Source organism: Vibrio sp. R10-SF1-ISO8 (assembly GCF_059833805.1).
In genome coordinates this window covers 173,015-230,685 of record NZ_JCBDHL010000008.1, presented here as the reverse complement: position 1 = coordinate 230,685, position 57,671 = coordinate 173,015, and the positions used below count along the sequence as shown (strand labels likewise).

At 45.3% G+C, this 57,671-nt stretch carries 49 protein-coding genes and 1 other RNA gene (2 of these 50 running past the window's edge); 26 read left to right on the top strand and 24 right to left on the bottom strand.

From position 1 onward, the window contains the following. On the bottom strand, nt 1-3,138 hold the 5' portion of the coding sequence (purL, locus tag AC6R00_RS04720) for a phosphoribosylformylglycinamidine synthase (RefSeq protein WP_500639494.1). Its footprint begins 759 nt before the window's first position; 3,138 of the gene's 3,897 nt are visible here — the first part of the coding sequence; its start codon is at nt 3,136-3,138; its stop codon lies off the left edge, out of view. A gap of 315 nt (nt 3,139-3,453) precedes the next feature. Here purL and mltF point away from each other — a divergent pair, with 315 nt between their 5' ends. Further along, complete coding sequence (gene mltF, locus AC6R00_RS04715; RefSeq protein ID WP_500639493.1) at nt 3,454-4,986, top strand: membrane-bound lytic murein transglycosylase MltF; 1,533 nt, start codon at nt 3,454-3,456, stop codon at nt 4,984-4,986. 207 nt (nt 4,987-5,193) lie between these two features. Next, entirely contained in the window at nt 5,194-5,328 is a 135-nt protein-coding gene (locus tag AC6R00_RS04710) for a hypothetical protein (protein ID WP_004743068.1), read from the top strand. Between the two features lie 43 nt (nt 5,329-5,371). Here AC6R00_RS04710 and tadA read toward each other — a convergent pair whose 3' ends face one another. The 7 genes from tadA to AC6R00_RS04675 form a co-directional block, all read right to left on the bottom strand. Beyond that, on the bottom strand, nt 5,372-5,923 hold the full coding sequence (gene tadA, locus AC6R00_RS04705; protein WP_500639577.1) for a tRNA adenosine(34) deaminase TadA: 552 nt from the start codon (nt 5,921-5,923) through the stop codon (nt 5,372-5,374). Between the two features lie 93 nt (nt 5,924-6,016). Beyond that, entirely contained in the window at nt 6,017-7,573 is a 1,557-nt protein-coding gene (locus AC6R00_RS04700) for an AbgT family transporter (protein ID WP_500639492.1), read from the bottom strand. 334 nt (nt 7,574-7,907) lie between these two features. Continuing rightward, the gene (locus tag AC6R00_RS04695) at nt 7,908-9,467 is read right to left on the bottom strand and encodes an AbgT family transporter (protein WP_004749853.1); all 1,560 of its coding nucleotides are present in this window, start codon (nt 9,465-9,467) and stop codon (nt 7,908-7,910) included. 271 nt (nt 9,468-9,738) lie between these two features. After that, entirely contained in the window at nt 9,739-10,158 is a 420-nt protein-coding gene (locus AC6R00_RS04690; RefSeq protein WP_500639491.1) for a prepilin-type N-terminal cleavage/methylation domain-containing protein, read from the bottom strand. Beyond that, the gene (locus AC6R00_RS04685) at nt 10,148-11,392 is read right to left on the bottom strand and encodes a hypothetical protein (RefSeq protein ID WP_500639490.1); all 1,245 of its coding nucleotides are present in this window, start codon (nt 11,390-11,392) and stop codon (nt 10,148-10,150) included. Before AC6R00_RS04685 ends, AC6R00_RS04690 begins: the two co-directional genes overlap by 11 nt. Next, a complete protein-coding gene (locus AC6R00_RS04680; RefSeq protein ID WP_500639489.1) occupies nt 11,389-12,039 on the bottom strand; it encodes a pilus assembly protein PilW in 651 nt (216 codons plus the stop codon). Before AC6R00_RS04680 ends, AC6R00_RS04685 begins: the two co-directional genes overlap by 4 nt. Next, on the bottom strand, nt 12,017-12,526 hold the full coding sequence (locus AC6R00_RS04675) for a GspH/FimT family pseudopilin (protein WP_500639488.1): 510 nt from the start codon (nt 12,524-12,526) through the stop codon (nt 12,017-12,019). Before AC6R00_RS04675 ends, AC6R00_RS04680 begins: the two co-directional genes overlap by 23 nt. 103 nt (nt 12,527-12,629) lie before the next feature. On the opposite strand from AC6R00_RS04675, the gene AC6R00_RS04670 reads away from it, so the two are divergent. Then, a complete protein-coding gene (locus AC6R00_RS04670) occupies nt 12,630-13,061 on the top strand; it encodes a type IV pilin protein (RefSeq protein ID WP_500639487.1) in 432 nt (143 codons plus the stop codon). Nucleotides 13,062-13,105: 44 nt separating this feature from the next. Here the strand turns inward: AC6R00_RS04670 and dnaJ are convergent, their stop codons facing one another. After that, a complete protein-coding gene (dnaJ, locus tag AC6R00_RS04665; protein ID WP_004743230.1) occupies nt 13,106-14,248 on the bottom strand; it encodes a molecular chaperone DnaJ in 1,143 nt (380 codons plus the stop codon). A 288-nt stretch (nt 14,249-14,536) separates the two neighbouring features. Next, nucleotides 14,537-16,456, bottom strand: a complete 1,920-nt coding sequence (gene dnaK, locus AC6R00_RS04660) for a molecular chaperone DnaK (protein ID WP_500639486.1) — start codon at nt 16,454-16,456, stop codon at nt 14,537-14,539. Between the two features lie 96 nt (nt 16,457-16,552). On the opposite strand from dnaK, the gene AC6R00_RS04655 reads away from it, so the two are divergent. Further along, complete coding sequence (locus AC6R00_RS04655; protein WP_500639485.1) at nt 16,553-16,885, top strand: hypothetical protein; 333 nt, start codon at nt 16,553-16,555, stop codon at nt 16,883-16,885. An 88-nt stretch (nt 16,886-16,973) separates the two neighbouring features. Beyond that, nucleotides 16,974-17,318 carry a four helix bundle protein gene (locus AC6R00_RS04650; RefSeq protein WP_500639484.1) on the top strand — a complete coding sequence of 115 codons (345 nt, stop codon included), beginning with the start codon at nt 16,974-16,976 and terminating at the stop codon, nt 17,316-17,318. 104 nt (nt 17,319-17,422) lie between these two features. On the opposite strand, the gene AC6R00_RS04645 is transcribed toward AC6R00_RS04650, so the two are convergent. Next, nucleotides 17,423-18,700, bottom strand: a complete 1,278-nt coding sequence (locus AC6R00_RS04645) for a dicarboxylate/amino acid:cation symporter (protein ID WP_004744364.1) — start codon at nt 18,698-18,700, stop codon at nt 17,423-17,425. Nucleotides 18,701-18,983: 283 nt separating this feature from the next. After that, complete coding sequence (gene grpE, locus AC6R00_RS04640) at nt 18,984-19,580, bottom strand: nucleotide exchange factor GrpE (protein ID WP_272786534.1); 597 nt, start codon at nt 19,578-19,580, stop codon at nt 18,984-18,986. 144 nt (nt 19,581-19,724) lie between these two features. On the opposite strand from grpE, the gene nadK reads away from it, so the two are divergent. The 3 genes from nadK to bamE all read left to right on the top strand — a co-directional run bounded on the left by nadK (nt 19,725) and on the right by bamE (nt 23,211). After that, a complete protein-coding gene (gene nadK / locus AC6R00_RS04635; protein ID WP_367937807.1) occupies nt 19,725-20,609 on the top strand; it encodes an NAD(+) kinase in 885 nt (294 codons plus the stop codon). Nucleotides 20,610-21,012: 403 nt separating this feature from the next. Further along, nucleotides 21,013-22,677, top strand: coding sequence for a DNA repair protein RecN (gene recN, locus AC6R00_RS04630; RefSeq protein WP_500639483.1), 1,665 nt, complete (start codon nt 21,013-21,015; stop codon nt 22,675-22,677). A gap of 174 nt (nt 22,678-22,851) precedes the next feature. After that, nucleotides 22,852-23,211 carry an outer membrane protein assembly factor BamE gene (gene bamE / locus AC6R00_RS04625; protein ID WP_004744368.1) on the top strand — a complete coding sequence of 120 codons (360 nt, stop codon included), beginning with the start codon at nt 22,852-22,854 and terminating at the stop codon, nt 23,209-23,211. Nucleotides 23,212-23,657: 446 nt separating this feature from the next. Here bamE and AC6R00_RS04620 read toward each other — a convergent pair whose 3' ends face one another. Both AC6R00_RS04620 and AC6R00_RS04615 read right to left on the bottom strand, forming a co-directional pair. Next, complete coding sequence (locus tag AC6R00_RS04620; RefSeq protein ID WP_500639482.1) at nt 23,658-24,011, bottom strand: RnfH family protein; 354 nt, start codon at nt 24,009-24,011, stop codon at nt 23,658-23,660. Next, nucleotides 24,001-24,444 carry an SRPBCC family protein gene (locus AC6R00_RS04615; RefSeq protein WP_004744370.1) on the bottom strand — a complete coding sequence of 148 codons (444 nt, stop codon included), beginning with the start codon at nt 24,442-24,444 and terminating at the stop codon, nt 24,001-24,003. The genes AC6R00_RS04620 and AC6R00_RS04615 overlap by 11 nt, the downstream gene beginning before the upstream one ends. A gap of 118 nt (nt 24,445-24,562) precedes the next feature. Here AC6R00_RS04615 and smpB point away from each other — a divergent pair, with 118 nt between their 5' ends. Together smpB and ssrA are read left to right on the top strand one after the other, a co-directional pair. Continuing rightward, nucleotides 24,563-25,048, top strand: coding sequence for an SsrA-binding protein SmpB (gene smpB, locus AC6R00_RS04610; protein WP_004744371.1), 486 nt, complete (start codon nt 24,563-24,565; stop codon nt 25,046-25,048). Between the two features lie 67 nt (nt 25,049-25,115). Beyond that, nucleotides 25,116-25,480: a transfer-messenger RNA gene (ssrA, locus tag AC6R00_RS04605) on the top strand. A gap of 48 nt (nt 25,481-25,528) precedes the next feature. Here the strand turns inward: ssrA and AC6R00_RS04600 are convergent. Continuing rightward, nucleotides 25,529-26,536: a tetratricopeptide repeat protein gene (locus AC6R00_RS04600; RefSeq protein ID WP_500639481.1), complete on the bottom strand. Its 1,008-nt coding sequence runs from the start codon at nt 26,534-26,536 to the stop codon at nt 25,529-25,531. 477 nt (nt 26,537-27,013) lie between these two features. Here AC6R00_RS04600 and uhpT point away from each other — a divergent pair, with 477 nt between their 5' ends. From uhpT to manA, 5 genes are all read left to right on the top strand, one after another. Beyond that, nucleotides 27,014-28,411: a hexose-6-phosphate:phosphate antiporter UhpT gene (gene uhpT / locus AC6R00_RS04595; protein ID WP_239855578.1), complete on the top strand. Its 1,398-nt coding sequence runs from the start codon at nt 27,014-27,016 to the stop codon at nt 28,409-28,411. 137 nt (nt 28,412-28,548) lie between these two features. After that, on the top strand, nt 28,549-29,157 hold the full coding sequence (gene uhpA, locus AC6R00_RS04590) for a response regulator transcription factor UhpA (protein ID WP_500639480.1): 609 nt from the start codon (nt 28,549-28,551) through the stop codon (nt 29,155-29,157). Further along, entirely contained in the window at nt 29,157-30,656 is a 1,500-nt protein-coding gene (gene uhpB / locus AC6R00_RS04585) for a signal transduction histidine-protein kinase/phosphatase UhpB (RefSeq protein WP_500639479.1), read from the top strand. Before uhpA ends, uhpB begins: the two co-directional genes overlap by 1 nt. 5 nt (nt 30,657-30,661) lie before the next feature. Further along, entirely contained in the window at nt 30,662-32,002 is a 1,341-nt protein-coding gene (locus AC6R00_RS04580; RefSeq protein WP_500639478.1) for an MFS transporter, read from the top strand. Nucleotides 32,003-32,107: 105 nt separating this feature from the next. Continuing rightward, nucleotides 32,108-33,316 (top strand): mannose-6-phosphate isomerase, class I, encoded by a 1,209-nt coding sequence (gene manA, locus AC6R00_RS04575; RefSeq protein WP_500639477.1) that lies wholly within the window; start codon nt 32,108-32,110, stop codon nt 33,314-33,316. Between the two features lie 271 nt (nt 33,317-33,587). Here the strand turns inward: manA and AC6R00_RS04570 are convergent, their stop codons facing one another. Further along, on the bottom strand, nt 33,588-34,598 hold the full coding sequence (locus AC6R00_RS04570; protein WP_500639476.1) for an alpha/beta hydrolase family protein: 1,011 nt from the start codon (nt 34,596-34,598) through the stop codon (nt 33,588-33,590). Nucleotides 34,599-34,621: 23 nt separating this feature from the next. Further along, nucleotides 34,622-35,560 carry a DUF2860 family protein gene (locus AC6R00_RS04565; RefSeq protein ID WP_500639475.1) on the bottom strand — a complete coding sequence of 313 codons (939 nt, stop codon included), beginning with the start codon at nt 35,558-35,560 and terminating at the stop codon, nt 34,622-34,624. Nucleotides 35,561-36,026: 466 nt separating this feature from the next. Between AC6R00_RS04565 and AC6R00_RS04560 the strand changes: the two genes are divergently transcribed. From AC6R00_RS04560 to AC6R00_RS04550, 3 genes are all read left to right on the top strand, one after another. Next, entirely contained in the window at nt 36,027-37,631 is a 1,605-nt protein-coding gene (locus AC6R00_RS04560) for a BCCT family transporter (protein ID WP_367937798.1), read from the top strand. A 120-nt stretch (nt 37,632-37,751) separates the two neighbouring features. Beyond that, nucleotides 37,752-38,162 (top strand): VOC family protein, encoded by a 411-nt coding sequence (locus AC6R00_RS04555; RefSeq protein ID WP_500639474.1) that lies wholly within the window; start codon nt 37,752-37,754, stop codon nt 38,160-38,162. 112 nt (nt 38,163-38,274) lie between these two features. Further along, nucleotides 38,275-39,426 (top strand): amidohydrolase, encoded by a 1,152-nt coding sequence (locus tag AC6R00_RS04550; protein WP_500639473.1) that lies wholly within the window; start codon nt 38,275-38,277, stop codon nt 39,424-39,426. On the opposite strand, the gene lhgD is transcribed toward AC6R00_RS04550, so the two are convergent. After that, nucleotides 39,410-40,642, bottom strand: a complete 1,233-nt coding sequence (lhgD, locus tag AC6R00_RS04545; RefSeq protein ID WP_500639472.1) for an L-2-hydroxyglutarate dehydrogenase — start codon at nt 40,640-40,642, stop codon at nt 39,410-39,412. The two genes, AC6R00_RS04550 and lhgD, sit on opposite strands and share 17 nt — an antisense overlap. A 198-nt stretch (nt 40,643-40,840) precedes the next feature. On the opposite strand from lhgD, the gene AC6R00_RS04540 reads away from it, so the two are divergent. Next, the gene (locus tag AC6R00_RS04540; RefSeq protein ID WP_486794498.1) at nt 40,841-41,800 is read left to right on the top strand and encodes an L-threonylcarbamoyladenylate synthase; all 960 of its coding nucleotides are present in this window, start codon (nt 40,841-40,843) and stop codon (nt 41,798-41,800) included. A 73-nt stretch (nt 41,801-41,873) separates the two neighbouring features. Here the strand turns inward: AC6R00_RS04540 and AC6R00_RS04535 are convergent, their stop codons facing one another. The 3 genes from AC6R00_RS04535 to AC6R00_RS04525 all read right to left on the bottom strand — a co-directional run bounded on the left by AC6R00_RS04535 (nt 41,874) and on the right by AC6R00_RS04525 (nt 45,374). Then, entirely contained in the window at nt 41,874-42,587 is a 714-nt protein-coding gene (locus AC6R00_RS04535) for a DUF429 domain-containing protein (protein WP_500639471.1), read from the bottom strand. Between the two features lie 84 nt (nt 42,588-42,671). Beyond that, complete coding sequence (locus AC6R00_RS04530) at nt 42,672-43,010, bottom strand: ATPase (RefSeq protein WP_500639470.1); 339 nt, start codon at nt 43,008-43,010, stop codon at nt 42,672-42,674. Between the two features lie 9 nt (nt 43,011-43,019). Next, complete coding sequence (locus AC6R00_RS04525) at nt 43,020-45,374, bottom strand: S8 family serine peptidase (protein ID WP_500639469.1); 2,355 nt, start codon at nt 45,372-45,374, stop codon at nt 43,020-43,022. Between the two features lie 448 nt (nt 45,375-45,822). On the opposite strand from AC6R00_RS04525, the gene AC6R00_RS04520 reads away from it, so the two are divergent. Continuing rightward, a complete protein-coding gene (locus tag AC6R00_RS04520) occupies nt 45,823-47,472 on the top strand; it encodes a mechanosensitive ion channel family protein (RefSeq protein WP_500639468.1) in 1,650 nt (549 codons plus the stop codon). A 15-nt stretch (nt 47,473-47,487) separates the two neighbouring features. On the opposite strand, the gene AC6R00_RS04515 is transcribed toward AC6R00_RS04520, so the two are convergent. Beyond that, entirely contained in the window at nt 47,488-49,179 is a 1,692-nt protein-coding gene (locus AC6R00_RS04515; RefSeq protein WP_500639467.1) for a class I SAM-dependent methyltransferase, read from the bottom strand. A 168-nt stretch (nt 49,180-49,347) separates the two neighbouring features. On the opposite strand from AC6R00_RS04515, the gene AC6R00_RS04510 reads away from it, so the two are divergent. After that, on the top strand, nt 49,348-50,118 hold the full coding sequence (locus AC6R00_RS04510; RefSeq protein ID WP_500639466.1) for a 1-acylglycerol-3-phosphate O-acyltransferase: 771 nt from the start codon (nt 49,348-49,350) through the stop codon (nt 50,116-50,118). 136 nt (nt 50,119-50,254) lie between these two features. Continuing rightward, nucleotides 50,255-51,586 carry an MBL fold metallo-hydrolase RNA specificity domain-containing protein gene (locus tag AC6R00_RS04505; RefSeq protein WP_500639465.1) on the top strand — a complete coding sequence of 444 codons (1,332 nt, stop codon included), beginning with the start codon at nt 50,255-50,257 and terminating at the stop codon, nt 51,584-51,586. Nucleotides 51,587-51,645: 59 nt separating this feature from the next. On the opposite strand, the gene AC6R00_RS04500 is transcribed toward AC6R00_RS04505, so the two are convergent. Further along, nucleotides 51,646-52,506: an MBL fold metallo-hydrolase gene (locus tag AC6R00_RS04500; RefSeq protein ID WP_500639464.1), complete on the bottom strand. Its 861-nt coding sequence runs from the start codon at nt 52,504-52,506 to the stop codon at nt 51,646-51,648. A gap of 109 nt (nt 52,507-52,615) precedes the next feature. Between AC6R00_RS04500 and AC6R00_RS04495 the strand changes: the two genes are divergently transcribed. After that, nucleotides 52,616-53,509 carry a LysR family transcriptional regulator gene (locus AC6R00_RS04495; RefSeq protein WP_500639463.1) on the top strand — a complete coding sequence of 298 codons (894 nt, stop codon included), beginning with the start codon at nt 52,616-52,618 and terminating at the stop codon, nt 53,507-53,509. Between the two features lie 122 nt (nt 53,510-53,631). Next, complete coding sequence (locus AC6R00_RS04490) at nt 53,632-54,909, top strand: hemolysin family protein (protein ID WP_500639462.1); 1,278 nt, start codon at nt 53,632-53,634, stop codon at nt 54,907-54,909. Between the two features lie 199 nt (nt 54,910-55,108). On the opposite strand, the gene AC6R00_RS04485 is transcribed toward AC6R00_RS04490, so the two are convergent. Beyond that, nucleotides 55,109-56,377 carry an O-acetylhomoserine aminocarboxypropyltransferase/cysteine synthase family protein gene (locus tag AC6R00_RS04485; protein WP_500639461.1) on the bottom strand — a complete coding sequence of 423 codons (1,269 nt, stop codon included), beginning with the start codon at nt 56,375-56,377 and terminating at the stop codon, nt 55,109-55,111. A gap of 232 nt (nt 56,378-56,609) precedes the next feature. Here AC6R00_RS04485 and AC6R00_RS04480 point away from each other — a divergent pair, with 232 nt between their 5' ends. Further along, a complete protein-coding gene (locus tag AC6R00_RS04480; protein WP_500639460.1) occupies nt 56,610-57,335 on the top strand; it encodes a DUF3581 domain-containing protein in 726 nt (241 codons plus the stop codon). 148 nt (nt 57,336-57,483) lie between these two features. Continuing rightward, a protein-coding gene (locus AC6R00_RS04475) for a hypothetical protein (RefSeq protein ID WP_500639459.1) crosses the window boundary here: on the top strand, nt 57,484-57,671 show its 5' end (the start). 352 nt of this gene lie beyond the right edge of the window; only the first 188 of its 540 coding nucleotides appear in the window; it begins with the start codon at nt 57,484-57,486; its stop codon lies off the right edge, out of view.

Below are 57,671 nucleotides of genomic sequence, written 5' to 3'. Positions count from 1 at the left end.
TGCCATCTTAGGCTTAGCACCTTTCGCGATGTATGGCGCTGCAATGTCTTCGTTCACATCGAAGCTTAACTTAACGTTTAGACCTGGGTCAGAGTTGTCTTTCTTCGCTTCGTGCTCTTGGTCAGCACATGCCGGGTTATCACGTAGACCTTGCATCTTGTGCGTCGTCTCAGCCCAGATAGTACGCAGTTCAGTTCGGTTACGCTCAAGAACTACTGTGTCACCAGAAGTAATCACTAGCTCATCAGACGCTTCTACAGAACCAATTACGTGTGAACATGCTTCAAGGCCGTTTGCTGCTAGCGTAGACAGTACAGCGTCTAGGTCATCGTTCTTAACTTGAAGTACCGCACCTAACTCTTCGTTGAATAGTGCCGCTAACACATCTTCACCTAGGTCAGCGATATCAGCTTTCACACCACAGTGACCCGCGAATGCCATCTCAGCTAGAGTAACGAATAGACCGCCATCACCCTTATCATGGTATGCCACAACTTGATCGTTCGCGACAAGAGTTTGAACGCCTTCGTAGAAGCCTTTTAGCTGCGCTGCGTTGTCTACGTCTGCTGGCTTATCACCAAGCTGCTTGTAAACCTGCGCCAGTGCCGTTGCACCTAGACGGTTTTGACCGTTGCCTAGGTCGATAAGTACAAGGCTAGTATCGCCTTTGTCTGTGCGAAGCTGAGGAGTAATTGTCTTACGTACATCTTCAACACGTGCAAACGCAGTGATGATTAGAGATAGCGGAGAGGTTACTTCTTTCTGCTCGCCATTCTCTTCCCACTTGGTCTTCATCGACATTGAGTCTTTACCCACAGGGATAGTTAGACCAAGCGCCGGACATAGCTCTTCGCCCACCGCTTTAACCGCTTCGTAAAGACCTGCATCTTCGCCAGGGTGACCGGCTGGAGACATCCAGTTTGCAGACAGTTTAATGTGTTTGATATCACCGATGTTTATCGCTGCGATGTTTGTAATTGCCTCACCCACCGCTAGACGAGCCGAAGCACCGAAGTCTAGTAGAGCCACTGGCGTACGCTCACCCATCGACATCGCTTCACCGTGGTAAGTGTCGTAGCTTGCCGCTGTTACGGCGCAGTTTGCTACTGGCACCTGCCATGGGCCAACCATTTGGTCACGCGCCACTAGGCCAGTCACCGTGCGGTCACCGATAGTGATAAGGAATGTTTTCTCAGCAACCGTTGGTAGACGTAGCACGCGCTCTGCTGCTTCGTTTAACTCAATACCGTCACGGTTAACTGCTTGGTTATTCGCTTTTAGCGTCTTCGCATCACGGTGCATCTTAGGCGTCTTACCTAGAAGCACATCCATTGGCATGTCGATTGGCGTGTTGTCGAAGTGTGAATCTTCAAGTTTCAGTTCTCGCTCTTCTGTTGCAACACCAACCACTGCGTATGGTGCACGTTCACGCTTACAGATCGCATCGAATACTTCCATATTCTCTGGAGCAACCGCCATTACGTAACGTTCTTGAGATTCGTTACACCAGATCTCAAGTGGGCTCATGTCTGGTTCGTCGTTTGGTACGTCACGCAGTTGGAAGATACCACCACGCTCGCCATCGTCTACAAGCTCTGGAAGTGCGTTAGAGATACCGCCCGCGCCCACATCGTGGATGAATGCGATTGGGTTCTCGTCGCCAAGCTGCCAACAACGGTCGATCACTTCCTGACAGCGGCGTTCCATCTCTGGGTTTTCACGCTGTACTGAAGCAAAATCTAGATCTTCTGCTGATTGACCAGACGCCATTGAAGATGCCGCACCGCCACCAAGGCCGATGTTCATTGCAGGACCACCAAGAACGATTAAGCTTGCACCCACAGGGATCTCTTTCTTCTGTACGTGCTCGTCACGGATGTTCCCCATACCACCAGCAATCATGATTGGCTTGTGGTAACCGCGAACCTCAACACCTGCGTGAGAGTTAACTTTTTCTTCGTAAGTACGGAAGTAACCAAGTAGGTTTGGACGACCAAATTCGTTGTTGAACGCCGCGCCACCAAGTGGGCCTTCTAGCATGATATCTAGTGCGTTAACGATGCGACCTGGCTTACCAAAATCTGTTTCCCATGGCTGTTCAAAACCAGGAATACGTAGGTTAGATGTAGTAAAACCAACTAGACCGGCTTTTGGCTTACCGCCAATACCTGTTGCGCCTTCGTCGCGGATTTCACCACCAGAACCAGTCGAAGCGCCCGGCCAAGGAGAGATAGCCGTTGGGTGGTTGTGCGTTTCCACCTTCATTAGGATGTGGGCTTTCTCTTGGTTGTAGCCGTACTGGCGAGTTTCTGGGTTCGGGAAAAAACGACCTACATCAGAGCCCACCATTACTGCTGCGTTATCTTTGTACGCAGACAGCACGTTTTCTGGTGTCGTTTCAAATGTGTTCTTGATCATCTTGAACAGAGACTTCTCTTGCTTAACGCCGTCGATAGTCCAGTCTGCGTTAAAGATCTTGTGACGACAGTGCTCCGAGTTCGCCTGTGCAAACATCATCAGCTCGATGTCTGTTGGGTTACGATCTAGCTTGTTGACGAACGCGTCGTAAAGGTATTCGATTTCGTCATCTGCAAGTGCAAGACCTAGGGTAACGTTTGCGTTTTCAAGCGCAGCGCGGCCGCCTTTAAGTAGGTCAACATCCGCTACTGGAGCAGGTTCTGCCACTTGGAAAAGTGCTCGTGCAGATTCAAAATCAGTGAAAACCACTTCCATCATGCGGTCATGAAGAATCGCTTTAAGCTCGACGAGTTGCAGTTCAGTCAGTTCAGCAGACGTTTCAATGTAATAAGCCGTGCCGCGCTCTAGACGAACGACTTTATCTAAGCCACAGTTATTAGCAATGTCAGTCGATTTTGAAGACCATGGCGAGATAGTACCAGGGCGAGGAGTAGCTAGCAGAAGAAGACCTTCTGGCTCGTGCTCTTCAATTGTTGGACCGTAAGTCAGTAGTTTTTCTAGTTTCTCAACTTCAGACGCATCTAGGTCTGACGTTAGATCAGCAAAGTGAGCAAACTCAGCGTAAATACCGGTTACAGGTAGGCCAAGTTCACGACAAAGCTCTAGAAGCTTGTTAACACGAAATTCAGATAGAGCTGGGGAGCCACGAAAAATTCTCATGCGCTTAGGTCTCTCATGCAATTGATTAAGGTGATATTGGAATAAATTCAGTGGGTTACTGTATTTTCTTCGAAGCTATTCCCGAAGGTTTTTCAAACCTATGCCGATTCCACCTCTTTGATGCGAGCGCATTATATAGCAATTGTTTTTGTGATGTAACACCAAAAGCAACCGTTTGCGTCATTTTTTTTGTCAATTTTGAAATACAGCAAGATTAAGAATTTAATAACTCTTATCTCGCCTAGTCACTGATTGGCTTGCCTTGTTATGACACTTTGATATAAATGCCGTACTGGATGTATGAGATCGTTGTTAATGAAGAAGTATTATATAAGTCACTTTAAGTCACTGAGCCTAATTATGTTTGCCGCTTTGCTGCTTTCTGGCTGTCAAATAGAGTCTGAACCTAAAAGTGAACTCGACTTAATTAAAGATCGTGGCGTGCTGCGCGTGGGCACACTCAATAATCAACTATCGTATTACATTGGCCCAGATGGCCCTGCGGGTCTCGATTACGAATTGGCGCGGGAGTTTGCCAATGAATTGGGCGTTCAGCTTGAAATGAAGCCTGCTTATCGTATTTCTAGCCTTTACCCTGCTCTAGAAAAAGGAGAGATCGACATCATTGCCGCGGGGCTGAGTCAATCTCCAGAAAGGCTCAAAAACTTTCGTCCAGGCCCTGCTTACTATTACGTAAGCCAACAAGTGGTCTACAAAAAAGGCAATTGGCGTCCAAGAAACTTAAAGCAGTTGCTTGCAAAGCAGGCTGAATTGATTGAGAAAAATGAAGGAAAAGACGTTTTGAGTATTGTTGGAGATTCTCACTTCAATAAGACTCTGACCGACATTCAGGCTCAGCACCCAGAATTTTCTTACCATATCGACCCCAATGCTGACGTTAACGATCTGCTTAAAGCCGTCTCTCAAGGGGAACTTAGATTCACTGTCGCAGATTCGGTCGAGGTTTCATTATCACAACGTATCTACCCTGATATTGCTTTAGCATTCGAACTGACTGAAGACCAACCTATCTCATGGTTCTTGCGCCCTTCTCAGGATGAAAGCTTATATGGCTTATTGATTGAGTTTTTCGGTGCGGTTAATCAATCGGGACATCTTGCTTCTTTAGAAGAGAAATACATTGGCCACATTGGCAGCTTTGATTATGTCGATACTCGCGCCTTCATTCGTGCACTCGATTCCAAACTGCCTAAATGGTCGCCTTTATTTAAGAAGTATTCAGATGAATTTGACTGGCGCTTAGTCGCAGCATTGGCTTACCAAGAGTCTCACTGGAACCCGGTGGCAAAATCTCCGACTGGTGTACGCGGTATGATGATGCTGACCTTACCAACGGCAAAAAGTGTTGGAGTGACTAACCGTCTCGATCCTGAGCAATCAGTGCGCGGCGGTGTAGAGTACCTGCGTAGAATGGTCGATCGCATTCCTGACTCGATTGAAGAGCACGAAAAGATCTGGTTTGCGCTGGCTTCATATAACGTGGGATATGGGCATATGATGGATGCAAGACGCCTAACCAAACGTCAGGGCGGGAACCCCGATGCGTGGTCAGATGTAAAAGATCGTCTACCATTGCTGCGTCAAAAGAAATACTACAGCCAAACTCGTTATGGTTTTGCACGCGGTGATGAAGCGCGAAATTACGTCGAGAATATTCGCCGTTATTACCAAAGTATCATTGGTCATGTTGAGCAGCAGACAGCATCTAGCGAAGACGTAAGCATAGATGACCTTACTGTGATCCAAGTACCTGAAACTGCGGTCTCAGACGCTATGCCTATCTCAGCGGCAGAGCCTGCATCAGCGAGTAAAAGCACCAACGAATAATCACTGTTAAGAGCGCAACTTTGTTTAAAGATTGCGCTCTTGAATTCCCTATCCCTCGCCCACATATAATATCGTGTCGAAGATCACTTGCGAACTTTCTTAAAATCGTAACAATGAGCAGGTATAAGACGTTAACCGTCTGAATATCAGTTACCTTCGATACCGTTCGTGATTGATTTTATTTTAACCACAATAGGAGGTTGTTTTATGCAAAGACGTAAAATGCAGTCAAAACGCCTTAATAAAACCGTTGCCGCAAACCGTCGTAAGCGTATGTTAAGCAACAACAAGAAAAAGGTGATTGCACGTCACCGCGCATTTATGCAGTTAATCGCTGTATAAACCCAGAGAGCAAACATCTTAGCTAAGATGTTTGCTTGAAAACCTACTGGCCCCTCTGCTGCAACTTTCTCGCTTTTTTACGCTGCGCTTTTTGCTCCTTACGACGACGTCTAAAAAACGTCTGTAACTGAATACGGCACTCATCTTCTAGTAGGCCATATTCAACATCCGCATAGTGGTAAGCCGCTTGGTGTTCGAATAGATTCAACACACTTCCTGCAGCCCCTGCTTTGAGATCGCGCGCCCCAAATACGATTCGCTTGACTCGACTATGTAGAAGTGCGCCTGCGCACATCGGGCATGGCTCTAAAGTGACATAAAGTGTCGTGTCCAGCAAACGGTAGTTCTGCAAGGCTTGCCCAGCTTTACGTAGAGTCTGCATTTCGGCATGAGCCGTCGCGTCATGCTCGCCAATGGATTGGTTCCACCCCTCAGCAATCACTTCGCCCTCTTTTACGAGTACAGCGCCAACAGGCACTTCACCTTCAGCTTCTGCTCTTTCGGCAAGCTTAAGTGCCAAACGCATAAAATGATGATCTTGTTCAGAAAATTGTGGGGCTTCTTGCTCAGTAGACACTATGTTTGCTCGCAGCATTAATTGGGGGGATGGATTATAGCGTTTCAAATCGAGTATAACAAAACGCCCAGCGTTTTAAGCTGGGCGGTGTTAATAAAGAGTTCGGTTAGATTAAAAACCTAACGGTAAACCAAAGGTAAAGAAGCCAATCAATACTGCCGACCACAAAGTCAAGAAAGCAACAGAATATGGCACCATAATGGCAATCACATCACCAAATGTCAGCTCAGGTTTGTACTTACGCATAAAGGCAAGAACAACACCCGCATAGCTCATCATAGGTGTAATGATGTTGGTTGAAGAATCAGCAACACGGTAAGCCGCGGTGACTAAATCTGGCGTCATGTTTGGGTTAACCTGATACAGCATAGGAACAAAGATTGGACCAAGCAGCATCCATTTTGACGTTAGGCCACCAACGAACAAGTTAATCACAGCAGTGGTCAAAATAAAGCCAAGTAGCATTAACGCTGGGAACTGTTGAAGACCTAATGACTGTAAGAAAGTTGAGCCAAGGTAAGTCACGTAAGTGCCTAAACCTGAGTAGCTAAGTAGCGCTAAGAAGTTGTAACAGAAGAAGGTTAGTACTAACACATAACCCATGGTGTTCATCTGCTTAACCATCGCACTTACAACGTCTTGCAACTTCTTGAACTTGCCCGTTGCCACACCAAAGCACAGACCAACAACAGCAAACACTAAAGAGATCAGCAGGATGATGTTATCTAAGTAAGGGGTTACTTCTTTACCAGCTTCATTGGTATAAGTCGCTAACGGGCCAACCGCTAAGCCATAGATCGCAGCTAAGGTTACTAACAGGCCAACACCAGACCAACGCAGGCCTTTTTGCTCTTTCTCCGTAAGTTCAAACTCATCAAAATTTACTTCCTCAGGTAGTTGATAAGACATCTTTTCCAGACGAGGTGTGATAAAGCGTGTGGTCACCCAAGCACCAACGACAGCGAGTAAGAAGGTTGACACTAAAACGAAGAAGTAGTGCATTGTTGCTGGGTTAAGCTCTTCACCGTTGCGACCAACGAATGGGATGTTTTGTGACTCGGCAAAGATCTTAGCGTTCACACCCAAAACAACATCAACTGGTGTTGCTGGTAGTAAGTTAGCGCTAAAGCCTGCTGATACACCTGCAAATGCCGCCGCCATACCAATCAATGGGTTTTTGCCAAGACCCGCATATAGAAGGCCCGCTAAAGGAATAAGTACTAAGTAACCGGCATCAGCCGCAATAGAACTCATGATGCCAAGGAAGACAACTAATAGTGGCAGTAAGCGGTCGCTAATCTTTAGGCCGACTTTTTTGATAACTGCGGTTAAAAGTCCGGAGTTCTCGGCGATACCTACACCTAACATTACAATCAAGATAACGCCAAGTACGCCATGACCAAACGCTAGCCAGTTTTGCAGTAGAGCGTTCTCAAACATCCAACGGAAATTTTCCGCCGCTAGCATGTTCTTAATCGAGAACTCAACGGCTTCCCCACCTTTGCCAATGGTTTCAAAGCTCACGCCATCCATTAATCCGGTAATGACCAGAGAAAGCGCAAACAAGAACATAAATATAATGACCGGATCTGGGATCTTCTTACCCGCTCTTTCGATGAACCCTATCACCCCTGAAGGCTTTGCTTCAGGCGCTGCAATTTCACTCATAAATGACATCCTAAACTTTTAACTGAGTCACATTTAATAAATTGGTCGGGCACATTATCAAACAGAATATATGGTGTAAAACCACACTCATAAGAGTAAGCGATATAAAAAACCATCATTAATAGCTATAACCAAACAAAAGGCCAAAGCACAACATGCAGATCTACTGTTAATGTCAATTAATCGCCATTTAAAAGAATTTATAACCAATAAAAATTAATTTTTACAATTAAAGAAACCAGCATTAATCCATTTATTAGACTTATATTCCACTCAAAAACAAAAACCTCGCTAATTAGCGAGGCTTTATCATTCAGTGTTCGGTGACCAACAATTACATCGTGTAAGTGTATGGCGCTTGAATACCTAGAGGGATACCTAGCATCCAGTACGCAACTAGGAAGATAGACCAACCGATTAGCATTGCGATAGAGAATGGCATCATTAGTGAGGCTAGCGTACCGATACCAGTCGACTTCACATAACGCTGACAGTACACCACGACAAGTGGGAAGAAGACCATCAGAGGAGAGATGATGTTCGATACTGAGTCACCTACACGGTATGCTGCTTGAGATAGCTCAGGTGAGATACCTACTGCCATTAGCATTGGAACAAGGATTGGACCAATCAGAGCCCATTTCGCTGACGCAGAACCGATTAGAAGGTTAACTGCCGCTGTTAGAAGAATCATACCGATGATCGTTGCTTCACCAGGCAGATTCATGGCTTTCAAGCCTTCAGCACCGTAAAGCGCTAATAGAGTACCAATGTTTGACTGAGCGAACGCTGATAGGAACTGAGCACAGAAGAACGACATTACGATGTAAGCACCCATGGTAGACATAGTATCCGCCATCGCTTTGATAATATCGTTACTGGTTTTGAACGTACCTGACACTTTACCGTAAACGTAACCAGGGATGATAAACAGAATGAAGATCAATGGAACAATCGACTTCATAATTGGCGCTGAGAACGCTGTAATTTCACCTTCTGGAGAGCGCAGTGCTGATGTCTCTGGGATCAGAGCAACAACCAATAGAGCGATACCCGCAAGCATAGCCCAACCTGCGTAACGGAACGCTTTTGACTCAAGTTCAGTGAATGAACCTAAATCAGGTGCTTTTTCTGCATCTTCATCAACTGGTGTATTAGCTAGGCGAGGTTCAATGATTTTCTCAGTAACGTACCAACCAATCGCTACGATGATGACTGAAGAAATGCCCGTGAAGAAAATGTTCGCCAGTGGGTTAACCACATACTCAGGGTCAAGAACTTGTGCTGCTGTTTGCGTGAAACCTGCTAATAGTGGGTCAATACCTGAAGGGATAAAGTTAGCAGAGAAACCACCAGATACACCAGCAAACGCCGCTGCGATACCCGCTAGAGGGTGACGACCAGCTGCGTGGAAAATGATACCACCAAGAGGAATAACCAGTACGTAGCCCGCATCTGCTGCAGTGTGCGATACGATTGCGACAAGGATTAGCATTGGTGTAAGAAGCTTAGCTGGTGTGAAGTTAAGCATTTTCTTCAGGCCAGTAGTAATGAAGCCAGAAGAGTCAGCGACACCAACACCTAGCATCGCAACAAGCACGATACCTAGCGGTGCAAAACCAGTAAAGGTAGTTACCATGTTCGCGAGAAAGCTTGCTAGAGATTCGCCAGTCAGAAGGTTGTTGATTGCAAGCGCTTCACCCGAACGTGGATTAATAAGGTCGAACGTGAAGTTAGAAAGAAGGGCAGACGCACCCCATGTAATGATCAGTGCCCAAAAGAACAGAATCGCAGGGTCCGGGATCTTGTTACCTGCTCGTTCAATAAAGTTAAGGAAGCGGTCCATACCACTAGGCTTTGGTGACGGAGCTTTATTAATTGCTTGGTTACTCATGGTAACTCCATATGTGATGTTGTTGCGGTAGACCTTTATGCATTTATTATGTCGGTCTATTTTTCACCACGTATTTTAGTGAATCCACTCTAATAAAGCACAACAATCTAGAGGTTTTTCCATAATTGGAGACATATTTTGCAAAAACGCCATCTACGTGCAACAAAGTCAAAACACAAACACTCGAGATTACTAAACAATAATGAAACCAAAATGCAAAATATAACGTATGCAGGTTAGTAAAATAGATCTACCAATTCACAATATGAATCTATCTGCTTATAAATTCACCATCTCTCGCAATCATTGTGTTAAGAGTTAATTGATGGGGCTCTCCTAGACGATCTTGCCACTGTGCGGTTATCGTTATCTGTTTAAGAGAAGAGGAAAGTTCAGCAGATGGCGTACTAATTTGCCAAACAAGCTGATATGAATGTAGAGAGTCTGAACCACTGCTTATCAAATCGAAATCTGCGACCGCGACGCTAGACTGACTTGGGTCTGCACCTCGGGTACGAAACCACTCCAGTTTATTTTCTATCAGGTTTAATCCTTCAATACTCTTAACCGCAAAATCACTTCTTTGCTCGATGTAAACCTGTAACTTAATCAAAGCTAGACTCGCAATACCGATCAGCAACAAGGCAATTAGCACTTCCAATAAAGTAAAGCCTCGCCGACTATTGCCCATACCAGCCTCCGGGATACCAAGCAAACGCTTTACGCCCCTCAATAGGGTTATTCGCCGCTGAATAATCTAAGTCATAGGAGCCTTTTAGTACCACTTCCCCACCTGATGCATCAAAATGCAGCCCACCTTTAGGATGAAATGAGCCGTTATCAAAATAGACAGTATGACTACCCAGCCAAGCCTGAATAGAACTATGAAAACTAACAGAACTCCAATAATCGCTCAGGCTCGACGCGCTAAAGTCTAATGACGACATATCCACTAAGTGATAGAAAGAACCGGCAAATACATTTGAACCTGTCGAGGAGAAAATACCATTCTCCACCACTAGTGATGACGGCCAAGCAATATTCAAAGGAGTAGTGATGATGCAATGCCCTTCTATCCATAGCTTGTTATTGGTCGATGTTAAGTGGCTATTAATCACATCAGCGCAGTTGTGGCCGTCAGAAATAGTCGCTAACGAGATCACCTGATATTGCAGCTTAGCGCGCGCTATATTTTCAGCGTTTTTCGCCATATTGAAGTAGTTCTGAAATGTACTAAGCTGTGAGTCTTGCTGGTAATCGTTTTTAAACAGGTTGCCATTATCAGAGGTGCTTTGGTTACTAGAAAGAGAGGTTTTGTATTCTGGCACGCACTCACCACTAAAACCTGCATAAGGCCCGTTGGCTATAGGCGCGCTAGTCGACAATGTTCCTGCACTTCCCCCTGTTTCAAACACCACTTTAGATAGATACCTCACCGCCACGCAGTCATAAAAACCATCAGTTCTAGCCTCTCTTGGGGCATCTGGAGCAATATCAATACTGCCTATCAAACGTAAGTCCGCTGTCGATTGAATCGCGCCCATACCACTTACTTCACTGTGATGAAAACGGCGATTGACTCGATAGTTTTCACTATTGGCGTGTACAACGTAGTTATCTTCGCTGAGCGGCTCGATATAAAGCGCTTCTAGTTGCAAGGTTTCTTTACATACATCATTGAGCAAGGTGTTGGAGGCAGAAGAAAGCGCGTTAAGCTGATCCGGAAATGCATTTACATAAGCGTAGGCGCATTCTACGCCCGCTTCTGATAACCAGTGAGCCTGCCTAACCTTTACTTCGTTTTGCGCTCTTTTAATCTGATAAAGCAGAACTTTGTAGCTGGTTAGCCCCACTAATAAAGCAGTGACCAAAACAACGCTGGTAATAAGTAGAGTCGCAAATCCTCTTTCAATGACGCGGCTCATTGCCAATTCCTAAGCAACGTAGTGACATTGGCTTGATAGGTTATCTCTGTGTCATTAACTAGGTGGGCGTGGATTGAAATGTTCACCATTAGCTTCTCAGCCTCGCCACCTTTTATCACCTCTTTGTTCAGGGAAAATCCTGTGACAGATATTTGTTTAGGGTTAAACAAATTAAAACAGTAGCCTCCAAGCCCAGATGAAGAAGCGGAGGAAATTGAGAGAGGCTCGCTAGTGTGCTTTTCACACAGCTTAAGTGAGTCTCCGAGCTCTGAGATCTTAGACTCTTCACGTTTATAGACGATATTACGAAATGAGTCGCTTCCCGTAGAAGCTATGCGGTAAACATAACCCAGCAATCCCGGCTCATTTTCTATATGCAAGGGAGAAGTCGCCCCTGACAATAGGGCAGAGGCAGGCGCAACGCCATTAAAACCTGCCCGATGAATGTCCTCTTTTATTTGCTGCACGGTACTCGATAGATTTTGCGCAAGCAGCAGTTGCTTTCCTCGTTCGGTGGCGAGCTTTTGTCCACTAATAAATACCGAACCGATAACCCCAATCGCCATCACTCCCATGATCGAAGCGATCAGAAGCTCGACTAGACTTGCCCCTCGTTGACGGCAATTACGCACAGTTAGGAAAACCATAACTACTTTCACTAAGCGCGCAGATCATGATTCGGTTACCCGCGTAGGAGCTTTTTACAAGCAACGCTTGGCTAGCGTGACCTTTAGGGTAGAAGCTCAAGCTGCCATCTTTTACTCGACCGCGTAGACCATCGAATTTGATTCTATCCGCGGAATAAGTCCAATCGAGTTGTAAGTCTTTAAATGAAGTGCCCTGCAAAAATAAAATTTTGTTCCCCTCTCCCATAGTGTCTGAATCTGTCAGTGTCACCGTCCAGTCTTTGGCTGAAACTGGCGAAGAAGAAAAAGTAAAATGCGCCCATAAATCGCGGTTTCTCCAGATCGCTTCAGAACGAGCTTGGTTTAAAAAGCCATTGAGCTCGTTGGCTGCTCTGAGCATTTGACTATTGAGATGAAGATTATGAAAACTGGGTACAGCGACTGAAAGTAATGCAGCAAACACCAACACCGTGATTAAGAGCTCTAACAGAGTAAACCCGCGAGACATTTCCCAAATTCCTATGCAAAGTCAAATGTAAAGAAGTTTCCAACTTGAAGACATGCTAGCAGCTTAGAAAAATAGGCGAACAACCTGATAGGAAGCATTCGAAATGATTCGAAAAAAGTTATGTAATTCAAGAAAATATCGAGTAAAAGCAATGACATTTGTCGAATTGATGCTTGCTTTAGCCATTATCTCAATAGTCGCGGCAATCGCATATCCAAGCTATCAAAGTCACCTACTCAAGGCGCATCGGACTGCTGCACTGGCGGATCTAGCCAAAATTCAGATTGAACTCGAACGGGACTATTCAGGGAGTTATCAATCGGCAGCGACATCGGTGTTATCTGGAGGGGTGTGTAGTTTTTGCACCTTAGATACTGAGCATTTCACTGTGTCTATTTCAGCCACAGCATCTGCGTACACTATCAAGGCAGAACCTATCGGCCCACAATTAAAAGATCAGTGTTCAAACACTCACTATAGCCAACTGACTATCAATCAAACAGGTGAAATGACACCACCAAATTGTTGGCAATAAAAAAGCCTGCTAAATAGCAGGCTTTCTAAATCTCAAAGCTAGATTTAGCTTGTTAGGTCATCAAAGAACTTCTTCACACCGTTGAAGAAGCCTTCTGATTTAGGCTTATGTTTCGTCGCCGCTTCTCCACCACAAGACTCTTCAAATTCTTTTAGCAGATCTTTCTGACGCGAGCTTAGGTTAACAGGCGTTTCGACCACTAGCTTAACAATCAGATCACCTACACCGCCACCACGAACACCTTTAACACCTTTACCGCGCATACGGAACATACGGCCAGTTTGGGTCTCAGTTGGAACTTTAAGGTTTACACGACCATCAAGTGTTGGCACTTCAACTTCACCACCCAGTGCTGCCATAGCAAAGCTCACTGGTACTTCACAGTATAGGTTGTTGCCATCACGCTCAAAGATATGGTGCTCTTTGACGTGAACTTGAACATACAGATCACCCGCCGGAGCGCCATGCTCACCCGCTTCACCTTCACCAGAAAGTCGAATACGATCGCCCGTATCTACACCAGCTGGGATCTTAACGTTAAGGGTCTTAGTCTTCTGCTTACGACCTTGTCCATGACATACATTACATGGGTCTTTAATGATCTTGCCTTTACCATGACAGGTAGGACAGGTTTGTTGAACCGCAAAGAAACCTTGACGCATCTGAACCTGACCATGGCCATGACAGGTGCCACAAGTTTCCGCAGAAGTGCCTTTCTTAGCGCCGCTACCTTCACAGCTGTCACAGTGAACCAGCGTTGGTACTTCAATCTCTTTAGATACACCACGAACTGCTTCTTCAAGTGACAGCTCCATGTTGTAACGAAGGTCAGCACCGCGCTGAGCACGATGACCACCGCCACCACGACGACCGCCACCGAAGATATCACCGAACACATCACCAAAGATGTCACCGAAATCAGCACCGCCGCCACCAAAGCCGCCGCCGCCCATACCGCCTTGTTCAAAAGCAGCATGACCGTATTGGTCATAAGCAGCTTTCTTTTGCGGATCGAGAAGAATTTCGTACGCTTCTTTTACTTCTTTAAACTTTTCTGCTGCGCTTTCATCACCCTGGTTACGGTCTGGGTGGAATTTCATCGCTAGGCGCTTGTAGGCCTTTTTAATATCACGCTCTGATGCATCGCGGCTTACGCCTAATACTTCGTAAAAATCACGTTTTGACATGTTCTTCGTCACCAATGTAGTACTGCAAACGGAGGATGGTTATCACACCGCTTGGTGTTTGTATCATTCTAGATAAAGATTCGAGATTCGAGATTCGAGATTCGAGATTCGAGATTCGAGATTCGAGATTCGAGATTCGAGATTCGAGATTCGAGATTCGAGATTCGAGATTCGAGATTCGAGATTCGAGAACCATTATCTAGACTGACATCTTAATTACAAACATACGGGCGTATGAGTTTCCTCAAACGCCCGCAAGAAATTAAATTAAGTATGTCGAATCAAGAATTACTTCTTGCCCTCTTCCTTAACTTCTTCAAACTCAGCATCAACCACGTCATCTTGTTGAGGCTGTGCTTGTTCTGCACCAGCTTCAGCGCCTTGCTGTGCTTGAGCTTGCTGTTGAGCGATTTCCATTAGCTTTTGAGCTGCTGCCATAAGTGCTTGAACTTTAGCGTCGATCGCTTCTTTGTCTTCGCCCTTACGTGCTTCTTCTAGCTCAGAGATAGCTGCTTCAATCTTCTCTTTCTCGTCAGCTGGAAGTGCATCACCTGCTTCTTCCACTTGCTTACGAGTACCGTGAATCATTTGGTCAGCTTGGTTACGTGCAGTAGCTAGCTCTTCGAACTTTTTGTCCGCTTCTTTGTTAGCTTCTGCTTCTTGTACCATTTTCTCGATATCTTCGTCGCTTAGACCGCCAGAAGCTTGGATAGTGATCTTCTGCTCTTTACCAGTCGACTTATCTTTCGCAGATACGTGTAGGATACCGTCCGCATCTAGGTCGAAAGTTACTTCGATTTGAGGCATGCCACGTGGTGCTGGCTGAATACCTTCTAGGTTGAATTGACCTAGAGACTTGTTGTACATCGCCTGCTTACGCTCACCTTGAAGAACGTGGATAGTTACCGCATTCTGGTTGTCTTCTGCTGTAGAGAAAACTTGGTTTGCTTTCGTTGGGATAGTTGTGTTCTTCTCAACTAGCTTAGTCATTACGCCGCCCATAGTCTCGATACCTAGAGACAGAGGAGTAACGTCTAGTAGAAGTACGTCTTTAACATCACCAGCAAGTACACCACCTTGAACTGCAGCACCCATTGCTACTGCTTCATCAGGGTTCACGTCTTTACGAGCTTCTTTACCGAAGAACTCAGCAACTTTCGCTTGAACCATTGGCATACGAGTCTGACCACCAACAAGGATAACGTCAGTAATGTCGTTCACAGATAGGTCTGCGTCAGCTAAAGCAACTTTTAGAGGCTCAAGAGAACGTTGAACTAGGTCTTCAACTAGAGATTCTAGTTTCGCACGAGTCACTTTAACGTTCATGTGCTTAGGACCAGTCGCATCTGCAGTCACGTAAGGTAGGTTTACGTCTGTTTGAGAAGTAGAAGAAAGCTCAATTTTCGCTTTTTCTGCTGCTTCTTTAACACGCTGCATTGCTAGAGGATCGTTCTTAAGATCGATACCTTGCTCTTTCTTGAACTCTTCAACTAGGTAGTTGATCATGCGGTTATCGAAGTCTTCACCACCTAAGTGAGTGTCACCGTTAGTCGCTAGTACTTCGAATGTTTTCTCGCCTTCAACTTCGTCAATCTCGATGATAGAGATATCGAATGTACCACCACCAAGGTCGTATACCGCGATAGTGCGGTCGCCGCCTTGCTTGTCTAGACCATATGCTAGAGCAGCAGCTGTTGGTTCGTTGATGATACGTTTAACTTCTAGACCTGCGATACGGCCAGCATCTTTAGTTGCTTGACGCTGAGCATCGTTAAAGTAAGCAGGTACTGTGATAACTGCGCCAGTTACTTCCTCACCTAGGAAGTCTTCTGCAGTTTTCTTCATTTTCTTAAGGATTTCAGCAGAAACCTGAGGAGCTGCCATTTTCTGGCCTTGCGCTTCTACCCAAGCATCACCGTTGTCAGCCTTAACGATTTTGTAAGGCATGATTTCGATGTCGCGCTGAACTTCTTCGTCTTCGAAACGACGACCAATAAGACGCTTAATTGCAAATAGCGTGTTAGTTGGGTTAGTAACTGCTTGACGTTTTGCAGGTTGACCTACTAGCGTTTCACCGTCTGTGTAACCAATTACCGATGCAGTGGTGCGCTCACCCTCTGCGTTTTCAATTACACGTGGTTTGTCGCCGTCTAGTACAGCAACACATGAGTTAGTAGTACCTAAGTCAATACCAATGATTTTACCCATCAGGCTATCTCCGAATAAATTTCTATTTTCGTTTTGCTATATCCCCTATGTGGGGATGGAGAATCGGGTTTCAACCCTTGCTCACAAACAAAAATAATGATGTTTGCTTCTCTATGCCCAATAGATAAGGGCGGCAAATGGCTTTTCAAGGGACGAAGTGAAAAAAAGTTAAAAAAGATTTGGAGAGCTGGAGAGCTGGAGAGCTGGAGAGCTGGAGAGCTGGAGAGCTGGAGAGCTGGAGAGCTGGAGAGCTGGAGAGCTGGAGAGCTGGAGAGCTGGAGAGCTGGAGAGCTGGAGAGCTGGAGAGCTGGAGAGCTGGAGAGCTGGAGAGCTGGAGAGCTGGAGAGCTGGAGAGCTGGAGAGCTGGAGAGCTGGAGAGCTGGAGAGCTGGATTATTATCTCTTCCAGAGAACAAGTGTCGTCAACTAATTTTAAACTTGCTGAGTTTCTTCATACTATTTTCATGCGATTAAGCGCTCATCAAGGTTTAGGATGTTTCATTTCTTCAGTGTTCAGAATGAAATATCAAAATTTACATGTGTGGCAAATCAGTTTTGAGCTATGTAAGCAAGTCTACCCAAAAGTTAATCACATAAGCGATTACTCGTTTCGAGATCAAATCAGGCGCTCTTGTATCTCTATCTCAAGTAACATTGCCGAAGGGATGGAAAGAGAAAGCAATAAAGAAACGGCATACTTTTTAAGTGTCGCGAAAGGATCTACGGGAGAATTGAACACTCAACTTCTACTTGCCGCGGAGTTTGGCTATCTATCCTTAACTGACCGAGACAAGTTATGCGAACAGTGCAATCGTATCGCAAAGATCCTTGCCTCCCTCATAAGAAAATTTCGTACCGAATAACTCCCAACTACCTAGTTTTCTCGTTATCTAGCTTTCCAGTTCTCCATTCCTCTAACGAAAAAGCGAGCCCTAAGGCTCGCTTTCAAAATCCGACACTTTAATGATTAAGCATTCGCTTGAGCAGGTTTCGCTTCTACTTCTGCTTCTTCTTTGCCGATTTCACCTTCTGTTTTTGCAACGATAGTGTTGACAGCGGTATCGCCTACTACGTTAGAAGATGTACAGAACATATCATTGATACGGTCAACAGCTGCGATGATTGCAAGACCTTCTGGTGGAAGACCTAGTTGGTGAAGAAGAACGCCGACCATTACAACGCCGCCACCAGGAACACCACCAGCACCGATAGATAGAAGCAGGATAGTAAGACCTAGAGTGAACACGTCAGCAGTGTTGATTGGCTGACCAAATGCGTTTGCAACGAAGATAGTCGCTAGTGCGATGTAGATAGATACACCAGACATGTTCATGGTTGCACCTAGTGGTACACCAAAACCTGCTACTGATTTTGAAACGTGTAGTTTCTCAGTCAGAGTACGCATTGTTACAGGGATCGTCGCGTTCGAGCTTGCTGTAGATAGAGAGAATAAGATCTGCTCACGAGTTGCACGTAGGAACGTCTTTGGAGAAGTACCTGTCGCAATGCCTACTGCCATTGGGTAGAAGAAGAAGATCCAGAACACTAGCATTGCCACAACAAGCGCTACATAGCCTGCTACAGACATTAGCGTGTTCGCGTCTAGCGTTGCACCTAGCTGAATCATCAGCGCAAATACGCCGTATGGAGCAAGGCTCATTACTAGACCAACTAGCTTCATCATGATTTCGTTTGCCATCTTGAATGTGCGAATAGCCGGACCACCGCGTGAATCAAGAGCTTGAATAGCAAGACCTGTCAGGATTGCCATGAAGATGATTTGTAGCATGTCACCATTAGCAAACGCTTGAACAGGGTTGCTTGGTACAATGTTAACCACTAGTGAGAAGATATCAGGTGTTTCAGTTGTTGTGAGTTTAACCGTTTCTGAAATCGTACCTGCTAGGTTCGCGTCAGCACCTGGTTGGAAAATCATACCAACTGTAAGCGCCGCAGTAATCGCGATGATGGTGTTAATAATGTATAGAGCAAAGGTTTTACCACCAAGACGACCAAAGGCAGTGATGTCTTTCAGGTCAACAATACCACATACGATTGAAACGTATACCAAAGGTACAACAAGTAACTTGATCAGTGATACGAACATACCGCCCGCGCCTTCGGCAGCGCCTAGAAGGTAAGTATCAAAGATTGCAATCCCGCTAAATAAGTACTGGATCGCAGTACCGATCAGTAGACCAGCAAACAAGCCTACAAAAATCTTGCTTGAAAGCGATTTATCCATCATCCATCTCCAGAATGTTGTGTTTTCAATTTATGGTTTTATAGTTTATTCCGCCGGTTTTTCCGACAGAGTTCGCACATAATACACACAAAGGTTACAAAATAAAGAGCTTGTTTACGATAATGTTACAAGTTTCAAATAAGAAATTAATTTTATGTTAAACCCATCAACTAGAATTATTCACTAAATCAATTAGTTATTACAAACATACACAGCGGACTGGGAAAATAAAAAAAGAGAGGCCTAAGCCTCTCTTCTGTTTAAAACACGTTATATGTGAAGATTATTTAGCAACCATTACCATTGCAGGGCGAATCACACGGCCGTTAAGTTCGTAACCTTTCTGCATAACAAACATAACCGTATTGGCTTCGTGGTCAGGGCTCTCTTGGATAGACATCGCTTGGTGCATTTCTGGGTTAAACACTTCGCCTTCAGGGTTGATCTCTTTTAGACCAAACTTAGAAACCGTATCTACAAACGTTTTGTGCGTCAGTTCTACACCTTCAAGCAGTGGCTTAACCACTTCGTTTTCAGTGTCAGCGGCTTGAATTGCGCGCTCTAAGTTATCGATAACTGGCAACAGTTCTTCCGCAAACTTGTTTAGAGCGTATTTACGCGCTTTATCGATCTCAGTTTCAGTACGGCGACGCATGTTTTCAACTTCAGCCTTCGCACGTAGCACACCATCTTGCTGTTCCTGAATTTTCGCTTCACTTGTTAGTAGCGCTGCTTCTAGTTGAGCAATCTTAGCGTCTTTCTCATCACCAATCTCTTCAAGCTCTGCTTCAACTTCTTGAGCTGCCGCTTCTACTTTCTCTGCTTCTTCGATGATTTGATCCAGCTCTTCTTCTGTAACTTTGTTTTCTTCGTTGCTCATGATATCTCCAGAATTCAACTTTATTGGTTCCCAACACATCACGTTTATCGTATTGGGATACACAAAAATTCGCATAAATAGCTAACTTGCCATTATTATGGGGATGAAGATTGTCGAATCAAGCCTATTTGGTGCGGAAAACCTATGAAAAAACCTTTTGAAGTGATCGCCATCATTGGTAAACCAAGAGATCAGCAAGCTATAGCGACTCATAAAGAGCTGTATACCTGGCTTCAAAGCGAAGGTTATAAAGTGTATATCGACGATCGATTAAGCGAGATCTTAGATGATATTCCTAGTGACGATTTCGCTAGCCTGATTCAGCTTGGGCGTATTGCCGACCTAGCGATCGTCGTCGGTGGTGATGGCAACATGCTAGGTGCTGCGCGTGTCCTCTCTCGCTTTGATATTTCTGTCATAGGTGTTAACAGAGGTAATTTAGGTTTCCTTACCGACCTAAACCCAGAAGATTTCCAAACAGCTTTATCAGCCGTACTGAATGGCGAGTTCATCGAAGAAGAGCGCTTTTTACTCGAAGCAGAAGTGCATCGACATGGGCAAGTAAAAAGCCACAACGCCGCGCTTAACGAAGCGGTACTTCACCCTGGGCAAGTCGCCCATATGATTGAGTTCGAAGTTTACATCGATGATAGCTTCGCGTTCTCTTTACGAGCAGATGGCCTCATTGTATCCACGCCAACAGGCTCAACCGCCTACTCACTCTCTGGTGGCGGCCCTATCCTGTCACCGAGTTTAAATGCCATTTCACTGGTGCCTATGTTCCCGCATACCCTTTCTAGCCGCCCACTTGTGGTCGATAGCGCGCGCCATATTAAGCTTGTCGTTTCTCCAGATAACCGCGGAATGCAAGAAGTAGGCTGTGACGGTCAAGTATCATTGCCAGTCTCACCGGGCGACGAAGTCCACATCTACCAAAGCCCGAATGTGCTTAAGCTGATCCACCCGAAAGATTACAGCTACTACCATGTATTAAGAAACAAGTTGGGCTGGTCGAGTCGGTTGTTTTGAGAGCTGGAGAAGTTTTGAAGGGTTGGCGTATTTCGTCAACCCTTTTTATTTTGGCGAACTTTTCTAAAGAAGCGGGAGGCAGGAACGGACTTCGTCCTATGGATAACTGGATAACTGGATAACTGGATAACTGGATAACTGGATAACTGGATAACTGGATAACTGGATAACTAACGTTGCTCTGTTGTGGTTGAGGAGTCAACCCTCGCTTTCCAGAAGGGCGAAGCCCGATCCCGTTTTCCATCAGCGCAGCGTTCTCGCATCTCGTAGGACGAAGTCCGATCTCACACCAAAGCGTTCCCGCTCCTGATCACAAAATTTTCCCCTCGCCACTTTACTGTATAAAGAAACAGTATATACTGTTTTCTTATACAGTATTGTTCATTTAAACAGGTACAACAAAATGCTGGCTCATCTAAGTGTTAATAATTTTGCAATTGTTAAGTCTCTACAGCTAGAGCTATCCAAAGGAATGACAACCATTACCGGTGAAACTGGCGCGGGTAAATCCATCGCCATTGACGCTCTCGGTTTGTGTTTAGGCGGGCGCGCGGAAGCCAGCATGGTACGTCAAGGTGAAGAGAAAACTGAAGTAAGCGCGGCTTTCTCTTTAGAGAACAATATCAATGCTACTCGCTGGCTAGAAGACAACGACTTATTAGATGGTAGCGACTGTATTCTGCGCCGTATCATCAGTAAAGAAGGCCGCTCACGTGCTTTTATTAACGGTAGTCCTGTCCCACTTTCTCAATTAAAAACTTTGGGGCAACTGTTAATCAACATCCATGGTCAGCATGCCCATCATCAATTGATGAAAAGTGAGTACCAAATGGCAATGTTGGATCAATATGCAGGTCACTCTAACCAGCTTAAGAACACTCGTAACGCCTACCAATCTTGGCGACAATCAGACAACAACCTTAAGCAGTTGAAAGAAAACAGTGCGGCAAACCTAGCTCAGAAACAACTTCTTGAGTACCAAATCAAAGAGCTTAATGAACTCTCTCTTGGCGAGGATGAATATGAAGAACTCGAACAAGAACACAAGCGTCTCTCAAACAGTGGAGAACTTGCCTCTACCTGCCAACAAGCCATCGAACTTATTTACGAAGGTGAAGAAGTTAACGCGCTTGGTATTTTGCAATCGGCCAATCACTCCTTAATCCAGCTCGCTGAGTTGGATGAAAAATTGGCTGAGTTACCCAATATGCTTGCTGAAGCTATTATTCAAGTTGAAGAAGCGAATAGCGAACTTCGTAATTATTTGGACAACATTGATGTCGATCCTGCACGTATGGCTTACGTGGAAGAGCGTTTCTCTAAAGTCATGTCGATTGCGAGAAAGCATCATGTTATGCCTGATGAACTCTACCAACATCATCAAGATCTACTCGGTCAAATAGAAGCACTTGATTGCTCGGACGAACGCCTAGAAGAACTTGAACAAGAAGTAGAAAACAAATATCAAAGCTTCCTAACAACGTCAGAAAAGCTCCATAAATCGCGCATTCGTTATGCCAAAGAACTCAATAAGCTGATCACGGCTAGCATGCACGAGCTTAGTATGGAAAAAGCGCAGTTCCGTATTGAGGTATCAAATGAAGGCACTCACCCGTCCCCACTTGGCATGGACACCGTGTGCTTTGTTGTCTCAACCAACCCCGGGCAACCAATGCAACCTATTGCCAAAGTTGCCTCTGGTGGTGAGCTTTCGCGTATATCGCTAGCAATCCAAGTGATAACAGCGCAGAAAGTCGATACTCCTAGCCTGATCTTCGATGAAGTCGATGTGGGCATCAGTGGCCCAACAGCCGCTGTGGTCGGCAAGATGCTACGCAAGCTAGGCGAATCCACTCAAGTTCTTTGTGTCACTCACCTTCCTCAGGTAGCTGGTTGCGGCCACCAACAGCTGTTCGTCGCGAAACAAACTAAAGCAGGTAAAACCGAAACTCAGATGCACTGCTTAGACAATGAACAACGCGTGTCAGAATTAGCCCGACTACTAGGCGGAAGTGAAATTACTGATTCAACGCTAGCCAACGCTAAAGAGCTGCTTATCGCCGCTTAATCCCCGCTTTTTCGAGTCAAAGTTCCTTTCAATGAAGAATTTTGACTCGACTTTGCAACCAAATTCAAAAATCATGGTCTGAATCAATTCAAAATGCTCTCAGCTTTTTACTTTAGCGCTTAGCTTGTTTATTATCGGCTGAGTTTGATTTTTATCAGTTACAAGAATTTAAGTATGCAATTAAAAAAGTGGCTTATCGCTGTACCACTCGCTATGACAATGCTGACAGGCTGCTCGCTATTAGAAAAGTTGGTATACCGCATTGATATCAACCAAGGCAACTACGTAGAGCAATCTGCAGTAGAGCAATTAAAGTTTGGTATGACTAAAGAGCAGGTCCGTTATGTAATGGGCTCACCTATGCTCGTAGAAAATGGTTATCCTGATACTTGGTACTACATCTACCACCATACCGAAGGTCACAACGACTCAATTCAGAAAAACCTAATCGTTGACTTCAACGGTGAAGGTCAACTCGTTAATGTCGCCGGCGATTTCCCGCCAAGCAAAGACTTTTTTGAGAGTATTAACTAAAGCTGGATAGCTGGATAGCTGGATAGCTGGATAGCTGGATAGCTGGATAGCTGGATAGCTGGATAGCTGGATAGCTGGATAGCTGGATAGCTGGATAGCTGGATAGCTGGATAGCTGGATAGCTGGATAGCTGGATAAGTTTTAGAGGGTTGGCGTATTACGTCAACCCTTTTTGTTTGGAACGCCTAGCTACGGAAACGGGATGCGGGAACGTACTTCGTCCTAGAAAACTGGAAAACTGGAAAACTGGAAAACTGGAAAACTGGAAAACTGGAAAACTGGAAAACTGGAAAACTGGAAAACTGGAAAACTGGAAAACTGGAAAACTGGAAAACTAAGTTGCTCCGCTGTGGTCGAGAAGTCAACTCTAGCTTTCCAGAAGGGCGAAGCCCGATCCCGTTATCTAGAAGCGGAGCGATCCATAGGACGAAGTCCGTTCCCGCTCTTTAAGCTTCCTTCCTCAACGGATTTTTCTTACCACCCGTAACCGGATCGGCAGAACCTGCGGCTTTGGCTTGCTCGGCTCGCTTGCGGCGGATCTCTTTTGGATCGGCTAGAAGTGGACGATAAATCTCGATGCGGTCTTTATCATTGATCGTAGCATCCAACTTAACATTACGACTAAATACGCCGACCTTATTCTTCTTTAGGTCAATCTCTGGGTACAACTCAAGCACGCCAGACTGAGCTATGATCTCTTCGACGGTCATTGACTGATTAACCACTAGCGTAAATACGCGCTGCTCTTTCGGCAGAGCATAGACGACTTCAACATGAATCATTTCAGACTCAATACTCATAAGCTGGGTACACCTGTTTTGCGCGCTTCGTAAAAGCGTTGACCATATTACTGGTCAGTTCGTTAAAAACCTTACCAAACGCCATTTCAATCATCTTGCTTGAAAACTCAAACTCAAGCTTAAGCTCGACTTTACACGCCTGCTCATCAAGCGGAGTAAAAAACCATCCACCTTTAAGTGTTTTAAACGGCCCATCGACTAAATTCATGAGGATCGCCTCACCATCAACCAACTCATTCGACGTGGTAAACGTTTTGCTAATCCCTGCTTTTGCAACATCAACAGAAGCCACCATCGCATCCGAGCTCGACTCAATCACACGCGAACCAGAGCAACCCGGTAAAAACTCTGGGTAGCTCGCTACATCGTTCACTAGATTGAACATCTGCTGGGCACTAAACGACACTAAAGCAGAACGACTAACTTGCTTCATATTGACTCCTCGTAACATCTGCTTGAACTTCAAGCTTGGTGCAATTTTACTTTTATTTGCACTCAGCGCAAATAAAGGGATTTCCTAACTTAACTCCTAGCCGTATAATGCAGCCATTATGGCAAAGAAAAAATCTAAACAAAAAGCGGGTAGCAATACCATCGCTGTCAATAAGAAAGCTCGACACGAGTATTTCATCGACGATGAAATCGAAGCAGGTGTGGAGCTTCAAGGCTGGGAAGTAAAAGCCCTTCGTCAAGGCAAAGCTAACATCGCAGAAAGCTACGTGTTTATGCGTGACGGCGAAGCCTTCGTGAGTGGCATGACCATTACCCCTCTTAACCAAGCATCGACACACGTTGTGGCGAACCCTACCCGTGTGCGTAAATTATTAATGAGCCGTCGCGAACTTGATAACCTACTAGGTCGAATCAACCGCGAAGGTATGACACTTGCGGCCCTCTCCCTATACTGGTCTCGCTCTTGGGTGAAAATGAAAGTCGGCGTAGCGAAAGGTAAGAAGCTGCACGATAAACGTACTGATCTTAAAGAAAAAGATTGGGCTCGCGAAAAAGCGCGCGTAATGAAGAGTTCACTGCGCTAATATTGAGCACTTAAACGCACAAGTCTAGACAGGTTGCACTTTTCTGGTACTATGCGAGGAACACTTTGGGGCTGATTTAGGATTCGACAGGAATTTTGCAGTCTGAGGTGCATGCCGTGGGGCGGTTGGCCACGTAAAAAGCCGCAAAAAAATAGTCGCAAACGACGAAAACTACGCACTAGCAGCTTAATAACCTGCTCAGAGCTCTCTCGCCCTAGCTTCCGCACGTAAGACGGGGACCAACGAGAGATCAAACCCAAACGCGCTAGCCCGGATTCTCCCGCCTGAGAGATGAACGGCGAATTATAATTCAGGATAGTCATTTACTAGCGTGTCGGTTCGCAGGTACTTGGTGAATTTAAAGATCGACTAAGCATGTAGTACCAATGATGAATGGTTTTTGGACGCGGGTTCAACTCCCGCCAGCACCAAACGTTTGGAAAGGCGCTAACTCATAGAGTTAGCGCCTTTTTTGTATACTTACCAAATTTCGTCGATGATTTCGTTTTTATACTGCTGCGCTTTAGCGAGTTCGTCGTTAGACATATATTGCTTCACATTGAGGATTTCTTTTTCAGCATCCTCATCGCCATTTTCCTGAGCAATCTCAAACCATGCCAATGATTTGGCAAAATCACTGAATACACCATGACCATTTCGATACGCGTATCCCACCATATATTGGGCGTAAGTATCATCTAGCATTGCTGCTTTTTGAAAGTATTCAAAGGACTTAGCGTAATCAGTCGTTTTAAAGCCGCAGCGCTGTTTGTATTTAGGGTAGTAGTAAATATCACCAAGTTTCGCCACCGAGCGAGTATGATCTTCAAGTTCAATTGCATGCTCGAAGTGTTGTATCGCTTTTTGGCAGTTCATCTCAACGCCCTCTCCATTTAGGTAAGCGATCCCTAAGTTATAGATCGCACTAGCATTCTGTTGTTTTGCGGCTTGCTCAAACCAATATGCAGCTTTGGCGTAGTCCTTTTCGACTCCAACACCATCGTTGTAGGAAAAAGCGAGTTGGTACATAGCGTCATCATCGCCAAGTTTCGCTGAGGCTAAATAGTACTCGTTGCCTTTTTTGACGTCTTGCTCTGTACCTTCACCATCAAAGTACATAACCCCCAAGCTATACAACACATAGGGATCTTGCCCATCTTCAGCTTTGTGATACCACGAGAGTGCCTCTTCATAGTTACCATCCGAATACTCTAAATCTGCTTTCAGAGTTTCAGCGCCATCATGACCTGACTTTAGTGCTTGTTCTAGATATTCATGAGCTCTGTCTATATTCGCTTGCATAACAGACTCATCTATCAACAAGTTAGCCGCTTTATAGAGTACTTCTGGGTCGCTTGACGTTTCAGCCTCTTTTAGCAGCGCGAGGTCATCACCTTCAAACAGCTCCCAGCTAAGATCATAAGACAGCGCCTGAGTGGACATTAATAACGAAAAACATGTGAGGATAGTGCATCGGAATTTGTTCATAACAACCTGATTTAACCTATTGATTATTTGTATTTATTTTTCCAAACACATCCTATATTTCATTGATTGCAAAAATCTAAAGCCAGTAAATTTTATGCAAACAAACTCACACAATAGTTCAGTTTCATCCAATGCAATCGTTCTCATAAAGCCAAGATAGAAGTTGTCATATAGGGAACCTCTTTCACTTTGTCTCTGTCGAAAACGTGCATCTCTGCAACTGGTGCATACACTAGATATGTTGCATTAGAGGCAATCCCTCAACCGAAATCTGTTCAGTTTCCATTCCTTCCGACAAAACACTCACTAAGAACGTGACGATTTTCACGCTTTACACGCTATTCAGTGGTTACTAGGAATTTTTCCTAGCCGATCTAAGCCCTCCTCTCATGTGGTTAACAAAGCGACTCTATAAAATCGCTGGCAGAAAAAAGAATAGAGCACTCTGTGCATCACCCAAATAGAAGAGAGTTGATGATGTTAAAATTCCTGGAACAAGTCCGGAAACCTACCCTCGACCTTCCCGTCGAAGCCCGCAGAAAAATGTGGTTTAAGCCATTTATCCAATCTTACTTAGTAGTATTTATTGGCTACTTAACCATGTATTTGATCCGTAAAAACTTCAATGTCGCGCAAAACGACATGATTTCAACTTACGGCTTGTCGATGACTGACTTAGGCTTGATAGGACTTGGCTTCTCGATTACTTACGGTATTGGTAAGACAGTCGTTTCTTACTACGCTGATGGCAAAAACACCAAGCAGTTCCTTCCTTTTATGCTTATCCTTTCTGGTTTGGCTATGCTTGGTTTCAGCTTCAGTATGGGTGGTGGCAGCGCTAGCCTTTTCTTAATGGTGGCCTTCTACGCTCTAAGTGGTTTCTTCCAAAGTACGGGGGGACCTTCTAGTTACTCAACCATTACCAAATGGACGCCTCGTAACAAACGCGGTTCATACCTAGGCCTGTGGAATATGTCGCACAACGTTGGCGGCGCGGGCGCTGCAGGTGTGGCTCTATTTGGTGCGAACTACCTCTTCGATGGTCATGTAATCGGCATGTTCGTCTTCCCTTCTATCATTGCCATCATCGTCGGTTTCATTGGTATGCGCTATGGTAACGACTCTCCTGAAGCCTACGGTTTAGGTAAAGTGGAAGAATTATTTGATGAAGCAGTGAGCGAAGAAGACGAAGCGGCTGAAGAAAATCAAATGACCAAGAAAGAGATCTTTGTTGAGTACGTCCTGAAAAACAAAGTCATCTGGCTACTTTGCTTTGCCAATATCTTCCTTTACATCGTACGTATTGGTATCGACCAATGGTCTACCGTTTACGCTTACCAAGAACTTGGCCTATCCAAAGAAACAGCTATCTCTGGCTTCACTCTGTTTGAGGTCGGTGCTCTAGTCGGTACGTTGATGTGGGGTTACCTATCCGATCTCGCAAATGGTCGCCGTGCTTTAGTGGCTTGTGTTTCTCTGGGCTTAATCATTGTTTCACTAGAATTTTATCAACACGCTACTAGCGAGTTTATGTACTTGGCGTCTCTGTTCGTCCTTGGTTTCTTGGTGTTTGGTCCACAACTTTTAATCGGTGTTGCAGCGGTTGGTTTTGTCCCTAAGAAAGCCATCAGTGTGGCAGACGGTGTGAAAGGCACATTTGCCTACTTAATCGGTGATAGTTTTGCCAAATTAGGTTTAGGCATGATAGCCGATGGAACCCCAATTTTCGGCCTAACTGGTTGGAAAGGTACCTTTGCGGCCCTCGATACTTCAGCGTTTATCTGTATCACTTTGCTTGCTTTCGTTGCGATTGCAGAAGAGAAAAAGATCCGCCAAAACAAGAAGAAACTTGAACTGGCAGAAAGCCAATCTTGATCCCAAAGCGCGCTTTGCCAGCCAAGGCGCGCAAGATCATTAAATTAAGCAGTTCAATTTAGTATCATGGCGAATTTTTCTTTGAGCTCTTTGAGAGCTCATTTTCGTTTGCTTATCACGATATTTGGGTATTTATAATGATTAACGTAGCGCTAGTTGATGACCATGTCATTGTTCGTTCTGGTTTCGCTCAACTATTGAGTTTAGAAACAGACATGAGCGTTGTGGGCGAATTTAGCTCAGTTGCGGAGGCTCGCATTGGCTTGCCTGCTTGCAAGCCTGATGTTGTCATTTTAGATATCTCGATGGCAGACGAAAGTGGGCTTACCCTACTAGACGAAATTCCCTCCGGCATCGCTTGCGTAATGTTAAGCGTTCACGACTCTCCAGCTATGGTAGAAAAGTCACTAAAGCTTGGTGCGAAGGGCTACCTTAGCAAACGCTGTAGTCCCGATGAGCTGGTTCAAGCAGTTAGAACCAGTGCTTCTGGTGGCTGCTACCTGACACCAGATATTGCCCTAAAATTAGCCACTCCAAGTGATAAATCGACCACGCTGACTCAACTCACGCGTAGAGAAAGCGAGGTGTGCCAACTACTTGCCCGAGGGTTGGATGTGAAATCTGTCGCGGTTGAGCTTGGACTTAGTCATAAAACGGTTCACGTTCATCGTTCTAATGCTCTCGACAAGCTTGGGGTTAAAAATAACGTCGAGCTCGCAAAGCTGTTTTCTCAAGAGCCCCTGTAATGCGTAGTTACCTTGCGACATCCATTTGCGGCCTATTCATGACAGCTTGTGCATGGTTTTGCCTGTGGGTCATCGCCTACTATTTTGTCAACGATGCTGAACTTGCTATCTTGCTGTTTCCGTTTGCGCTTCGTCTAGGCATTACTCTGCACACTCGCTCTAAATACTGGGTGACGATATACCTAGCAGAATGGGGGCTAACTATCGCGCTGGCGATGCTTTTAGAACAGCCGCAATGGTTGATGGTCCTTGTCGCCAGTGTGTTAAGCATTCCATTGGTTCACCTCGCAAAGAAATACTATACCGGCAATCAAAACCAGCACCTTGCTGTAATGGCGGTTGTTATCCTGATCACATCTTGTATCAATGTCGCCGCGGTCGGCTTTCATGTTGAATCGGTCTACATGCTCTGGCTAGCGAGTATTGCTGGAGGGTTAATGATCTTGCCGATGTGCTATCTGCTTTGGAATTATCTGTTTCTAAGCCCATGGTCACCGATCACGTCTAATTTGCTAGCAAACAATGTTGAGTTCAAAGTGCGTCATATCTTGCTGTACGCCCTACTTCTAATTGCCAGTATTTTGATTCAAACCAGTTTGCCCGACGAGCTAAAAAGATTTGCCCCTTTCTGTATGGCGATTCCAATCATAGTGCTCGCTCTGCGTTATGGATGGCAGGGAGCACTGCTTGCCACCATGCTCAATAGTATTGCACTCATTGCTGCGAAAAGCGGTGTATCTAACTTAGAGATTACCGATCTCCTTTTATCTATTTCAGCTCAAACTCTAACTGGAATTATGCTCGGTCTAGCCGTGCAAAAGCAGAAAGATCTCAACCAAAAATTACGTGGAGAACTATCTCGCAATCAGACGCTATCTCGCCAACTAATACAAGCCGAAGAATCAGTCCGTCGTGATGTGGCGCGAGAGCTGCACGACGAAATTGGTCAAAACATCACCGCAATTCGAACTCAAGCCAGCATTATTAAGCGAGTCGATAACGCTGAAATGAATACTCGCTCTGCGGATATGATAGAGAGCCTTTCATTGAACGTGTATGACACAACTAAACACTTGCTTAGCAAACTAAGACCAAAAATGCTCGATGATTTGGATCTCAAAGAATCTGTCCAACAGCTAACTCGTGAAATGGAGTTCGATAATCACGGTACTCGCGTCGTACTTGATTGGAGCGGTGATTACGGCTCGTTAAGTGACACATTAAACGTGACCCTTTTCCGCCTATGTCAGGAAGCGTTAAACAACGCCGCCAAATACGCCAACGCAACGTCGATCGTTATCGAACTATCAATCGAAGATGACTTGTCACTGAACATCGCAGACAACGGTATAGGCTTTAAAGCTGAAGACTGTATGAAAGGAATGGGTGTCCGTGGTATGCAAGAGCGAGTTCAAGCACTTGGCGGCAAAATGTATATCTACTCCTTAAACGATCATGTTGATGGTACACACATCGCCATCACCTTACCTAAGGTATAACCAGCATGTTTGGCCTATTTCAATCGCCGAGCTATAACCAAGCTCCGCTTAGTAAAATTCGAGTTGATGAACGCTATCGTTACTGGCGTCTGCATATCATGGTTGGTATGTACCTTGGCTATGCGGGCTTTTACTTCACCCGTAAAACATTCAACTACGCTGCACCTGCAATGATTGTCGACCTAGGGCTAGATAAAGGTGATATAGGCTTAATTGGCACCCTTTTCTACATCACTTACGGGCTGTCAAAGTTCATTTCAGGCACCATTTCTGACCGTTCTAACCCACGCTTTTTCATGGGAGTCGGTTTGATTGCGACCGGATTGATCAACATTGCTTTTGGTTTCTCAAGCTCATTGGTGACATTAGCGGCATTATGGGTAATGAACGCATGGTTTCAAGGATGGGGATGGCCTTCGTGCTCTAAACTTCTCACTACTTGGTATTCCCGTTCAGAACGTGGCTTTATGTGGGCAATCTGGAATACCGCACACAACGTCGGCGGTGCACTGATCCCACTGCTTGTTGGCTTTATCATCCTCCACTATAGCTGGCGTGAAGGCTTTATCATTCCTGGTATTATCGGGGTTATTCTCGGTATTATCGTCTGCTGGCGTTTAAGAGATAAACCCACCACACTAGGTTTACCGACCGTAGGGCAATGGCGAAACGACGGATTGGAACTCGCCCAAGAAAATCACGGACATGGCCTTAGCTACAAAGAGATCTTGCAGCAATACGTATTCAGCAATAAATACATATGGTTGCTCGCTTTTAGCTATGTGCTGGTTTACATCGTTCGAACTGCGATTAATGACTGGGGAAACTTATACCTAACAGAGCAACACTATTACAGTTTAATTAATGCCAACGCTGCGCTGTCTATGTTTGAAATCGGCGGCTTTGTCGGCTCTCTTGTTGCGGGTTGGGGTTCTGACAAACTGTTCGGCGGTAATCGCGGCCCTATGAATCTGCTATTTGCCGCGGGTATTTTCTTGTCGGTTGCCGCTTTATGGTTAATGCCTTTGACTAATTTCGCCTTTCAAGCGGCTGGGCTTTTCTCCATTGGCTTCTTTGTGTTTGGTCCTCAGATGTTGATTGGTATGGCTGCAGCAGAATGTTCACACAAAGACTCGGCAGGCGCCGCAACAGGTTTTGTCGGATTGTTCGCCTATATGGGAGCAGCATTATCGGGCTACCCGTTAGCACTGATTCTTGAAGAATATGGCTGGACCGGATTCTTCATCACTATATCGGTGTGTGCCGCCGTTATTGGCTTACTGTTACTGCCCTTTCTTCAGGCGCAGCCTTCACGCAAACCTCTGGCGCCAAAGCTTCGATTATAGCGACCACCACGCTACACATCTTAGGGTGAGTTAACCGCTCACCCAACTACCTCCACTCTTTTTTGCTTCCGATTCAGTTCGGAGGGTTTTCTACGGGTAAAATTTATGATTTTGAATACTATTTCACCAAAAAGCTTCTTCAAAATGGACAACAAGATCCAAAACTACGACTGGGGAAGCCGTACTGCCATCCAAGGTTTGTTTGGTTTCGCCAACGACAAGCAGCAGCCGCAAGCCGAAGTCTGGATGGGCACTCACCCAAATGGTTGCTCGATGATCAAACAAGAAGGTGACAGTATTTCGCTGTCAGATTTGATCAAGCCAAACCCATCAGCATTCTTATCGCAAAACACGTCAAACATTTATGGCGACTTGCCTTATCTTTTCAAAATTCTTGCGGCCGATAAAGCCTTGTCGATTCAGGTACACCCTAACAAGCAAGATGCAGAACAGGGCTATGCAAACGAACAAAAGCTTGGTATCCCGCTAGGCGCCTTCAATCGTAACTACAAAGACGCCAACCACAAGCCTGAGCTCGTTTACGCACTCACCGACTACCAAGCGATGAACGGTTTTCGCCCATTTTATGAAATCATTGACGCTTTCAAGCAGTGTGACATTCCTGAGATCAGCGAATATTTAGCTCAGTTTGAACGCAATCCAAACCAAGAGGGTTTGTGTACTTTCTTTGTAGAGCTACTATCGATGCAAGAAGAGCGCAAAACCAATGCTCTTGAGCATCTACTTAGCTATGCAGCATCGAACAATACCTGTGCGACTTGTGAACTCATTTTGTCTCTTTCACAGCAATACCCGAATGATGTCGGCTTGTTCGCACCATTTCTGCTTAATGTCATTACTCTTAAGGCCGGGGAAGCCATGTTCCTAAGTGCCAGAACTCCTCACGCCTACATCAAAGGTACTGGCCTCGAGATTATGGCGAACTCCGACAATGTGTTGCGTGCAGGGTTAACCCCAAAACACATGGATGTTGAAGAACTAGTCAAATGTACGGATTTTATTCCTAAGTCAATCAACTCTCTGCTTACACATGCTGAAGTAAAAGGTTGTGAGCATCACTTCCCTGTTCCTGTACAAGATTTCAAGTTTTCAATCTACCGCGCTCCACAACAGCAACCAGTGCAAATGTCGAGTGCAGAAATTCTCATGTCAATTGATAGTGATCTAACGCTACATGCTGACAGCGGAGAAACTCTGATACTGGGTAAAGGGCAATCAGCTTTCGTACCTGCTTACGTTAAGCAATACACCATCAGTAGTGAAGGTCGAGTAGCTCGTGCTTTTAATGGTTAAAATCACTAAACATTAACGATTTCAACCAGCTAAAACAAAGACCAAACGCGCCTATTTTGCTCAATAGGCGCTTTTAGTGGTTTCTTGAAAAAGTGAAACACATTGTAAAAACGTAAACCTTTGTCTACTGACTCTTTTAATTGTTGACCCAACGACTGCTCGAGACGCTCTGAACGGTCCTAAAAACAGCATTATTAGAGATTTTGATTCCTTCTTTATGTGGTTAGCAAACTTAATCATTTTGTTCGCCGCATTGCACCTACTCTCCACACTAGGTGTCCAGCGTAAGTAACCACTCCTCAATACTTTTTAGAAATTGAGGGGCGTAGATACTCTCTCCCCAGAACCATAGTTTAAACAGCAGACTTAGGCTTGAGGTCTGACTGTTAATTTCAGGGTACTTAAGTAAACTATGAGTTGCGTTAGGTATTAGCTTAATTGTGGTATTTTGGCTTTTATCAAAGATTGAGGTAAGTACTTGGTAAGTATTCTCAACATCAACTAACTCATCATTTTCACCCAGAAGCACTAGCAGTGGCTTTTCAATACCTGCAAAGTCTTTACTTGAATCCGAGCTGACGTTTCTTTTCACAAAATAGAAGCGTGCTTCGCTCATAACATCGTCACTATCATCAAGCGTCTGTAAGTAATCAGCATAGCGTGGATCCCCTTTCCAAAAAGAGTGCTCTGCCAAATGCTGATTTTTGGCGTTCAGGAATTCAGCCTCCGATACACCTTCACGCTTTAATCGTAGTTGTGTCATATACCAGCTTTGCTCCATCCAATTGATGGAATAACCAACGCCGATCATAAATGACACATCTTGATGTTCTTTCAACAGTGAAGGTACTACCCAACCAGCCTGACTAAAGCCAAAAATACCAAGCCGACTTGACTGGTCTGGATACGTTCGCTTTACATAAGCAATCGCAGCCTCTACCTCACTCCTCCGGTCTGCCATGCTTTGTCCAAGCCAATTTCCACTGGACTCACCCACACCTGGTTTATCCCAACTGAATATCGCATAGCCCGATTTTAAAAGTCGCTCCCAAATCGCGTCGTAGTAGCCATAAGCGTCATAAGGGATGTCTCCATCACCCGATACAAAAATGACAACACCTTTCACCTGTGCATTATTGTCAGGCGCTTTATAGAAGGCTGAAAGTGAATTTTCACCATGTTTAAAACTATGAAGCTGGCTTGTGTCACTCGCAAAAGCCAAGTAACACCAGTTAGTCGCAAACAACATACTCAATAAAGCCCAAAAGTGGTTTAACCTCATTTAGTTCCTCCTCAAGAGTGTGGTTAAAAGCGATATAAACCACCTATAAGAAATGATAAGCCCTCTTCATCATAAAATGAGATATTGGCATCCGACTTTTCATAAGTTACTTGCGCGATTAGACTCATGTGAGGGTCTCCAAAAATCTCCCGTTCCTCAAATAATAACCCGAGATGCAGCTTATCCTCTTCTCTAGTCACACCAAAAATTGGATGAGTTGCATCATATTCACTAGTAGAAAAACGACCATCGAACACAAACGTATAATGACCCGACAGTATCGAAGCTGTGATACCCGCACCGATTTTTTCAAACGCCATTGCACTCCCTTGAGCATCATCCATTTGATAAAAAACACTCGGCTCGATTAACGCAGACGTAGACAAGGGAAGTGAAATCGCAAGCTTAGAAAAATAGCCCGTTCCTTCCCTGTTTAGTTCTTTATTTGGTGATGCTTCAGTGTCAATTTTTCGATCATAATAGGCGAAATCCATAGTCAGGATCTGGTGCTCATACTTTATTCGATAGACATTACCTTTAGTTTCCGTTTTTGCACGTTTATCGTTGACTAGATAGGGGTTTGACCACACTTCTCCGTCTTGAACCGTAGGGGCAATCGCGACAGATAATGATGAGTTTCTATTGATTTGATTCCTATATCCTAGCTCCAACGCAAGCACACCTCGCACAAACGTATCTTCGCTCTGACCAATAAATACCAGATGATTGCCCCACTGATATTGAATGCTCCCCAATGGAAATACACTACTTTCTGATACGGACGCACCCTCATTTTTCAGCGATGTTAAAGCCTTATCACTCCCAGTTGATAAGTTACTTTTTGTTTCCTGGTATTGAGCAAATAGCCCAAGCTCCCCAGAAATACCTTGCTCAGAGCTATTAGAATGAAACGATAAGAAAGTCATAAATATGCTCACCGTTATAGGCAGTTTCTTTTCCACAGTTTTCTCCAATTATGAAATACACAAAGTGGACCATCGCCGCAAGCAATAAGAAGGGCCCAATAAATTCACAAAAGAAATATTTCACAATGCAGAATAAAAAAAGTGTCCCAAATTGCTGATTTAAGAGATAAAGAACAGAACGTCGTTCACTTTTTATAAGGTTACTGAATACGGTTTTGGCGAGATCACCCTGAAAAAGAAACTGTCGGGAGCAGTAAAATCAAAGCGAATTTTCAGCTATTTTCTATACAAAAAACGAAGTAAAACTTACACATCAAATAATTAGACAGCAAATCAATCTACGTACAACAAATCTACACAAATGAATCAAATTTGCACCATGTCACACTAAAGGTTATAGTTGCGCCGCAAAAATTACTTTGAACTCAAAACAAATGGAGGGCGCTTTTAGTGTTTTTCTTGAAAAAGTGAAACACATTATAAAAACGTAAACCTTGTATTTATGGAAAATGCATTAAAAAAATACAGTATCGAAACCACTGATTATCAAGTTGGACAAGACAACGTACAAAAGTGGGGATTCGATATCCACAATCCGGTATTTGGGATTAGTGCTGGCCTTGTGATCCTTTGTCTACTGACTCTTTTAATTGTTGACCCAACTACTGCTCGAGACGCTCTGAACGGTCTTAAAAACAGCATTATTGTAGATTTTGACTCCTTCTTTATGTGGTCTGCAAACTTCTTCATTTTATTCGCCGCAGTGCTCCTACTCTCCCCTCTAGGCAAGATCCGTATTGGTGGAATCGATGCCAAAGCCGAGCACTCGACCATTTCATGGTTATCCATGCTGTTTGCAGCTGGTATGGGAATAGGGTTACTTTTCTGGAGCGTTGCCGAGCCAACAGCCTACTTTACTGATTGGTACGGTACGCCGCTTAACGCGGAAGCATATAGTGACGACGCGAAAGCACTTGCTATGGGTGCCACTATGTTCCACTGGGGTATTCACGGTTGGGCAATCTACGCTATTGTGGCGCTATCTTTGGCCTTCTTTGCCTTTAATAAAGGACTACCACTTTCACTACGATCGTCTTTCTACCCACTGTTTGGCGATAAAGCTTGGGGTTGGCTAGGTCATGTAATCGATATTCTCGCCGTCCTCGCTACTTTGTTTGGATTAGCCACTTCTTTAGGTTTAGGCGCACAGCAAGCCACCAGCGGCATCAACCATGTATTTGGTCTTGATGGTGGCATCGGTATGCAGATGATTGTGATCACTTTCGTGACCTGCATTGCGGTACTCTCTGTTATTCGCGGTATCGATGGAGGCGTTAAGCTTTTAAGCAACATCAACATGGTGATTGCTTTTGCTTTACTTGCGTTTGTATTGTTCATCAGTTTTGACACTGCAATGCTGTCACTTTGGGACACGACCATTGCTTATGCGCAAAACATTATCCCGCTAAGTAACCCTCACGGCCGCGAGGATACTGGCTGGATGCACGGTTGGACGGTGTTCTATTGGGCTTGGTGGGTATCTTGGTCACCATTTGTTGGTATGTTCATCGCGCGCGTATCAAAAGGTCGAACCGTACGTGAATTCCTGTTTGCGGTGATCATTATTCCAACCACAGTGACGCTTATTTGGATGTCGGTATTTGGCGGTATTGCTCTTGATCAGGTCGTCAACCAAGTGGGTGAACTTGGTGCGAATGGCTTAACCGATATTTCGCTGACCTTGTTCCAGGTTTATGATGCTCTGCCATACAGCTCAGTCATTTCTGTGCTTTCAATTGTCCTAATTTTGGTGTTCTTTATTACCTCTTCAGACTCTGGTTCACTCGTTATCGACAGTATCACCGCTGGTGGCAAAATTGATGCACCTGTCCCACAACGTATCTTCTGGGCATGTATTGAAGGCTCGATTGCAGCGGTTATGCTTTGGATTGGTGGTAAAGAGGCATTGCAAGCGCTTCAATCTGGAGTTGTTGCAACAGGTCTTCCTTTCACTCTTGTTCTACTTGTAATGTGTGTCAGCCTAATCAAAGGCTTGCGCTCAGAGCTACCGGCTTATCAGTCTTCGACTCGACAAGTAACGGCCTAACTCTAAGCGAGACAAACTCAATGGGCGCTATTTCTAGCGCCCTTTTTTATTTTTCACAATCGATCACCTCTTCCACAACTGCGTATACTAAATTTATTGCTTTAGAGGAGGCAGCAATCAATGAGTAAACGGCCTATCAACATCATCGCACTCGATCATATTGTGCTGCGAACGAGCCAGCTCGATAACATGGTGCACTTTTATCAAGACATTCTTGGCTGCGTGATTGAACGAGAAAAGCTCGATATTGGGCTTACCCAACTCAGAGCGGGGAGCGCATTAATTGACATAGTGACAGTTGATAGTGAGCTAGGTCGAATGGGGGGCAAAGCGCCACAACAAAACGGTAGAAACGTTGACCATTTCTGTCTGCAAGTGTCCGCATTTGAGGAAGAGGAATTACTCGACTATCTAAAGCAACACAATATAACTACATCAGGCTTTGCCGAACGATACGGCGCACAAGGGTACGGTCGCTCTGTTTACGTAGAGGATCCTGAGGGCAATGTTGTGGAACTTAAACCCTTTTAAATGACCACCAATTAGAAAGCCACTCGGATTTAGATAGTTAGAACCTCATCAACATACTGTTTTTAGCCTCAGCGTATAGTATTTCACTGGTTAAAAAGTGTATGGATAGCGCATGTTAGATCTCCCCCAACTTACTCAGCTTAGAAAAAACATTCATCAGCACCCTGAACTTTCACATCAAGAGCAACAAACGGCTCTGCGTATAACTCGCGTGTTTGAAAGTTTCTCGCCGGATGAAGTCCACACTCAGCTTGGTGGTCATGGCGTCGCATTTGTCTTCCACGGTCAAGAAATAGGGCCTTCAACTTTAATACGCTGCGAATTAGACGCCCTACCAATACAAGAACAAAACACCTTTGACCATCGCTCTATCCTTGATGGCGTGTCACATAAATGTGGCCACGATGGTCATATGGCGATTATCTCTGCTTTGGGCGCGACACTCGCGACTCGCAAACCGCAATCTGGAAGAGTGATACTTTGCTTTCAGCCAGCGGAAGAAACAGGGGCTGGTGCGATTGATATGGTCAACGATGAGAAATTCGCCCCCCTAAAGCCAGACTACGCCTTTGCGCTACATAACTACCCAGGCCTAAAACTTGGCTCGGTAGCAGTACGAGCTGGGACTTTTAATTGTGCTTCTCGCGGCATCATCATTAAACTCAGCGGTAAAACATCACATGCAGCACACCCGGAGGATGGTATCAGCCCCGCTAGCGCAATGTGCCAGATCATCGAAAAACTCAACCAGCTTCCAGAAGAGTTAGCCGAACAAGGCATCGAAGATAAACTATGGGTTACTGTCATCCATGCCAAGCTTGGCGAAGTGGCTTTTGGTACTGCCCCTGGAGATGCCGTTGTCATGGCAACACTTCGTAGCGAGAGCAATCAAGCAATGGACACCTTAGTAGAGGTGACACAAAAGTTCGCGCGCGATTGTGCTCACAAGACCGGATTAGAAATAGAATTCGGTTTTGATGATGTTTTTCAGGCAAGTGTTAACTCAAATGAAGGCTGTGATCGCGTCGTTCAGGCGTGCCGCAACACGTCCACGGAATACATCTTGCTGGATGAACCTATGCGCTGGTCTGAAGATTTTGGCCAATTCACCGCAGTAGCAAAACAAGGGGCAATGTTTGCTTTGGGAGCCGGTGTCGACACTCCTCAGCTACATAACCCTGACTATGACTTTGATGACGAGCTAATCCCTATTGGACACGCTTTGTTTCTCGACCTTATTAAGCAAATTAATGGTCTTGAATAGTCTTAGCTTGCTTGCTCGCAATCTTGTCGCAAATATAGCTACCTATTGGGATAGAAGAGGTCGCTGCGGGTGAAGGGGCATTGCACACATGCAAACTACGTGGGCTTTCTGCAAACAGAAAATCGTGTACTAGTGTGCCATCTTTTAGCACAGCTTGAGCTCTAATCCCCGCTGGATAGGGTTCAAGATCTTCAACTCGAATTTTTGGGCAGTATTTATTCACCAATTTCAAATAGCCTGCCTTCCACCAAGAGTTTTTCGTCTCAATCAACCCCGTTTTTAGATGCTTAGCCGTCAGTTTCCAGAAACCACTGAACGAGAGCATTTCGCACACGTCACGAAAACTAAAGTTAATGCGTGCGTAACCTTCCCTTTTCCATCCTTGCACCGCATTCGGTCCAACTGTAACACTGCCATCAATCATACGAGTGAGATGAACACCAAGAAAAGGTAAATCAGGATCAGGAATTGGGTAAATTAGATGGTTGACGATCTGGTTGTTCTTAGGCGCTAGGCGGTAATATTCACCGCGATAAGGAATGATCTGAAAATCCGTTTGTAGCCCCATCATCTTGGTCATGCGATCGGCCATTAACCCCGAACAGACGACCAGAAACTGACCTCGAAGTAATTGCGCCTGGCCGTCACTGACAACCGAGACCTCAACCCTATCTGAGTACTCTTGTAAGTTCACCACAGGTGTTCCAAGGCGCACCTGTCCGCCCCCTTGGCAAAACTCTTGTGCCATCGCCTCGGTGACTTGGCGATAATCCACAATACTGGTGGCTGAAACGGCAATAGCCCCCAACCCAACAATGTTAGGTTCGCGCCTTTTAAGCTCTTGCTGCTCAATCAGCTCAACCTCTATGCCATTTTGCTGACAACGGGTATACAGCGCTTGCATGCGCTCGACTTCAATTGGGCTTGTTGCAACTAGCAATTTGCCACAATTCTCGACCTTAATATCATGTTTGTGACAGAAGTCGATAGTGGCTGCAACTCCGGCCTTACAAAGCTCCGCTTTCAAACTTCCCGGCGCATAGTAGACACCAGCGTGAATCACACCACTGTTGTGCCCGGTTTGGTGAGATGAGAGTTGCTGCTCTTTTTCTAGCAAGAGAATGGACTTGTCCGGATAACGATTTTGCAATTGCCAAGCCGTCGAGACACCGACTATCCCACCACCTATCACAATGTAATCGTAACTCTGATCCACTCTATTGCTCCTTGCCGCCAAACTAATCCTAGCCACCAATATTAATCGTGACGTTAAGCGATTGAAAGATCGACTGATATAGAAAAAACTTATCGATAGATACAATTCATACTCAATTAAACGTCGAAACTTTGTGAAACATGGTTAAAATAGCCCGCTTAGATTTTCTAACCCTATTGGTTGTTTGAGGAAGAGACATTGAACACGCAACACCTTTTGGCAAGTGACAGCAAAGATATCGAACAAGCTAAAGACATTCTCGCGTCTGGCGAGCTTGTTGCGATTCCGACTGAAACCGTTTATGGCCTTGCTGCAGATGCATCAAACCCAGAAGCGGTGAAAAAGATCTTTGCCGCCAAAGGTAGACCAGCGAATCATCCCCTGATCGTTCATATTGGAGAGGTCGAGCAACTGTCTGAGTGGGCAAAAGACATTCCTCAAGAAGCATACACCATTGCCAAAGCTTACTGGCCTGGGCCTGTGACTGTACTGCTCAATAAAGCTGACCAAGCGACACCAGTGGTAACCGGCGGTTTAGACACCATAGGCATTCGCATGCCAGCTCATGAAGTGTTTGCTACATTGCTAAAATCTTCAGGTATGGCTGTTGCAGCACCTTCAGCAAACCCATATAAAAAGCTCAGCCCAACGTCAGCCGAGCATGTGCTCAACTCTTTAGGTGGCAGAATTGCGGCTGTACTCGACGGAGGTAACTGTGCTCATGGTCTAGAGTCAACCATCATTGACCTAACCCAAAAACCTTTCCGTATTTTGCGCAGCGGTCCGGTGACAGCAGCGCAACTATCAGAAACGCTGGGCGAAGAAGTGCTGTCACCGAAGGCACACACTGTTGCCGTTCCGGGAAATGTCACTAGCCACTACCAACCTAATACCAGAGTACGTTTGGTTGACCTTGCTGAGATTGAAAACGCTGAAGGGAGTAACATTGCCTGCCTGCATATTTCGGCGATTGAAAACCAAAGCTTTAAGTCCAAGCAAATGCCATCAAATGTGGCTGATTATTCTCATGACCTTTATCGCGCGTTAGATGATGCTGATAAATGGGGCTGCGAAGAGATCTGGGTTGAACATCCACCCATCTCAGACGAGTGGTTGGCTGTTCATGATAGATTAAGTCGAGCACAATCTAAGCTTTAAGCTCAGGCCAATAAATTAAAACAACACGCCAGAAGTCCTATCTTCTGGCGTTTTTGATTGCGCTCACCTGTTATTAGCTTTGTGGCTGCCAGTAAACAATTTCCCTCACTCGCCCTGTAGAGTCTTTATCTGGAACTTCGGGTAAGCGGTTTAAGTGCTGAGGATGCTTTGCAGCTAACATCAAAACAAAAGCATCCACTAAATCATCTGGGCTGGCATGTTTCACTAATGTCGATTCTATCTGATGCTCTAAAGCCCTTACCCACGCTAATGGAGTGATGGCTTGGATGATCGCCAGTCGTTCTTGATAGCCTTCCTGACTCTTCTTCCCATAGTCTAATGGCTGTCTATTATTTAACGCTGCAAAAACTACTTCTGGGTGTGACTCACGAAGATATAGATTAGGAAATTGGTTAAGCAGCTGATCAACTTGCTTGACCTTTGGCAAAATAAACCAACTTTGCTTAGATAGCTTCTTACCAAGCCGAGTGAAGTTGATATCACACGCCTCTTGGTACGTGTTTGCGTAAGCCGCCTCTCGGCAAGGAACCGGGAAAACCGACGAGCCACGTTTGGGGCTTAAAAATCGACGCGCCGCTTTATCACATGCTCGGTCAGGACTAGCGGCATCACTAAAGCCAATAGGAATATCAATCAAAGCTGCGCCTTGTTGGATCAACGGTACCGCATCTGCTATCTCAGGCACAATCTGGCAGGTGGGAGCACCATCAGAAACCTGCCAAATTACCCAGCCGGCTTTGCAACCGTCTATTCCTATCGCTCTCATAATTTCTTTCCTACGCCTTAATGAGCGTAGTTTAAGTGGTTAAGACAAAATAAAAAACGCCCCATCTCTCGATGGGGCGTTTTGTCATTGCGAGTATAAGCTTCGAATCGGTTCTGGCTCAACATAGTCGATGTATTGACTGGATGTCAGTTTATCGACTTGCTGTTGGCTACCCGATACTACCAGCACTTGTTGGCTGTCTAACGTTTCGACAACGTCTAGCTGGTAAGATTGAAGAAGCTCGCGAGTCTGCTGCTCAGTGCCTTTATGATACTTCACAAAGAATCGGGTTGATTGAGCCTCAGCTTCTGCCTGTCTTTCATCAACAGGTGGAAACGCTGGGTTATCAGCATGGCTCAATGTAGCAACCGTACTCATCACTAAGGCAACTAAACCAACGCCATAAAACACTTGCTTCTTCATATTCACTCCTTATTGAAATGACAGTGACCAGCTGTTGATCGTACCTGTATCTTGGCGTGCGCTATCTACCGCTTTTAGTTTCCAGTTACCTTTTGACTCAAAGCCAGTAAAGTTTGCTTGGAAGCTAGTACGAATGTCATTTGCTGAACCGCCTGTATTTTCATGTAGCACAACTTGACCACCCGTTGGTGAAGTCAGCGTGACGTTAAGATCACCCACATAGCTATGGCTAATATCAACTGCAACCGTCACTGTACCAGAATCACCAGAACGCAGTACATCGATCTCACTCGTTGCACCTAGCGCGCTGTTGTCTGGAATCGCCATTGCATTTTGGTTGCTGTAGTTTGATGGCGCTTGACCACCATTGTCAGAACCGTTGTGCGTAGCAACAAGCGAAGCACCTGAGTACGCCGAGTAGCCATCGATCAATACTTGGTATGTGCCTGCTTGAGAGACATCCAGAGAACAAGATTCGTTGTTACCGCTTTCCCATGAACGGCAATCGTATGTTCTTGTTGTCGGTGTACCGTCAAAACGGACATACATATCCGCATCACCGCTACCGCCAGTTAGCTTAAATGTCGCTTTAGTTGCACTTGCAGGGACTTCAAAGGTGTAAACCGTACCTGATTTGCTTGCGCCAGATAGAGGGCCTTTCGCCACACCGTTTTCTAGTACAGTGCTTGTATCTACAGGACCATTACAACCCACATCTAGGTAAGTTTTTGCAGCATCTGCATTCACCAGACCATGACCTGTGCGATCGTCGCGTCCTGCTACATCAATATCTGTCGCACTTGCGTTTAGTGCTTTACGTACTTGCGCTGCTGTACAAGTTGGGTGGTAACTCCACACTAGCCCTGCAACACCTGCTACGTGTGGCGTCGCCATAGAAGTACCATTGTAGTACTCGTAGTCTTTACCCGTTTCCGTAGAAACCGTCACGGTATCACCAACTTTACCTGCTAGCTCTAAACCAAATGCTCGGTCAACGGTAACTGAAACCATACGGTAGCTATCGCTGTCATCCAAAACAAATGGGTTCTGAAGACCAGGTAGATCTTGATTACTGTATACAATCGCCGCTTTAGCGCCCGCATCAGAACATGCTTTCACTGGGTTGATTTCAGGTCGAACACCCGTTCTTTGGTTTTCAATACGTTCAGTCAGACAGATCTTGTCCGTCATATCACCACAGTTGTAGCTGCCTGAAGAGATATCACATGCAGCGATAGGAGCGGTAAATGAACCTGCCACTGGTGCTGACTCGTAACTGCCGGAAGTTTTGATTTTACGGTTATGTGGCACAACGCCGCGATCAAAGCTGCTCGCACCGTTGATGGTAATATCAGACAGAACGCCTTCACCTACTGTCACAGTTGAAAGTACCGCTACACCTGGCGCTGCAATATCTACTTGGTCAGTTGCCTGAGAGAACGCTGCGTGGTCGTTGTTTGTATCAACTGCTGCAACTGACATTACCGCATCATAAGATGCTGGGTAGCTGTGTGCCGTATTACCTGAGTTACCTGCCGCTGCGATAAGCAGAACACCTTTGTCGTAAAGGTCTTGCATCGCGTTTTGTTCAGTAATACTTGAACGGCTACCACCCAAGCTCATGTTAACCACGTTGGCGCCATTATCCGCACAAGTTTGAATTGCTTTAACTAAGCTCGATGAGTAACCCCAACCAGATTCGTTGAACACTTTAACAATATGTAAGTTCACATTCTGGTTCGGCATTACCCCTTTAACACCTTCGGTATTGGCAATCGCCGCAATCGTACCAGCCACGTGCGTACCGTGGGCATTGTTGTTGCCCGGAGAACTCCATGAGCCTGTGCCGCTATCGTTGGTACCGTTAACACGGTTACCACTTAGGTCATTGTGGCTGATGTCATAGCCAGAATCGATAATACATACCGTGCGATTACCAGCATTTGAATCATTCAAAAGCTGAGCATTCACAGCATTGTAGCCCCACGGCGTCGTTTCACTTAGCAGGTAACGTGGGGGATCGACCTCGACGTATTCCACTTGCGCGTTAGTACGCAAAGAAGACAGCTCGTTGTCATCCATTTCTACACTGTAGATTGGCTCAGAGCCTAGCTTTTCGACCTTACGAGCTTTAACTTGCTGAAGCACCGATTCGCGAACTTCACTAGCAGCCATAACTGGCTCACCAGCACGAGTAAACGGCATAGGTGCGTCTTGTTTAAATTTAACGATGTACTTAGTTGGTAGATCAGCCTCATTGAATACCATTGAAGGCGAAGCGTTCGCCACTGAGATTCCAGCCATAGCCACTGCGATAGTTGAAAGGGTAAATAACCCTTTGGTTTTACTTGTTATGTTATGCATCTGCTCTATTCCTCATTGAGCTATTTTTATTCATTTTCCACTCATGAATCATCATTTCTAGTGATGATTCACAAGCTATCTAGCTATAAAGAATGATTATAAAACCGCCAACATTTTATAAAGTTAATGCTCTATTTTTACGCTAGGGCTCACCCTTTACATCTAAAAAGTGAACACTCATTAGAAAAATTATTTCCTTAAAAAGCAATTACTTAATAACACTTATTATGCTTAGACACCTTTAAAACAACCAGCTAACCTTAATCTAAGAACTCAAAATCTAAGGGCCAGTTGCATGCCACATAACTAAACGAAAGTACCAATTAAGCCTGACTTGATGAACAGCACACAATCCAGTGAAAAAGGCTGAGAGCAAAAAGCATAGGTATGCAATCAAAAGGATATGGATTAGCTTATAAATGTCAGGGAAAGACTAGGTTTATCAAACATGTTTAAAGCAGCTATTAACGTATTTATTTCAACCTTGTTACTGGTGATCACTACAGGGGTTTACGCACAAGATCGGTTCCCCCTCGCCCCACCAGACACCAGTAGCCCCAAAGCCACATTTGATAGTTTTCATCAGCTTGTCGACGCGGCAAACAACCAACTCGCGCAGTTACCAAACCTACCAAGCGAGCAGCAAGAAGGTGCTCGTCAGTCTGTCTACGCGCTTTTCAACAAAGCTGTGCAATGCTTTGATTTCTCGCAACAACCTAAATCTGAGTACCCACGTATATCTCTAGAATCCGTCATGCTGATGAAAGAGATCCTCGATCGAATTCCAGCGTTTGATCTTAACTCTATTCCCGCTACAAATAGCATTGAGCGATGGACGATCCCCAATACTCAACTGTCGATTGAAAAGCAGCCAAACGGACAATTCCTTTTTTCTGCTCAAACTGTCGAAGCACTGCATTCCAACTATCAATTAGTCAAGCATCTACCCAACCGTGATGGCACAGTCAAAGATTTCTACCGCTATTTCTCGCTGTCTGCTGGTAAGCTCGTGCCTCCAAATTGGTTTACTTGGATTGAAAGCTTACCACCGTTCTTCATGCTAGAAGTTGCCGATCAAGCGGTATGGCAATGGATAGGTTTAGCAGTGTTATCTGCTGGATTGGCACTTTATGCCTTACTCGCTTATCGCGCCAACAAACTGGTGCTATTACGCCCGCTACTTATGGCGGCAGGTATGGGGTCGTTTGTCTATTTGAGCAACCACCAGCTCAATCTGACGGGTAAGTTAATGTCTGTTATGTCGATCTCTGGCGAGCTCATTGTTTGGTTATTGGTCGCACAGGCCGCCTACTTGTTTGGCTATAAAACGTGCAGTGCCATGGCAAAAACTCGCAACGCCTCCAACCTGCGCCAGAGCATTACTCAAATTATCGGCACACTGGTTGGTTCAGCATTAGCTGTCAGCATTTTCGGCTATGGATTGCACCGAATCGGCGTACCTGTGTATGGCATCGTTACTGGGCTAAGTTTAGGCGGGATGGCGATTGCACTTGCCATTCGACCAACGATGGAAAACCTGATTGGAGGTGTAATTCTATTCTTAGACAAGTCACTCTCGGTCGGTGATTACTGCCAGATGGGCAAAGTTTCGGGTGTTGTTGAGCGTATTGGCGTGCGTTCAACCCGAATCCGCGCCAAAGACCGTACACAAATCACCATCGCCAATGGCGCATTAGTTAAAATGGAGATCGTGAACTACAGTCGCCGTGATCGATACCCGTTTAAAGCTGACATCGCGCTGCGATTTGGTACCCCAACCACCGTAGTTACAAAGATCACGCACGAAATTGAAGCGATGCTTGTCGCTCATCCAGACACGCTAGAGTCCCCTGTACGCGTCCATTTCTCGACATTCGATAACTATCGCATCAACTTAGAGATTCTTGCTCACCTAGATACCACCAACCGAGAACGCTTCTTGGAGCTGCAACAAGAACTGCTGTTTAGCATCGAACGCATCATCAAACAAAACAACGCCGAGTTCGCCATCCCAATTCAAGCCACGATTTTGCAGATGGAGAGTGGTAAGCAAGGAACGATGAGCGAAGAGAAGTTAGAAAATTACTCGGTTTCGTGAGACCTAAAATTGGTCTCACCACTCACTAACCAATAATCGACTCTTAACCCCTCTTACTTGAAGGCCAAGAGCTTCAAAGACTTGTTCAAAGTCGCGGCATTGGTTTGGGACATTCGGTAAGGCAAGCGTGGCTTCCGAGAAAAAGCATTGTTGTAACTGCTCGTTCTCGCCCCAAGCTAATTGCCACCACTCTAAAATCCTTTGGCGAGATGAGCAAAGACGGTAGTGAGTAGGAATACGATCTTTTTTATCGAGATTCTCTTTTGCCGTGGTTGGCAGTAAATTCCACTTATCGTTATTCGGCCAATGAGCAAAAGGTAAGCAGTGATCAATGTGGTAGTCATTTTTGAGAGACTTACCACTCCAAACACTTTTCATCACTAAACTGTCTCTACGTAATGCCTCAACCCTAGATCGAACATCGCGCGTATTGTGTTTGTGGTCTATCCAGACAAGGCAGTCATGGTAAGTTTGCAAAGAAATATTGCGCTGCTTATTCCTGTCAAAGCGCTGCATTTCTAAGATCCATTGATTTACAACTAGTGGCTCTATCCAAGAATGGTACAAACGGAAACAGTCCCATAGACTCTCGTCCAAAACAAACTCACCGTAACTTTCTAGGAAATCCAAATCGATAATATACGAGCTAGTTTTCTTAGACTTTCTACGGTGCATATGAAAATAGGGATTTGAAATATCACTTTGGTAAGTGTATTTGACCGGACCACTCTTCAATGTAGCTAAAGTGTCGCGAATGGCCTTGTCTAAAGCTTTTGCCTCTTCACCCGTAAAGAGTGAACCAACAGCGAGATCTTCAGCAGCTAAGTGAGTTAGCTTTCCCCACCCTTCGGGCTTTACAAAACCAAGTCCAGCCGAAGAATTGGCACTTTGCTGAATATCTTCAATGTCTATCAGGCGCTTAAACTGACGGTTCCAGTAAAGAGCAACCAAACCTAAGGGGATAGCTACCTTGCCGTCACTTCGATCTATAACCGCCCCCGAGTGTGCGTCAGCGATACGTAGCAAAGTACGTAGTAACGCCAATTTGTACGTGGCTGACTTAGTGTCATTAACGATGATATGGCGGACTTTATTTAAGTCACCAGAACCATCATCAGGTAATGTCATGACAACAGTTTGCCATGAAACATCAGAACGATTGAGTTGATCCGATTGGTCAGTAACGTCGCGCACCAATAGAGCACTATCTTTAGAGAGTTGTTCCAACTCCTCAACCGAGACGTCATAGCTCACCCGACCATCATCAAATTCACCGTGACGGAGAGAAATGATCAACTTTCCATTGGGTGCGAGAAGGTTGGCGAGCTTTCTGAATGCGCGCTTTCTGTGTGTCGGAGCAAGATGCATCCAAACAGCACTGACCAGAATCACATCAAACCGAATACCTAAGTTGGTTGTGCGAGACAAAGCGGGTAACGAGTCATCAAGCCAAACAACAGATTCCCCTGTGTGTTCACTGCCTAGATTGCGTAAAGCCTGACAAGGTTCGATGGCATACACTTCACAACCAGACTCCGCCATCCACTTCGCATCACGCCCACACCCTGCACCGACATCAAGGACTTTATCCCCCGAAATAGGCCAATAGAGGCGCCAAGCGCTATTCACTGATTCCGCTTGGAGAGCGTTATATTGAGCGCACAGTTGTTCCGCATTTTGCTCGTAAAAAGAAGAACTTGAAGACATAGTTTTGCTACCGAAGTGGAACTTACTGCATAGTAATTGGCTTTATAATTGATTACCACCCAAGTGCCAGCAAAACTTGTTGCAATTTGGTTAAATAGAATTAAAACTCTAACTGTATCAACCAGATTGACCACTCATACGTGGGTTGGATAACGGAAGGAGCGCGTTTTGTTAAGTATTCTTCGCCTTGTATTGGCTGCTATTTTTATCGTGTTTATGACCCTCTTCGCTATGGTTTATTGCCTGTTTAGCCCCAGAAATCCGCGGCATGTGTATTTCTTTTGTCGTTGGTTTAACCAACTGCACAAACTGGTAGGTTTAAAACTGATTCAGCGCGGGTTAGAACGAGCGCCTACGCCGAAAAACAGTGTTTATATTTCTAACCACCAAAGCGTGTATGACTTTGTTACTTCACCGGGAATGCTAAGACCACGTACCGTTTCATTAGGTAAGAAAGAACTGATTTGGGTACCGTTTTTTGGTCAACTGTATTGGATCACAGGCAATATTTTGATTAACCGCCAAGATAAGTCCAAAGCTCGCGATACGATTAAGCAAGTTGCGGAAGCCATCCACCAGCGCAACCTGTCCGTTTGGGCCTACCCGGAAGGTACCCGCAGTAAAGGGAGAGGATTGCTACCGTTTAAAACCGGTGCCTTTCGTATGGCAATTGAAGCCGGTGTGCCCATCACACCTATGGTAGTGAGCACTACGCACAACAAGATTGACCTTAACCGTCGTAACAATGGTGTGGTGATCACTGAAATGCTTGAGCCAATTGATACCACTCAATACAACCTGAGTGATGCCCGCGCTCTTGCTGAGCATTGTCACCAGTTAATGGAAGCTAAAATCGCAGAACTGGATAAAGAAGTGGCAGCGATCGAAGCGCAACAAAACTGTGGCGTAAGTACGCAGGATAATACGATCAAAGAGTAACTCAGTCGCAGATAAACCACTGAGTACTCTATAACTTACTGCCAAAAGTGTTCAATCCTCGCAAATTTGGCTGGGCTAGTTGTCGTAAAATAGCTTTGTCGGCACAGTCAGCTTGAAACGGTTGCGAGGATTTAACATGAAGATCATTCACCATGGCGGCAAACAAACGATTACTGGCTCTTGCCATGAGCTCAGATCAGAGGCCCAAGCCATTCTTATCGACTGCGGACTGTTTCAAGGCGCTGATGCTCGGCCATTGGATATTGAATTTGAAACCTCTCACTTGACCGCGATTGTCATTACCCACGCCCATATTGACCACATAGGTCGACTGCCGTGGTTACTCGCAACTGGCTATAACCAACCTATTTACTGCACTACCGCAACAGCCGAACTGATCCCATTAATGCTCGAAGATAGCCTAAAGCTGCAACTCGGTTTAGACCGTAAACAAACCGAGCGCGTGTTAAACAAGATACGTCGCCTAATTAAGCCATTGGACTACAATTGTTGGTATTGCCTAGACGAGGTTTACCCCCTTGGTTCGATGACGATACGTTTTCAACCCGCGGGGCATATACTTGGTTCCGCCTATGTGGAAGTGCGCTTGGCGAATCAAGAAGTGGTGGTCTTTTCTGGCGATCTCGGTCCAAATAACACCCCACTCCTACCTGATCCTAAACCTCCACAGCGTGCTGATTACCTACTGATTGAAACAACCTATGGCGACAAACAGCATGAAGACATTGCAACACGCGGTGAGCGGTTAAAAGCCATCATAGGTCGCTCTCTTGAAGATGGAGGAGCGATCTTGATTCCTGCGTTTAGTGTTGGACGTACTCAGGAATTGTTGTTCGATATTGAGCAGCTCATCCACCACCATCAAATTGATGTTTCTATCCCTATTATTCTCGATTCTCCCATGGCCCAGCGTGTCACTCGTTCCTATCGCCATTTCAAACAGTTATGGGGCAAAGAAGCGAAACAGCGGCTAGAGAGGCATCGCCACCCACTCGCATTTGAGCAATGTATTACGGTCGAAGATCATCGCACTCATCAGCGCTTGGTTAATCGCCTCCAATCCACCCAAGAGCCTGCGATAGTCGTCGCCGCCTCTGGAATGTGCCAAGGTGGTCGTATCATGGACTACCTGAAAGCGCTACTGCCTTTGGAAACAACCGATGTTCTTCTAGCAGGGTACCAAGCGCAAGGGACTTTGGGCCGAGAAATTCAAGCAGGCGCGATGGATGTGGAAATTGACGGCGAAGAGGTCGAAGTCAAAGCGAAAGTTCATACAATGTCAGGCTACTCTGCCCATGCAGATAAACACGATCTATTGCGCTTTATCCGTGGCATTGCTGAAAAACCAAAGCAAATTCACTTGATTCATGGCGAGCCCGATACTCAAGCGCAATTTGCATCTGAACTTAAAACACTCGGGTTCGAAGTGAAAAGCAACTCCGACTAACCAAAGCGAACAGCCTTACGCTGTTCGCTATATAGCCATTAATATCGGCTAAAAGGCTATTACCAGCTCGCCTCTTTCATGTGGACCTGAGCACCAAGTTCTAGACTAAAATCTGAACCGAGTTTTGGGTAGTGGTTAGTCATCATCTTGATCAGTTGAGCACTGTTTTTACTCTGTTTTTTCGCTTCAACAAAACGCTCTATCCATGTATGAGTATAAGCAATGGTGCTGGCATCCAATCGACCTGATTTTTGCATATGTCCAGGTACAACAAACTCTGGGTTTAGCGCCTGCATCTCTTCCAACTGTGCTAACCATGTTTTAACTTCTCGGTCGGTTTGAGTGTCAGCCATCCACACATGCATACCTTGAACAATGCCAACGTTACCCAATACGGCTTTTTCACTCGGCACCCACAAATATGGTCGATGCGCTAGCACTCCCTCTGTACCACGTATTTCGATCTTTTCACCATCAATCGTTAACTCGTTACCTTTCACCACCTCTGGCAGAACGGGATCTTTCGGCGCATTTAATCCCATTTTCGGCCCCCAGAAGCTGACTTTTTTCTCAAGTTTTTTCGCAATCGCCTCCCTTACCGCGGCCGTGGTGACCACATGCGCATCAGGGAAGATGGTGAGCAATTCAGAGGCGCCAAAATAATAATCTGGATCGGCCTGACTGATAAAGATGGTTTTTAGTGGTTTACCTGCATCCAATACTTTAGCTGCAATACGGAGTGCGTCCGCGCGGGTGAAGCCAGTATCAATAAGTAAGGATTCTGTTTCTCCAACAACCAGAGTCGAAGTGACGTTGAAGCTGTGCTCATCGGCGTTGTAAACCTCAAAGTTCAAATCGGTTGCGGCCATCGCAGCTGAACAAGTGGTAAGTAATAAAGCGAGTGTTGTTAAGGCTTTCATGCTGTCTCCTAGTGGATTGCTTGTTTTGTTGCTAAGCATGTTAGCCTCTGGTTTTATTTCTAAATAGAGCCTATTCTTTTCATCATTATTTCGTAAAACGATCATATCAATGGACAAGTTAACCGCAGCAAAGGTGCTACTGGATGTGGCCCAAACAGAGAGCTTTACCGCCACTGCCGACCGTTTAGATATTTCTCGTCCTATGGTTACTCGCCATGTTGAAGCGGTAGAAAACTGGCTCGGTGCGCGGCTCTTGCAACGCACCACTCGCAAAGTCTCCCTGACCAATACCGGGGAACAAATGCTGCCAGACTTACAGCGCTGGGTTGAACAAGCGCAGCAAATTGAAGAAAGCTTAATGCCTGCCCAGGCAATACAAGGCTTTGTGCGCGTGTCTGTCAGCATGTCGTTTGGATTTTCAGAACTGATGCCTGCTTTGACGGTTTTTCGCCAACAATATCCGGGAATAAAGCTCGATATTGATGCTCAAGACAGAGCCGTAGATATGGTCAGCGAAAGAATCGATCTTGCTATTCGCACCACTAATGATCCAAATCCTGCCTTAATAGGACGCCCGTTTGCGGTATGCCACTCTAAGTTGGTGGCATCTAAAGCGTACTTAGATGCACGATCCGCTATTACCCATCCAACAGATTTAGAGCAGCATGCTTGTCTTGGCTACAAAAACTTTGGTCGCCATATCTGGCAATTGACGAAAGATGAGCAAAAACATCAAATCGAGGTGAATTGTGATATCACCGCTAACGAAGCCACCGTGTTACTCCATGGCTCACTCTCTGGCCTAGGGATATCCATGCAGCCTACCTACCTAGCCGACAGCAAGATAGCCAGTGGTGAGCTGGAATGGATACTGCCAGACTGGCAACTGAATACACTGCAAATGTATCTGCTCTACCCTTCTCGCAAACACTTATCTCACCCTGTTAGAGCCCTAATAGATTTCCTTGTCAATCATTTTGAGCAACAGCAGAATGCCCGCTAAAAGTCACTCTACTAGGGATCAAATATTTTAATCCATACCATAAAAACTATTCGCCAATATGCTGATATCTTTTAACCTTAACTGAGGCTATTCTGAACAAGTGTTTATCACTGGAACTCTCAATGGACATACTCATACTGGTGGGGCTTATCACCCTTAATGGCTTGTTTGCCATGTCAGAACTGGCGCTTGTTGCCGCTAAATCGAGTCGTTTAAAAGGCCTAGCTCAGACTCAACCTTCCGCACAGCTCGCTCTTGAGCTAAAGAACAACCCAACCCGCTTTTTATCAACCATTCAAATTGGTATCACGGCTATTGGTATTTTGAGTGGTATTTTTGGTGAAGCGACCCTTTCAGCACCTTTTTCTTTGTGGCTCACACAGCAAGGGCTTGATGCTGAATTGGCTTCTATCGTCGCAACCGCCAGTGTCGTTGTATTAATCACTTATTTTGCGATTGTGGTCGGTGAGTTGGTGCCAAAACGTTTTGCTCAGCGAAATGCAGAGAAGATTGCGGTTATTGTCGCCTACCCGATCCATTGGCTAGCCATTATCACCACCCCTTTTGTGGTTCTGCTGAGTACCTCTACCGATGCGTTACTCAAGCTATTTCGCCAAAACGGCGGCGATAATGACCAAGTCACCGAAGAAGATATTTTTGCTGTGGTCAATGAAGGCTCCGAGTCCGGTGCAATTGAGCCACAAGAACAAGAGATGATCCGTAATATTCTGCACTTGAATGACCGATTCGTGACTTCTTTGATGACGCCGCGTTGCGATATGGATTATCTCGATATTGAGCAGCCCATTGAGTCTTGTTTAAAGCAGATTCGTCAGACTCAGCACTCGGTTTGGCCGGTTTGTCATGGCGGCTTAGACAATATTATCGGGACGATTTCCTCTAAGGTTCTGCTCGACCAATATGAGTCGCTTTCGATTGAAAAGATCGCTCGCTTAGTAAGAAAGCCGCGATACTTCCCCGAGTCAATGAAAGGCTTGCCTTTGCTCAATCAAATGCAGCAAAACAACTGTGAGATGGCGTTTATCGTCGATGAATATGGAGACATTCAAGGACTAGTCACCCACTACGACATTCTTGAGTCAGTCGCAGGAGAACTCGGCTTAGCGCCCCAGCACACATGGGCAAGGCAACATCAAGATGGTAGCTGGTGGATGGATGCACTGATTCCACTCAATGAGCTAAAACGACGTTTAGACATCAGCACATTCGAAGGGGAAGAGAGCGAAGGATTCCAAACCCTAAATGGCTTTCTAACCTGGTTAATCGGCCGAGTCCCTGAAGTAGGTGAAGTGATTGAGTATCAAGAGTGGCAGTTTGAGGTTTTGAAGGTACAAAACAACCGGATATTGCAGGTTAGGGTGGTTCGGATAACTGGATAACTGGATAACTGGATAACTGGATAACTGGATAACTGGATAACTGGATAACTGGATAACTGGATAACTGGATAACTGGATAACTAAAGTTGCTCCACAATGGTAGTGAAGTCAACTTTAGTTTTGTAGCAAGGCTAAGCCCTATCTAGTTTTCCAGAAGCGGAGCGATCCATAGGACGCAGTCCGTTCCCGCCTCTCGCTGTTAAGCATTGAGCGCCTGCTCCAAATCAGCAAGAATATCGTCGATATGCTCAATACCTACAGATAGGCGGATCATCTCTGGTGAGACGCCAGCTTGTTTCTGCTCGGCTTCACTTAACTGACGGTGCGTGGTTGAGGCAGGGTGGCAAGCGAGCGACTTAGCATCACCAATGTTGACCAAACGCTTAAAGATCTGCAGTGCATCATAGAAACGCACACCGGCATCGTAACCGTCTTTAAGACCAAAAGATAAAATCGCTGAAGGTTTACCTTTCATGTATTTTTCTGCAAGTGGGAAAAACTCTGACCTTGGCAGACCTGCGTAGCTCACCCAGCTCACTTTCTCGTGCTGCTGTAAGTACTCGGCTACTTTCATTGCGTTCTCAGTGTGGCGCTCCATGCGCAGAGATAATGTTTCTAGCCCTTGCATTAGCATGAAAGCATTCATCGGTGACAAGGCAGCCCCTGTATTACGCAATGGCACGGTTCGCGCACGACCAATAAAGGCCGCTTCACCAAAGGCTTCTGAGTAAACAACACCATGATATGAAGGCTCAGGCTGATTAAATACAGGGAAGCGATCTTTGTGTTGTGCCCATGGGAACTTACCGGAGTCGATAATGATTCCACCAAGCGTCGTACCATGACCACCAACATACTTGGTCAGTGAGTGTACGACAATATCAGCACCAAACTCGATTGGCTTACAAAGCGCTGGCGTAGCAACGGTATTATCTACAATGACTGGTACACCCTGATCATGAGCAAGCTCTGCTACTCGCTCTAAATCAATGATGTTACCTGCTGGGTTACCGATACTTTCACAATACACAGCCTTGGTGTTTTCATCGATCAGCTCGGCAAGGCTCTCTGGCTTATCATCTTTGGCAAATTTAACATTGATGCCCTGACTTGGCAGCATATGCGCGAACAGAGTATAAGTGCCACCGTAAAGCTGAGGTGTCGAAACAATATTGTCACCTGCTTGGGCCAAAGTCAGGATTGCGTAGTTGATTGCCGCGCTACCCGCACTCACAACAAGACCAGCAATCCCGCCTTCTAAAGCTGCCATGCGTTTTTCCAACACATCATTGGTTGGGTTCATGATGCGCGTATAAATATTGCCCGGAACTTCTAGGTTAAATAGATCGGCGCCATGCTGAGCATTATCAAACTCATAAGCGACCGTTTGATAGATGGGTGTGGCAACAGATTTTGTTGTTGGGTCCGTTTCGTAACCAAAATGAATTGAGAGCGTTTCGTCTTTCATGTGCCTTCCTTGCGTGAGTAACGTGAATTATGTGTATTGTCATATCAGCAATCATCACTAACTTGTTTATTAATTACGCAAATATGTGGATTAATTCACATTCATAGGCACATTATTTTCAATGTCACTTTCGCTACAAAGGTTAAGCTTTGGTCAATATCATCTGGATAGACCATTTAATTGCATAGCTTCATGTATACTGCGCGGCAGTTATAGCCACATGAATAAAAGTATGTTTCTGACACCGTATTTTTCACAAGATAACAATCAGTTCCAGTTCACTCGCCAACAAGCAAGCCACTTTGCTAAGAAGGTCGCGGGTGACTTTAATCCTATCCATGATGAAGACAACAAACGCTTCTGCGTACCTGGCGATCTGCTATTTGCGGTATTGCTAAGCAAAGAAGGCATTAGCCAAAAAATGCGCTTTGACTTCTCTGGCATGGTTAACGATGGAATTTCGCTATCAATTGAGAACAAGTGTGAGAAAGAAAGCGCGTTGGTCGATGAGAACGCGAAAGAATACCTACACATGTCGCGCGAAGGTGAAGTTAGCCGTGATGCTGCATTTATCGAACATGTTGTTACTAGCTATGTTCAGTTCTCTGGCATGAACTTCCCTCACATCATGGTGCCGCTCATGGAAGAAGCGCAAATGATGATTAACTGCCAACGCCCACTAGTGATTTACGAAAGCATGGAAGTGGAGTTTGATCGTCTTGATCTGACTCACCCTGAAGTTGAGTTTGCGGGCGCGACCTTTGACGTAGAAGGCAAACGTGGTGTTGTTACACTAAACTTCAGCTTTAAAGAAGATGGCGAATTGGTTGGCAAAGGCATTAAACGCATGGTGGCAAGCGGCTTGAAACCTTATGACCAAGATGCGGTTGACGATCTTGTCGAGCGTTTTAACGCGCGCAAAGAGTGCTTCTTATCCGAGTTTGCAAACGCCGCTTAATCAGCAAAAATTTCTGCATAAAGGGTTACCCTCGGGTAACCCTTTTTGTTTTCCGCGACACTAAGTTCAAACAATTCAGATGACTCACTAGCCTCGCTCTCCTATCTTAGTTAGCCTCTGCTTTTCTCTTATTTACCAATAAACTAAGATGACGTTACACGCCCAATATTTCGCTTCCATTCTCGATTTTGTCCAATCTGAAAACTCAGACATCTGCGCGCAGCTTTCACACTCGACTTCAGACTGGCAGACAAAAATTGACCTACTTAAACAGCAATTTAATCAACTGCCTCATTTAGCGGGCGATATTGTTTTGGGTTTGTCGCAAGCAGATTC

Coding starts and splice junctions, on each gene's coding strand:
- mltF (WP_500639493.1), top strand. CDS start 3,454: ATGAAGAAGTATTATATAAGTCACTTTAAGTCACTGAGCCTAATTATG.
- AC6R00_RS04710 (WP_004743068.1), top strand. CDS start 5,194: ATGCAAAGACGTAAAATGCAGTCAAAACGCCTTAATAAAACCGTTGCC.
- tadA (WP_500639577.1), bottom strand. CDS start 5,923: ATGCTGCGAGCAAACATAGTGTCTACTGAGCAAGAAGCCCCACAATTT.
- AC6R00_RS04700 (WP_500639492.1), bottom strand. CDS start 7,573: ATGAGTGAAATTGCAGCGCCTGAAGCAAAGCCTTCAGGGGTGATAGGG.
- AC6R00_RS04695 (WP_004749853.1), bottom strand. CDS start 9,467: ATGAGTAACCAAGCAATTAATAAAGCTCCGTCACCAAAGCCTAGTGGT.
- AC6R00_RS04690 (WP_500639491.1), bottom strand. CDS start 10,158: ATGGGCAATAGTCGGCGAGGCTTTACTTTATTGGAAGTGCTAATTGCC.
- AC6R00_RS04685 (WP_500639490.1), bottom strand. CDS start 11,392: ATGAGCCGCGTCATTGAAAGAGGATTTGCGACTCTACTTATTACCAGC.
- AC6R00_RS04680 (WP_500639489.1), bottom strand. CDS start 12,039: ATGGTTTTCCTAACTGTGCGTAATTGCCGTCAACGAGGGGCAAGTCTA.
- AC6R00_RS04675 (WP_500639488.1), bottom strand. CDS start 12,526: ATGTCTCGCGGGTTTACTCTGTTAGAGCTCTTAATCACGGTGTTGGTG.
- AC6R00_RS04670 (WP_500639487.1), top strand. CDS start 12,630: ATGATTCGAAAAAAGTTATGTAATTCAAGAAAATATCGAGTAAAAGCA.
- dnaJ (WP_004743230.1), bottom strand. CDS start 14,248: ATGTCAAAACGTGATTTTTACGAAGTATTAGGCGTAAGCCGCGATGCA.
- dnaK (WP_500639486.1), bottom strand. CDS start 16,456: ATGGGTAAAATCATTGGTATTGACTTAGGTACTACTAACTCATGTGTT.
- AC6R00_RS04655 (WP_500639485.1), top strand. CDS start 16,553: ATGATGTTTGCTTCTCTATGCCCAATAGATAAGGGCGGCAAATGGCTT.
- AC6R00_RS04650 (WP_500639484.1), top strand. CDS start 16,974: ATGAAATATCAAAATTTACATGTGTGGCAAATCAGTTTTGAGCTATGT.
- AC6R00_RS04645 (WP_004744364.1), bottom strand. CDS start 18,700: ATGGATAAATCGCTTTCAAGCAAGATTTTTGTAGGCTTGTTTGCTGGT.
- grpE (WP_272786534.1), bottom strand. CDS start 19,580: ATGAGCAACGAAGAAAACAAAGTTACAGAAGAAGAGCTGGATCAAATC.
- nadK (WP_367937807.1), top strand. CDS start 19,725: ATGAAAAAACCTTTTGAAGTGATCGCCATCATTGGTAAACCAAGAGAT.
- recN (WP_500639483.1), top strand. CDS start 21,013: ATGCTGGCTCATCTAAGTGTTAATAATTTTGCAATTGTTAAGTCTCTA.
- bamE (WP_004744368.1), top strand. CDS start 22,852: ATGCAATTAAAAAAGTGGCTTATCGCTGTACCACTCGCTATGACAATG.
- AC6R00_RS04620 (WP_500639482.1), bottom strand. CDS start 24,011: ATGAGTATTGAGTCTGAAATGATTCATGTTGAAGTCGTCTATGCTCTG.
- AC6R00_RS04615 (WP_004744370.1), bottom strand. CDS start 24,444: ATGAAGCAAGTTAGTCGTTCTGCTTTAGTGTCGTTTAGTGCCCAGCAG.
- smpB (WP_004744371.1), top strand. CDS start 24,563: ATGGCAAAGAAAAAATCTAAACAAAAAGCGGGTAGCAATACCATCGCT.
- AC6R00_RS04600 (WP_500639481.1), bottom strand. CDS start 26,536: ATGAACAAATTCCGATGCACTATCCTCACATGTTTTTCGTTATTAATG.
- uhpT (WP_239855578.1), top strand. CDS start 27,014: ATGTTAAAATTCCTGGAACAAGTCCGGAAACCTACCCTCGACCTTCCC.
- uhpA (WP_500639480.1), top strand. CDS start 28,549: ATGATTAACGTAGCGCTAGTTGATGACCATGTCATTGTTCGTTCTGGT.
- uhpB (WP_500639479.1), top strand. CDS start 29,157: ATGCGTAGTTACCTTGCGACATCCATTTGCGGCCTATTCATGACAGCT.
- AC6R00_RS04580 (WP_500639478.1), top strand. CDS start 30,662: ATGTTTGGCCTATTTCAATCGCCGAGCTATAACCAAGCTCCGCTTAGT.
- manA (WP_500639477.1), top strand. CDS start 32,108: ATGATTTTGAATACTATTTCACCAAAAAGCTTCTTCAAAATGGACAAC.
- AC6R00_RS04570 (WP_500639476.1), bottom strand. CDS start 34,598: ATGAGGTTAAACCACTTTTGGGCTTTATTGAGTATGTTGTTTGCGACT.
- AC6R00_RS04560 (WP_367937798.1), top strand. CDS start 36,027: ATGGAAAATGCATTAAAAAAATACAGTATCGAAACCACTGATTATCAA.
- AC6R00_RS04555 (WP_500639474.1), top strand. CDS start 37,752: ATGAGTAAACGGCCTATCAACATCATCGCACTCGATCATATTGTGCTG.
- AC6R00_RS04550 (WP_500639473.1), top strand. CDS start 38,275: ATGTTAGATCTCCCCCAACTTACTCAGCTTAGAAAAAACATTCATCAG.
- AC6R00_RS04535 (WP_500639471.1), bottom strand. CDS start 42,587: ATGAGAGCGATAGGAATAGACGGTTGCAAAGCCGGCTGGGTAATTTGG.
- AC6R00_RS04530 (WP_500639470.1), bottom strand. CDS start 43,010: ATGAAGAAGCAAGTGTTTTATGGCGTTGGTTTAGTTGCCTTAGTGATG.
- AC6R00_RS04525 (WP_500639469.1), bottom strand. CDS start 45,374: ATGCATAACATAACAAGTAAAACCAAAGGGTTATTTACCCTTTCAACT.
- AC6R00_RS04520 (WP_500639468.1), top strand. CDS start 45,823: ATGTTTAAAGCAGCTATTAACGTATTTATTTCAACCTTGTTACTGGTG.
- AC6R00_RS04515 (WP_500639467.1), bottom strand. CDS start 49,179: ATGTCTTCAAGTTCTTCTTTTTACGAGCAAAATGCGGAACAACTGTGC.
- AC6R00_RS04505 (WP_500639465.1), top strand. CDS start 50,255: ATGAAGATCATTCACCATGGCGGCAAACAAACGATTACTGGCTCTTGC.
- AC6R00_RS04500 (WP_500639464.1), bottom strand. CDS start 52,506: ATGAAAGCCTTAACAACACTCGCTTTATTACTTACCACTTGTTCAGCT.
- AC6R00_RS04495 (WP_500639463.1), top strand. CDS start 52,616: ATGGACAAGTTAACCGCAGCAAAGGTGCTACTGGATGTGGCCCAAACA.
- AC6R00_RS04490 (WP_500639462.1), top strand. CDS start 53,632: ATGGACATACTCATACTGGTGGGGCTTATCACCCTTAATGGCTTGTTT.
- AC6R00_RS04485 (WP_500639461.1), bottom strand. CDS start 56,377: ATGAAAGACGAAACGCTCTCAATTCATTTTGGTTACGAAACGGACCCA.
- AC6R00_RS04480 (WP_500639460.1), top strand. CDS start 56,610: ATGTTTCTGACACCGTATTTTTCACAAGATAACAATCAGTTCCAGTTC.